Consider the following 57,058-nt stretch of genomic DNA (forward strand, 5'->3'; position numbering starts at 1 on the left):
AACGACATTAGCTGCAGTCTCGTGGGCTCGGAGATGTGTATAAGAGACAGGCATGATCTACACGCGGACAGTGGCCAACGCCGGGGCGCGCACTGTCGACTACCACTGCGCCTGGGACCAGGGCGAGCACCTGTGGATGATCTACCTGATGCGCATCCTCGACGCGCAGGTGGTACTCAACAAGCCCGGATCCGTTGTGCTGTGGACCAATTGCCACCACCCGTTCTACGACCACAATCCGTACGCCGAGGCGGCTCCGCCGGAGCGCACGGGCTGGGTGGGCGACTTCTGGGATATCTTCGGCGCCGGTCATGGGCTAGAGCTGAACAACCTCAAGACGATCGCCGAGTACCGTCACCGTAACGGCCTGCCGATCACGCCGGCGTGGATGAGATGAGCACTGCCGTGAATCAGCCCACCGTCAGCCTGACCGACCTCTCCACCTACCTGCCCGGAGAACCCATTGGCGCGGACTACTACGCGCAGTTCGCCGGATCCGACGACCTGGCCGCCAACCTGATGTTTCGCGCGCCCAAGTTCCGCCATCACGTCGGGCCGGACGAAACGGCGACCGACATGGTGGAGCGAGCCGCACAGGGCCTCATCGAGCGGCACGGCCACGACGTCATCGCCGACGTGGACGTGCTGATCACCCACACCCAAATCCCCGACATGCCGTTCTACGGCGGGGGCGGCGCCGTCGCGCACCGCTTGGGCATGCGCCCGTCCTGGGTGCTCGATCTGCACAACGGCGGTTGCGCGGCGTTCGTGTTGGCCCTGAAAGTGGCCCGTCAGCTGCTGACGTCGGGAGAGGGACGCACCGCGCTGATCGCCATCGCCCAGAACGCCGCGGGTCAGATCTTCGACCAGCCTGGGGTGCGGGCCAAGGCCCAGTCCTCGGTTCCCGGAGACGGCGCCGCGGTGGCATTGGTGACCTTGTCCGACAAATCACCGATCCTCGATATCGAGTGCCGCACCTACGGCGAATATGCGGGTGACATGACGCTTTCCATCGACCCGCCCCGCAAGTGGTGGCAGCCCGGCCCGGGGGAGGGCTGCATCGGTTTCACCGAGACCAAGATCACCAAGGTGTTGGCCCGCGGCAATCGGCAGGTTCCCGAAGTCGCGCTCGCAGTGTGTGATCGAGTCGGCCTGTCGCCCAAGGACATCGGGCTGCTCGTGACAAACCAGCCCAACCGCGTGTTCCTGCGCAATTGGCGCGAGGCGCTCGAGGTGCCCGAATCGAGACACCTCGATACCTTCGACGAGTGCGGCAACCTGTTCGGTGCCGGCATCCCGGTCAACCTTGATCGCGCGATATCCGACGGTCAGGTCAAGACCGGCGACGTCGTGATGATGGCGGCCTTCGCGCACGCCGGCGACTTCGCCGGCGCGGCAGCGCTCCGATGGGGCGGACGAGGCTGATGCTAGCCCTGTTGGAGGCGAGTTCGGCCACCACCGAGATACTCTGCGCGCTGCCGGATGCGATCGATCCGCTCGCGCTCTCGCTCAATGAAAACCCGTTCCCGCCCCTGCCGGCGGTGCGATCTGCGTTGATCCGCTCGATCGATGCCGCCAACCGATACCCCGAATTCCTGCCCGAGCGGATGCGGACACTCGTGGCCGGGCACGTCGGGGTCAGCGAGAAGCAGGTCGTGCTGGGAGCGGGGGCGAGCGGGGTGGCGATGCAGGTCCTGCACGCGGTGACGCGGCCGGGTGATCGGATTGTGTTGAGCTCTCCCACGTTCGACGGCTACCCGATCTTCGCACAGATGGCCCGCCTGACATCGGTCACCGTTCCGCTCGACGAGCGTGGCCACCACGACCTGGACGCAATGGCCGACGCGGCGGTCGGTGCCAGGGTCGTCGTCCTGTGCCGGCCGCACAATCCGACCGGCACGCTGGAAGCCGTCGCGGACGTGCAGCGATTCCTGCGCCGGGTGCCGCAGGACACGGTCGTGCTGCTCGACGAGGCCTACATCGAATTTGTGGCCCCCCAGCACCGCGTCAACGGACCTGACCTCGTCCGGCGCTTCCCGAATCTCGTGGTGCTGCGGACGTTTTCCAAGGCCTACGGGCTGGCAGGGCTTCGCATCGGCTACGGGTTCGCCTCACCGGAATTGGCCGCGATCCTGTGGAAGATGCAATTGCCCTTCGGTATAGGCATCACCAGCTTGGTTGCGGTGGCGGTGTCCTACGATGCTGAAAATCAGCTGCGGCAACGTATTCTGCGGATCACAGGCGAGCGGGATTACCTGTGCCGGCGCCTTCGCGCAATGCGCATATGCCCCACCGATGGGCACGCCAACTTCGTTTACCTGCCGGCCGTCGAGCGGCCATGGCAGGACGTGTTCGGCCACGCCAGGCTCAGGGCCCGCTACTACGCCGACGGCGCTGCCCGGATCACCGTAGGAAGCCGCGCATCCACGAGGGCGGTGCTGGCCGCGGCCGCAAAGTCCGTGGACTGACGAAATCACGCCAAAGTGCGGTAAGAAAAGGGCGTGGCCGCTTCACGATCCGACAAACCTGACCCGATCGCCCTGGCGAGGGCCAACTGGGACCGTGCGGGGTGGGGTGACGTCGCACCAGGCATGGTTGCCGTGACGTCGGTGATGCGGGCCCACCAGATTCTGCTTGCCCGCGTCGAGAACGCGCTGCGCCCGTACGACCTGAGCTTTTCCCGCTTCGAATTGCTGCGGTTGCTGGCGTTCAGCCGCACCGGAGAGCTGCCGATCACCAAGGCGTCCGACCGCCTGCAGGTCCACGTCACCAGCGTGACCCACGCGATCCGCCGGCTGGAAGCCGACGGGCTGGTGCGCCGGATCCCCCACCCCACGGACGGGCGCACCACACTGGTGCAGATCACCGACCTCGGCCGCTCGACGGTCGAGGACGCCACCGTCACGCTCAACGAGCAGGTATTCGCCGACATCGGGATGTCCGGGGGTGAGTCGGAGGCGCTGGTGTCGTCAATCGAGACGCTGCGCCGTGGCGCGGGGGACTTCTGACTATTCCCCAGGTGAACTTCTCGTCCACCTCCTGCGTGTAAGCAGTGGGAGGTTCGAGATGAATCCGTTGCTGCTGGTCTACTTTTCGGCGGGTGCGCCGTTCGCCGGACTCTGCCTGGTGAAGCTGCAAGCACGACTCGAGCGATTGGCCTACGAACGGCACGCCGAGGACTGAAGTGAGGCGTCGACCGAGGTATGCCCACAGGCGTTCAGCCAACCGGATGACGACTGCGTCGTCGGGGCTTCGGGTCCTGGTTGTCGGCGCCGGTGTAGGCGGCATTTCCATTGCTCGGGGATTGTTGCGCGACGGGCATGACGTCACCGTGTTCGAACGGCGGCCGGATGTCACGGCGGGTGGCGGCGCCGTCACGATTTGGTCCAACGGCGCAACGGTTCTGGGGCAGCTGGGGGTCGACATGGAGGGGGCCGGTCAGGCGCTGAGCACGGTGCGAGTGGTGACGCCCACGGGTCGCCCGGTGGCCACCTTGGACCTGACCACGATTGTGGACCGGCTGGGCGCACCGGTACGGATGGTCCCGCGTCGAGTCCTGCTCGAACGGCTGCTCGAAGGCTTTCCGTCCCATCGCATCCGGTGCAGCTCCCGCGCCGTCCGCTGCGTCCATACCCGCGACGGGGTTCGGGTCGATTTCGACGACGGCAGCTTCGCCGAGGGGGATCTCTTGATTGGCGCGGACGGGCTGCACTCGATGGTTCGAGACTTCGTCGGCGCGCCACCCGCGAAGCCAACCGGCTGGTGCAGCTGGCAGGGACTGGCCACGGTGGCGGGCATCGGCGACAAAAACGTCGCGCAGATGATCATCGGTGAGCACGCGAACCTTGGCCTGTGGCCTGCCGGGGGATCCGATGTTCAGTGGTGGTTCGACTTGCCATGGTCGCCCGATTTCGTGCGACCGGGATGTCCAATCGAGTTGATCCGCGCCAATTTCACGGGGTGGTCCGACTCGGTCGATCGAGTGCTCGCAACATTGACCGACGAGGATCTGGCCCGTTCGCCGTTTCCCCACTTCCGGCATCCGATTCCCGGTGCGGGGCAAGGCGCGGTGACGTTGCTCGGCGATGCCGCGCACACGATGCCGCCCACCCTTGCGCAGGGGACCAACCAGGCCCTGCTCGACACGATGGTGTTGTGCAGGGCCCTTTCGGTGCGCCGGCGAGGCAACGATCTCTCGCGCGCATTGCGCTGGTACGAGAGCACCAGGCGTCGCAAGGTCAAGGTCGTGTCCTGGGTGACCACGCAGCAGGTATCTCGCAGTGAGGGCGCACTGCGACCGGCGGCAATGATCTCGGACCGGTTCATGACCCGGGCGCTGACGATGTTTCTCCGTTCGATCAGTCACTGCGCGATGTCCGTGGAAATAAGCCGCGAACTCGCGGGCCGCGACGATAACGCCACTGTGCCCGCCTTATCGAGGGCGGCGAACAGGTGACGAGCGCCAAGGTGCCGCCGGCCAAGCTGGCCCGGGTCGTCGAGTGGATTCGCCACCACTTGTATCGGCTCAATCAGCGGCTGGTACCCGCGCCCGCAGCGGTGCTGGAGATGATCATCGCCGCCTGGACGTCGCAGGCGATCACCGTGGCGGCCCAACTCGGTGTCGCCGACGCCCTCGCCGACGGTCCCCTCGCGATCGACGAGCTGGCCACCCGGGTGGGCGCGGACGAGGACGCACTGCGTCGGCTGCTGCGGGCGTTGATCAGCCGGGGCATATTTCGCCACCGCCACGACGGCCGCTTCGAGCTGAATTCCCTTGCCGACACCCTGCGTTCGAACGCGCCGGCGTCGATGGCCAGCGCGGCACGTTTCTACGGGTCACGCGAGCAGCGCGAACGCTGGACCTTGTTCGTGGATGCGGTCCGAACCGGGACTACGGTCGTTCCCGCATTGCGCGGGAAGGCGAGCTTCGACTATTTCGCCGACGAACCCGAGCTTGCCGAACTCTTCAACCAGACAATGACGAGTATTTCGGAGCTGACGACGGCGTCCGTGGTGGCCGCCTACGACTTCCGTCGGTACGCCAGTGTCGTCGACGTCGGCGGCGGACAGGGTGACCTGCTGGCCGCCATCCTGGTGTCGGCACCGGCTTCTCGCGGCGTCCTGTACGACCTGCCGCGGGTCGTCGCGAGCGCCCGAAAACTGTTGCACGAACACATCGTCACCAACCGGGTGCTTATCAAGGAGGGGTCGTTTCTGGATCGCGTTCCCTGCGGAGGTGACGCCTACGTCCTCAAGAACATCATGCACGACTGGCCCGACGACATGGCGGTGCAGATCCTGCGTAATGTTCGCGCGGCCGCGGGGCCCCGGGCAACGGTGCTACTGGTCGAATTGGTCATCCCCGAGCACGACCGTGACTTCCCCGGGAAATGGGCGGACCTGGAGATGCTGCTGAATCTGGGAGCCCGCGAACGTACCGCGGGTGAGTATCGAGAACTGCTCAGCCAAGCGGGATTTCGGATGACGAGGGTGGTGCGAACCGCTTCGCCGCTCAGCGTGGTGGAGGCCAGAGCTGCTTGACTGCGGAGTTGTTCAGCTGCCGCGCAGCATCTCGATGACGGCGCTGAAGTCCAAGGCGCCGTGCTCGGCGGCGAATTCCGCGTAGATCTTGGCGGCGTGAGTGCCCAGCGGCGCCGCAGCGCCACTGGAGGACACCGCATCCATCGCCAGGCCGAGGTCCTTGTTCATCAGCGCGGTGGCAAAGCCGGGCTTGAAGCCGTTGTTGGCCGGGGAGGTCGGGACCGGGCCCGGCACAGGGCAGTTGGTGTGCACCGCCCAGCAGTTGCCGGTCGCCCCGGTGATGACATCGAACAGGGACTGGGCGGACAACCCGAGCTTCTCGGCCAGGATGAAGGCCTCGCCGATCGCGATCTGCTGCACCGCCAGCACCATGTTGTTGCACACCTTGGCGGCCTGTCCGGCTCCGGCAGCGCCGCAGTGAATGACCTTGGCCGCCATGGGTTCCAGCACCGGCCGCGCCCGTTGCAGGGCGTCCTCGTCCCCGCCCACCATGAAGGCCAGTGTCCCGGCGACGGCGCCCTTCACCCCGCCTGAGACGGGGGCGTCCAGCTGTGCGACGCCGCTCGATTCGGCCAGCGCGTGCACCTCGCGGGCGTCGTTGACCGAGATCGTTGAGCTGTCGATGAACAGCGCCCCGGGCCGCGCGGCGGGAAGGATCTCCGCGTAGCAGCGCTTGACCAGCTTGCCGTTGGGCAGCATGGTGATCACCACGTCCGATCCGGCCACCGCGTCGGTGGCGCTGTCGAATCCGGTGACGCCGGCTTCGGCCGCCGCGGACAGCGCCGCGGGCACGGGATCGAATCCGCGCACCGCATGTTTGGCCGCAACAAGATTGGTCGCCATGGGACCGCCCATGTGGCCCAGGCCCAGGAAGGCCACCGTCAGGTGCTCGGTCATCTGGGGACCTTTCTATGCGGTTGTCTATGCGGTTGCGCGGACCCGTGCGGCTTCGGCCCGGCCGATGACCACCCGCATGATTTCGTTGGTGCCTTCCAGGATTCGGTGCACCCGCAGGTCGCGGACGATCTTTTCCAGACCATACTCGCGCAGATAGCCGTAGCCACCGTGCAGCTGCAGGGCTTTGTCGGCGACCTCGAAGCAGGTATCGGTGACGTAGCGCTTGGCCATCGCACACAACTCGACCTTGTCGGGATCGTCCGCGTCCAGCGCATTGGCCGCCCGCCACAACATCATTCGCGAGGTTTCGAGGCCGGTGGCCATGTCGGCCAGGGTGAAGCGGATGGTCGGCTCGTCGAGCAGGGACGACCCGAACGCCTGCCGATCGCGAACATAGGCACCAGCCTTGTCCGCGGCGGCCTGGGCGCCGCCGAGCGAGCACGCGGCGATATTGAGCCGTCCGCCGTTGAGGCCTTTCATCGCGATGCCGAATCCGGCGCCCTCGCCGTCGGTGCCGCCCAGCATCGCGTCGGCCGGCACCCGGACGCCTTCCATGATCACCTGCGCGGTGGGCTGGGCGTGCCAGCCCATCTTCTCCTCGAGCGAGCCGAAACTCAGCCCCGCGGTGCCCTTTTCGACGACGAAGGCCGAGATCCCGCGCGGCCCCTCGTTACCGGTCCTGGCCATCACCACGTACACGTCCGAGGCGCCCGCGCCGGAGATGAACTGCTTGACGCCGTCCAGCACGTAGTCTCCGCCCTGCTTGACGGCGCGGGTGCTCAGCGCGCTGGCGTCAGACCCGGCGCCCGGCTCGGTGAGGCAGTAGCTGGCGATGACGTCCATCGACGCCAGCCGCGGGACCCAGTCCTTGCGCTGCTCGGCGGTGCCGAAGGTGTCGATCATCCACGCGCACATGTTGTGAATGGACAGGAACGCGGCGGTGGTGGGGTCGGCGATGGCCAGCTGCTCGAAGATGCGGACGCCGTCGAGCCGGCGCAGTCCGCTGCCGCCGACGTCCTCGCGGCAGTAGATCGCCGCCATGCCGAGCTCGGCCGATTCGCGTAGGACGTCGACCGGGAAATGTTTGGCCGCATCCCATTCCAGGGCGAACGGGGCGAGGCGCTTGGCGGCGAACGCGGCGGCCGTCTCGGTGATCACCCGTTCGTCGTCGTTGAGGGTAAATGAAGCCATGAAGCAGCGACCTAATCCATTGTGGGAATGACGAATTCGGCACCTTCTTTGATGCCGGACGGCCACCGCTGGGTCACGGTCTTGGTCTTCGTGTAGAAGATGATCGACGAGGGACCGTGCTGGTTGAGGTCGCCGAACCCGGAACGCTTCCAGCCGCCGAAGGTGTGGTAGGCCACCGGCACCGGGATCGGCACGTTGACGCCGACCATGCCGACCTGCACGCGGGAGACGAAGTCGCGGGCCGCGTCGCCGTCGCGGGTGAAAACCGCCACGCCGTTGCCGTATTCGTGCTCGGACGGCAGCCGCAGCGCCTCCTCGTAATCGTGCGCGCGCACGATGCACAGCACCGGCCCGAAGATCTCGTCGGTGTAGATCGACATGTCCGGGGTGACGTGGTCGAACAGGGTGGGGCCGATGAAGAAGCCGCCTTCGAGGTTGGCGTCACCGAAAGCCAGGTCGTCGCTGGCGCGTTCGCGGCCGTCGATGACCAACTCGGCACCCGCGTCCACGCCCTGGGCGATGTAGTCGCGCACCCGCGCCACCGCGGCCTCGGTCACCAGCGGGCCGTAGTCGGCCTTGGGGTCCAGGCTGTGGCCCACGCGCAGGTTGTTGATCCGTTCGATGAGTCGGGCGCGCAGCCGGTCGGCGGTCTGGTCACCGACCGGGACCGCCACGCTGATCGCCATGCAGCGCTCGCCGGCGCTGCCGTACCCGGCGCCGATCAGGGCGTCGACGGCCTGGTCCAGGTCGGCGTCGGGCATCACGATCATGTGGTTCTTGGCGCCGCCGAAGCACTGCGAGCGCTTGCCGGTGGCCGCGGCCCCGGCGTAGATGTACTGGGCGATGTCGGAGCTGCCGACGAACCCGACCGCCTGGATGTCGGGGTGGTTCAGGATGGCGTCGACGGCCTCCTTGTCGCCGTGCACGACCTGGAACACGCCGGGCGGCAGGCCCGCCTCCAGGAAGAGCTCGGCCAGCCGGACCGGCACCGACGGGTCCCGCTCGCTGGGCTTGAGCACGAACGCGTTGCCGCAGGCCAGCGCCGGGCCGGCTTTCCACAGCGGGATCATCGCCGGGAAGTTGAACGGGGTGATGCCCGCGACGACGCCCAGTGGCTGGCGCAGCGAGTAGACGTCGATGCCCGGTCCGGCGCCCTCGCTGTATTCACCCTTGAGCAGGTGGGGGATGCCGACGCAGAACTCGATGACCTCGATGCCGCGCTGGATGTCACCCTTGGCGTCGGCCACTGTCTTGCCGTGCTCGCGGGACAGCAGCTCGGCCAACTCGTCGTTGTGCTTGTTCACCAGCTCGATGAAGCGCATCATCACCCGCGCGCGCCGCTGGGGATTGGTTGCGGCCCAGCCCTTTTGGGCCTCGACGGCCGATGCCACCGCGGCATCGATGTCGGCCTGGCCGGCCATAGGCACCGTCGCCTGCACACCCCCGGTGCTGGGGTCGAAGACGTCAGCGCTGCGGCCGGACTGACCGGCGGTGCGCTGCCCATCGATGAAGTGCGGAATCTGTGTGGTCATGGGGCCCTCGAGTGTGGTTGACGGGCGTAAGCGGATACTTGCATATCCTAGTAACCCTGTTCGGCCCTTGGCAAGGTGGGTGCCGGGCTAGCCTGACAGCTGTATGCACACCACCGAGGCCGACTACCTGGTAGTCGGCGCGGGCGCCATGGGCATGGCGTTCATCGACACGCTGGTCGCCGAGACGGAGGCCCGCGTGGTGGTGGTGGATCGCCACCACGCGCCCGGTGGGCACTGGACCATGGCCTACCCGTTTGTGCGGCTGCATCAGCCCTCGGCGTTCTACGGCGTCAACTCGTCACGGCTGGGCAGCGACACCATCGACCAAGTGGGTTGGAACCGCGGCCTTTACGAACTGGCGACCGCCGGCGAAATCTGCGCGTACTACGACGGCATCATCCGCCGGGAGTGGTTGCCGACCGGCCGGGTCGGCTACTTCCCGATGAGCGAATATCGCGGCGACGGCCGGTTTCGCACGCTGGCCGGCGCCGACCACACCGTCCGCGTGACGCGCCGCGTCGTCGACGCCACCTACATGCGGGTCACGGTTCCGGCGATGCGCCGCGCGCCGTACCGGGTCGCCGCCGGCGTCGCATGCGTGCCGCCCAACCACCTGCCCCGGCTCGCGGCGCGCGAGCGCTATGTCGTCGTCGGGGCCGGCAAGACCGGCATCGATACGTGCCTGTGGCTGCTGAGTCACGGTGTCGGGCCGGACCGGCTGACCTGGATCATGCCCCGCGACTCCTGGCTGCTGGACCGCGAGATGATGCAGCCCGGCGCGTTGTTCGCCGACAAGATCAAGGCCGGCTTCACCGCACAACTGCGCGCGATCAACGACGCGGCGTCGGTGCAGGATCTGTTCGCGCGTCTCGAGGCAGCCGGCGTGCTGTTGCGGATCGATCCGGCGGTCCGGCCCGCCATGTACCGCTGCGCGACGGTCACCCGGCTCGAGCTCGAGCAGTTGCGCCGCATCACCGACGTGGTGCGCATGGGCCACCTGCTGGCCATCGAGTCGGGCAGGATGGTCCTGGACGGCGGTGCCGTCGGGCTCGGCGGCGGCGAGCTGTTCATCGATTGCACCGCTGACGGCGCCGAAAAGCGGCCCGCCACACCCATTTTCGATCCCGGCCGCATCACCCTGCAGAGCGTGCGCGGCTGCCAACAGATCTTCAGTTCCGCGCTGATCGCGCACGTCGAAGCCGCCTACCGTGACGACGCCGTGAAAAACGACCTGTGCGTGCCCCTGCCGCATCCGGACACCGACGTCGACTGGTTGCGGGTTGCGCTGGCCGACTACAGCAACCAGCTGCGCTGGTTCGATGACCCGGAGTTGATGACCTGGTTGTCCGCGGCGCGCCTGGACCTGTTCGGCCATCTGATCGGCCACCTGCTGCCGTCGGCCTCGGCGAAGCCCCGGGTGCGGGACCGGATTCTGGGCATCGCCAGGTCCGTCTTCTCCGCCACCGCCACCAAGCTCGACCGGCTGATGGCCGCCGAAGCCGCACTCGCGGCGCCCGTGTAACCCGAGTCGGTATTCATCGGGTGAAGGAGGCATGTGGCCGCAAGAAACGAACCCGTCGGCCCGCGACCCCTGCGCGCGGTGCCCGACAGTGGCGATGATGCCGGCTACCCGAACTGGGAAGCCGTCTACTCCGACAACGTGACCTGGGTGTACCGCACGCTGTTCGCGCGCGTCGGCAACCAAACCGACGCCGAAGACCTCACCGCCGAGGTGTTCCTCGCCGCGCTGCGGCCGCTGCGGCTGACCGCGAGCGTCGCCGAGGTGCGCGCGTACCTGCGGGCGACGGCCAGGACGGTGCTGGCCGCGCACTGGCGCGAGACGCTGGGCCGGGAGATAACCTCGATCGAGGACATCGAACAACCAGCCGAGAGCCAGGACGCGATCAGCACCGCGCCGCAACGCGTTGCCCGGGTTCTGGACAACCTGCCGGACCGCTACCGCCAGATTCTGGAATCGCGCTTCCTGCGGGGCAATTCGATCAAGGAGTCAGCCGCGGAACTCGGGATCAGTGTGGCCAATGCCAAAGTGCTCCAGCACCGCGCCCTGCGGCTGGCGGCGCAGGTCGACGATGGGGGGCAGCCATGAATGCGCGAGGGCTGCGACGTTACGTCGACGATCTGTTGCGGGGGCGCCGGCCCAGGCCGTTCGCGCCCGACGACTTCGAGGCGGCTCAGCTCCGCACGGCCATCGAGCTGCGCGCCGCCCGCGAGGGTGGTGACGCGCCGCGCCCGGAATTCGTCACCGACCTGCACCGGCGTATCGCCGAGCAGATGTCCGGCGCGCCAACGGAAACACCGCAGGTGCGCGGCAGCACGCGCCGCCAGGTCATCGTCGGCACGTCGGCCGCCGCCACCGCCGCGGTCGCTGCGGTGTCCGTCGATCGCACGTTGATCGCGGGGCAATCCGGCGACGGTCGGGCCCCCGAGGTCGCCGCCGGACAACTCACGCCCAACGAGGGCAGCTGGCAGCGCGTCGCGGCCGGATCGGATGTGCCCGACGGCGCGACGCGCGCCTTCGACCTCGGCTCGGTGACCGGATTCGTGCGCCGCGTCGACGGCAAAATCCAGGCGATCTCCGGGGTGTGTACCCATCAGGGCTGCAAGCTGTGGTTCGACGCACCCGACGACACGCTGCGCTGCCCCTGCCACACCACGTCGTTCTCACCCAGCGGGCAGGTGCTCACCCACCAGCTGCCGATCGCGCCGAAGCCGTTGCCCGCATTGATGGTTCGCGAGGTCAACGGGGTCATCGAGGTATTCGCCCCGCCGCGCACCGAGCGGCCCGCCTGAGCGGTGTAACCCACCGCCCTATCTCTTGGCATGGATATCCCCATGCTTCGAAGGCATTCGGCGGCCATGGCGGCCGTGGGTGTGCTGGTGTTGGCCGGTTGCTCCCAGTCACGGCCGGTGGCGACCACCGCCGCGCCCACTACCGGAATGTCGGTCACCGCGCCGGCAGCTCCGGTGCGTGGTGACCAGGTCACCATCGACGGCTTCGCGTTCGCGCCGGTGACCTTGACGGTGCCCGCCGGGACCACCGTCACGTGGACCAACCGCGACGAAGAACCCCATACGGTGGCCGCCAGCGACGGTTCGTTTCACTCACCCGGCATGGGAACCGGAGCCACCTTCGCCCACACCTTTTCCACCGCAGGGACTTTCGACTACGTCTGCTCGATCCACCCGATGATGCGCGGCACCGTGGTGGTGACGGGATGAGTGACCAGGCGAACGGCATGACCCGCCGCCAGCTCATCCGGCACACGGCGTGGTTCGGAGCGGCGGTCGGGTTCGCGGTGACCGGCGGCGAGGTCATCTCGCATGTCGCGGGCCAGGCGAAGGCGCAGCACGCGGGGGCCCGGCCCACCCTGCGCTTCGCCCAGATCAGCGACAGCCATATCGGTTTCACCGGGGCGCCCAACCCGGACGTCGCCGGCACGTTCGGCCACGCGATCGATCAGGTCAACAACCTCGGATACACACCGGATTTCGTCATCCACACCGGGGACCTCACCCACCTGTCCAGCCCGGAGCAGTTCGACCAGGTGAAGCAGATGATGACCGGCCTCAAGACGCCGCATGTGTTCACCGTCCCGGGGGAGCACGACTCGGTCGATGATGCGGGTCAGAAGTACCGAAACACGTTCGGCGCCAGCTCCGTTGGCGACGGGTGGTACAGCCTCGACATTGCCGGGGTGCACCTGATCGCGTTGGTCAATACGTTGAATCTGCACAAGCTCGGGCATCTGGGTGCCGATCAGCTGGAGTTCGTCAAGAACGACGTCGCGCGTCTTTCCAGCGATACCCCCATCATCGTGTTCAGCCATATCCCGCTGTTCTCGATGTACCCGCAATGGGGCTGGGGCACCGACGATGCCACCCGGGCGCTGAGCTACCTGCGCCGGTTCTCCTCGGTCACGTGCCTCAACGGCCATGTCCACCAACTGTTCTCCAAGACGGAGGACAATGTCACGTTCTACAGCGGCACCACCACCGCGTACCCGTTGCCGCGACCGGGTGACGGGCCCGCGCCCAAGCCGGTCACGCTGCCGGCCGGCAAGCTGCGCGATGCGCTGGGCATCCGCGAGGTGAGCTATACCAGGGGAGAGGCCGCCCTGGCCTTGAAGGAGACTGCACTGCAATGACTTTGACGAGTATCCTGGTCCGGCTCGGCCTGGCCGCATCGTTGATCATCAGCGCCGCCAGCCACGCCTACCTCTATGTGCATGGATATCAACACATTCCGGATATCGGTCCGGCATTCATGGCCCAGGCCAGCCTGTCGTTCGCGATCGCGCTGCTGATCCTGCTCGGCGGCCCCGCGTGGCTGCGCTGGGCGGGTGCCGCGGTGGCGGCCGGCTCCCTGGTCGCGTTCGTCTTGTCACGCACCGTCGGCCTGCCCGGTTTCTCCGAACGGGGCTGGGAGCCGGCACCGTACGCGGCCGTCAGCGTGGCTGCCGAGGTGGCCACGGTGGTGCTGTGGGGGCTTGGTGGACGCCTTCGGCTACGAGGGCGCCAGACCACTGTCGTTTGAGCCGGCGTGCCACAGCATTACCTCGGCGGCGAGTACCACCCGCCACACATTCAGCGCGTTATTTCGCGCATCGAATACCTGCCCCAGAGCCATCGGCCTGCGCCAATGGTATGCCCCAAATGCTGTGGGCCGGCGTGCTTGCGGCCAGGTGGAGCTAGCCGGCGCCCGGGGCCTCCGGAGCCGGCTGGTCAACCCGGGCGTCGGCCGCGCTGAAAGGCCCGGGCTCGTCGGAGCTGGACGCGACGGGAGCCGACCACTTGATCCGAAGCCGGCGCTTGAGGGACATCGAGGGTTTCTCGATGAGGAACCAGCTCACTGCGGCAAGCGGCAGGGTGGTCGCCACCGCGGTGAGAAAGAACAGCACCGGGTGCAGGCGTGTCGCGAGCCCACTCACGGCCAACAATTGCTGGGCCGGGAATGCGTAGATGTAGACGCCGTAGGACAGATCGGTGCGCAGCCTCAACCGTTCGCTCTTGAGCAGGGAGCCCGACACGACGACGGCGTAGGCCAGCGGAAGCGCACCGACCACCCGGTAATCGGGCAGCACCCCGGCTGCCGCCACGATGACGACGCAGACGGCGACGAGCGACCATCGGGCGGGGATGACGTCGCGCCACTGGTACATGACGGCTCCGGCCGCGAACATGATGGCCGAGCGCACCGCAAGCTGCGGAATGGTCCATACCCCGGGGAATGTCAGGGGCGGCACGACCAACGCCGCCAGTGTTGCCACTATCAGAACCGCGGGGGATATCCAGCGGCGATTGGCCAGTCCCGCCACGCCGATAGCGGCAACGAAGAGGTAGCAGAGCAGTTCCCAGATCAACGACCACATGGAACCGTTCCAGGCGGGTCCACCCGGCACACCGTGCAGCGTTCCGTCGATAGTGGGCTGCAGATAAGCGATCGCGCTGTTTTTCACGACGTACACGAGCGGTGCGGTGGACCCGAGCAGCTTGGCGGCCGAACCGCCTTGGATCAGCAGACTGAGCGGGGCGAAGACGAACGCGGTCACGACCAGGCAGATGTAGAAGCCGGGCAGGATGCGCAGCGCGCGGGCGGTGAGATAGTCACGCAGTCGTGGGTCGGTGAGCCAACTCCGGGTGATGAGGAAGCCCGAGATCGCGAAGAATCCGTCGACACCTACCGAGAAGAAAAGCTGCAGAGTCGCCTTCGGTGGCATGTGGCCGGTGATGGGCCACGAGTGGAAGAGCATCACCTCGGCCGCCAGCGCCAACCGAAGTGCGTTGAGCGCGTTTCTTCGCGGATCGAATACCTGCCCTAGCTTCATCCAGCCTCCGCCTCCTGCGCACCACTCGTCATCGGCGCCATCGTACGGGCCGAAAGTCGACGGGCGCTGACGCGGGCGGTGGCCTTGATCAGGTCGCGGCCCCGCGATCCTTTGCCGGTAGCGCCGCGTCTTGCGGCTTCACATTGCCGCGATCATGGCTAAGCGGCACCGTGGACCTCCGGCGGCATCGCCATGGCCGCTTGCTCGTGGGAATCGGCGGATCTCCGTTTCAGTCGCGCCTTGAGCGACCTCGCCGGCTTCTCGACCAGGAACCAGCTCGCCGCGGCCAGCGGCAGGGTGGCCAGCGCCACGGTCAGGCAGAACACGATCGGATTCAGGCTGAGCAGCCCGAGGACCGCCAGCAGCTGCTGGGTCGGGTACGCGTAGATGTACATGCCGTAGGACAGGTCGGTGCGCAACCTCAATCGCTTGTTGTGCAACAGCGACCCGGAGACGATGACGGCGTAAGCCAGCGGCACGGCGGCGACCACCCGGTAGTCCGGCAGCTGGCCGGCCACCAGCACAATGACCACGCTCACCGCCACCAGCGACCAGCGGGCGGGAATCACGTCGCGCCACTGATAGAGCAGCGCTCCGGCGGCAAACATGATCGCGGCCCGGCACGCCAGGAAGATGATGACGACGCCCACGTTGCCGGTCGGCTTGTTGAACACCTCTGGGAAGGTGACAGGGGGCATCATGGACGCCCCGATGGCGGCCACCACCAATATTGCCGGGGAGACCCACCTGCGGTTGGCCAGTCCCGCCACGCCGATGGCGGCGACGACCAGATAGCACATCACTTCCCAGAACAGTGACCACAGCGAAGCGTTCCAGATGCCCGCATTGGGGATGTCGAACGGAGTGCCGCCCACGTCGGGCTTGAGCCACAAGACCGCGATGTTCTTCAGGACGTACTCGAACGGCGCGAACGAGAACAGCAGCTTGGCCGGCGAACCGCCCTGGATCGCCACACTGAGCGGGGCGAACACGAACGCCGTCACGATCATGCAGACGTAGAAGCCGGGCAGGATGCGCAGGGCCCGGGCGGCGAGGTAAGCGCGCAGCTTCGGGTTACTCAGCCAGCTCGCGGTGATGAGGAATCCCGAGATCGCGAAGAACCCGTCCACCCCTACTGAGAGGAGAAGCTGCAGAACGGCCCGCAGCGAGGGCAGATGGCCGTGAACCGGGTAGGTGTGCCAGAAGATGACCTCCGCCGCGAGCGCTAGCCGCCATGCGTTCAGTGCGTTGCTTCGCGGATCGAAAACCTGCCCTAGCTTCATCGGCGTCCCCCGCCACCCGCATCGGGCGTCATCGGCATTGTCATCGGCGCAATCTTAGCGCCCTCAAAGAGAGAAAAGGGCCGGTTCACGCTATCCGACGAGTCAGGTGATCGCAAACGCGGCGCTAATCTACATGCGTCTAACGAAGTCCAACAGTGTTGCGGGATAACGCACATCGCGGCGGTGAGCCCGCGCGATGTGCCATCAATTGCGCCGTCAGTCGCGCATACCGTCGATGAATGCCGTTGTCTCGTCCCAGGTGGGCAGCAGGCCGGAGGCGCGCACTTCGTCGAGGCTGGGCGCCGCGGCATCGCGGTCGGACAGGTTGGGCGGCGCGCCGTCCACCAGCGGCCAGTCGATGCCCAGTGCCGGATCGGTTGCGCAGATCGTGTGTTCGCGCTGCGGGTTGTACTCCGCCGAGCACAGATACATCACCGTCGAATTGTCTTGCAGCGCCAGGAAGCCATGCCCGAGGCCTTCGGACAGGTAGATCGTCCGGTGATCGGTGTCGTCGAGCAGAACCGAATCCCATTGCCCGAATGTCGGCGAACCCACCCGAATGTCGACGACGACGTCGAACACCGAACCGCGAACGCAGGTCACGTACTTGGCCTGGCTCGGCGGCACCTGGGCGAAATGGAGTCCGCGCAGCACGCCGGCCGATGACACCGAGCAATTGGCCTGCCGGACATCCAGGCGATGACCGGCGAAGGACAGAAATCCCTTGTCGGTGAGCCATTCGAAGAAATGGCCGCGCGAATCGCCGTGCACGGCAGGGGTGATCTCCCAGGCGCCGGGAACTTTCAGTTCGCGAACTTCCACGCTACTGCCCACGCTCTTCGTAGCGGGCTTCCGAGGCGTCTTTCAACGGACGCCACCACGATTCGTTTGCGCGATACCAGTCAATGGTGGCACGCAGCCCCTCCTCGAAGTCGGTATGCTTTGGCGCCCAACATAATTCGTCATACAGCGTGGACGGGTCGATGGCGTAGCGCAAATCGTGGCCGACGCGATCGATGACGTGGTCGAAATCGTCGGGCTCGCGGCCCATCATCTGCAGCAGCGTGCGCAGCACGGTCAGGTTGTTGCGCTCGCCCTCGGAGCTGATCAGGTAGGTGCGCCCGATCTCGCCCTTGTCCAGGATGCGCCGCACCGCGCTGTTGTGGTCGTCGACGTGAATCCAATCGCGCACGTTGGCGCCGGCGCCGTACAGCTTGGGCCGCCGCCCGGTGAGCACGTTGGTGATCTGGCGCGGGATGAACTTCTCGACGTGCTGATACGGGCCGTAATTGTTGGAGCAGTTCGAGATCGTCGCGCGTACCCCATACGAGCGCACCCAGGCGCGCACCAGCATGTCGGCGGCGGCTTTGGTCGCCGAATACGGGCTGGACGGGTTGTAGGGCGTCGCCTCGGTGAACCGCTGCGGGTCGTCGAGCTCCAGGTCGCCGTAGACCTCGTCGGTCGAGATGTGGTGCAGCCGCACACCGTAACGTCGCACCGCCTCGAGGATGGTGAAGGTGCCGACGACGTTGGTGTGCAGGAACGGCTCGGGGCTGTGCAGCGCGTTGTCGACGTGGCTCTCCGCCGCGAAATGCACCACCGCGTCGGATTCGGCGACCAGCCGCGACACCAGCTCGGCGTCGGTGATGTCACCGACCACCAGCTCTATCGAGTCCTCGACGTCGGCCAATGACTCGCGCCGACCCGCATAGGTCATGGCGTCGAGCACCGTCACGGCATCCTCGGGGTGTTCGCGGACCGTGCTGTGCACAAAGTTGGCGCCGATGAATCCAGCGCCGCCGGTGACCAGTAACCGCATGCCCAAACCCTAACGGAGCCGATCCGTCAGTTTGCGCGTGTTAGCCCCAGAGGTCCGGCCAATTCGCTTAGCGCAGGTAGCAGCGTCGCTTCGTCGTGGGCGCCCAGCACCTGGATCGCCACGTGGTCGGCTCCGGCCTGCAGATGTTCACCCAAGCGCCTCGCGATGTCCTCCGGGGTGCCATAGGCGACCACCGCGTCGATCAGCTTGTCGCTGCCGGGTTTGTGCACGTCGGCATCGGTGAACCCCAGCCGCAGCCAGTTGTTCACGTAGTTGCCCAGGCCCAGGTAATGCTCGACGGTCTGACGCCCGATAGCGCGCGCCTTCTCCGCGTCGGTGGTGAGCACCACCTTGTGTTCGGGCGCCAAATACACTGCACCGCCGAGCAAATCGCGCGCCTTCGCGGTGTGTTCGGGCGTGGTCAGGTAAGGGTGCGCACCGGAGCTGCGCCGGGCCGCGAGGCCCAGCACCCGCGGCCCGAGCGCCGCAACCACCCGCCGGCTGGTCGGCACCAGGGCCGCGTCGAGTTCGTCGAGGTAGGAGACCAGGGCGTCGTACGGCTTCACGTACTCCTGGGTGTGCTCCGGGTGGCCCACCCCGACACCCAGCAAAAACCTTCCCGGATGGCCGGATTCGATCCGGTGGAAGGACTCGGCGACTTCCGGGGCGGGCGCCGACCAGATGTTGACGATCCCGGTGGCCAGCTGCAGCGAAGTCGTCCGCGCCAGGGCCGGTTCGGCCCAGGACAGCTCGGCGTCCGGTGATCCGCCGATCCAGGCGGCGCCGTAGCCCAGCGATTCGATGCCCGCGGCCAACTCGGGGGAGACGGATCGGGTGGGCAGCCACACGCCGAACCGGCCAAGCTCTGGCTTGAGCGAAACTCCCTCGGTCATCTGGTTTCCCCCTAGAAGCTTTGTCAGGACGACTGCAGTCCAAGCGGCCCCGCCAGTTCGGCCAGCGCCGAGACCAGGTTTTCATCCTTCGTCAGGACCTGCACGGGGACGTGATCGGCGCCGGCATCGAGGTGTTCGGTGAGCCGCGCCGCGATCTGGTCCACGGTGCCATATGCCACCACCGCGTCCACCAGACGGTCGCTGCCCGGCCGGGTGACCTCGTCCTCGGTGAATCCCAGCCGCTTCCAGTTGTTTCGGTAGTTGGCGAGGTTGAAATAGACGTCGAGGGCCTTGCGCCCGACCGCGCGGGCCTTCTCGGCGTCGGTGGTCAGGATCGCCTTGTGCTCGGGCGCCAGGAACGCCGAGGGCCCGATGAGTTCGCGGGCCCGCGCGGTGTGTTCCGGGGTGGTCAGGTAGGGGTGCGCCCCGGCCGCGCGTTCCGCGGACAGCTTGAGGACGCGCGGGCCCAGTGCCGCCACCACCCGGCGGTTGGCGGGTACACCGTAGTCATCGAGCTGCGTGAGGTAGTCGGTGAGCGCGTCGTAGGGCTTGCGATATTCGGTGTGAGCCTCGGGATGGCCGACGCCGATGCCCAGCAGGAAGCGGCCCGGGTACGCCTTGTCGATGCGGTGGAAGGATTCGGCCACCGGCTTGGCCGGCGCGGTCCAGATGTTGACGATGCCGGTGCCCACCTGCAACGTCGTGGTCGCCTGCAGGAGGGGCTCCACCCACGACAGCTCGGCGGGGGGTGAACCGCCGACCCAGACGGCGCCGTAGCCCAGCGCTTCGATGTCCCTGGCCTGCTCGGGGGTGACGCCGCGTCCGAACGATCCGAACCGGCCGAGGTTGGGTTTGCTCGCTGCATCGGTCATGGTGTTCCCAACCTGTGCCCGGTGAAGGCTATTCCGGCTCGGCTACATCCTCATCGGCATCGTCGAGAACGGCACCGGCGACGCCGGCGGCGGGCGGCTCGAGCGGCAGCAGCACGATGAACCGGGTGTCGCCGGGCACCGACTCCACCCGCAGGTCCCCGCGGTGCTTCTTCACCACGATGTTGAACGCCAGGTCCAGGCCCAGCCCGGTGCCCTCGCCGAAGGGCTTCGTGGTGAAGAACGGCTCGAAGATGTGCTCGCGGACGTCCTCGGGTATCCCCGGCCCGGTGTCGCAGATTTCGATGCGGGCCAGCTGCTCGCCTTCCCGGCAGGTGCGGATGGTCAGCGTGCCCCCGGTATCGCGCATCGCGGCGATCGCATTGTCGATGATGTTGGTCCACACCTGATTGAGATCACCTGGGTAGCAAGGGATTTCGGGCAACGTCTGGTCGAACTCCTTGACCACCGCGATGGCGCGTTGCGTGCCGGCGTCCCTGCCCGCGTCCTTGGTCAATCGATCGGCGAACATCACCAGCGTGCTGCGCAGCAGATCGTGCACGTTCGTCACCTGGAACGGGGCCCGATCCAGCTGCGAATACTGCTTGGCGTCGGCGACCAGCACCGAAATCCGTTTGCTCGCTTCGAGAATCTGGTTCATCAGCAGCTCGCTCTCGATGGTGTAGTGGATCCACCGGATCGCCATCTCCAACGAGGTCGACGCCAGTTCGTCGCTGACCGCGGAAATCCGCTCCAGCCAATCGGTGTCGATGCCGCCTTCGACGAACGTCGGGGCGATGTCCCAACCGCCGTCGATGTCGTGACCCTCCAGCCAGTCGCCGACGGCGTCCTCGCGGTCGGCGGTCTCGAGCGCGCTCAAGTGTTGCGATGCGGACTTGGCGACTTGCTCGGCGACCCTCTCCTGCAACCGCACCAGGGCGCCCAGCGCCTCGGGGGAGACGGTGCCGTCGGAGAGCATCGCCAGCTTGTGCCGCATGCCGGCCACCCGTTCGCGCAGATCCGCCGCTGACCGCGAGATCGCCGCGGCGGGATTGTTCAGCTGATGGGTCAGCCCGGCCGACAACCGGCCCAGCGCCAGCAGCTTCTCCCGGTTGTCAATGATCCGTCGGGTGCGGTCGGTGCCGACGGCGATGCCGTCGAGCAGGTGCACCGCCATCGGGAACTGGTCCTTCATGAACTGCGCGAACACGGGCGCGTCCATCACAAAGAAGCGCGATGGCTTGGTCACGTGCACCGAGGCGTCGTAATTCTTCTGCTTGCCACCGGTGAACGCCCGCCAGGCCCCGCAGTACACGCCGCGCTGCGAGGTGCGGTTGGTCTCGATGTCCTGGCCGCCGGAGAGCTTGGTCATGGTCAGCTCCCCGTCGATCAGGACGTAGAAGCAGGTGGCCGGTTCGCCCTCGACGCAGATCGGACCCGGTTCGTAGTGCTGGATGTGCCCGTTGCTGCACAGCACCGCGAGCTGCTCGTCGCTGAGCGCCTCGAACAGGAACAGGCTGCGCAGCTCGTCGGGCTCGCAGGGCACCTTGGCGGTCATTGATTCGGCGCTCATGCTTCGGCCAGGTATCGGTGCACCAGCATGACCGCCATCGAACCCTCACCGACCGCGGCGGCGACCCGTTTGGCCGACGTGGAGCGGACGTCGCCGGTGGCGAACACCCCGGGCACGCTGGTTTCCAGGTGGTGCGGTGGCCGGTCCAGCGTCCAGCCGCAGACGTTGCGCAGGTCCGGGCCGGTCAGGATGAAGCCATGGTCGTCGCGGGCCAGCACCCCGTCCAGCCAGTCGGTGCGCGGTGCGGCGCCGATGAAGATGAACATCCGCCCGCAGGTGACGTCCTCGGTTTCGCCGGTGCGGTTGTTGACCAGCCGCAGCTGCTCGAGGTGGCCGTCGCCGGCGGCGCGCTGCACCTCGGTGCAGGTCAGCACGTTGATCTTGGGGTTCGCCTCGATCTGCTGGATGAGGTAGTAGGACATCGACGCCTCCAGCGACGGGGCCCGCACCACGATGTTGACCGACTTGGCCGTCCGCGACAGGTACATCGCGGCCTGGCCGGCCGAGTTGGCCCCGCCGATCACGTAGACCTCTTCGTCTTCGCACTCCGGGGCGACCGAGATGGCCGCGCCGTAGTAGATGCCGCAGCCGGTCAGCTCGGTGCAACCCTCAGCCTGCAGGTGGCGGTAGGAGACCCCGGTGGCCAGGATGACCGCGTGCGCGTCGATCGAGCCGCCGTCGGCGAACCGCACGGTGCGCTTGGATCCGTTCACCTCGAGGGCGGTGGCCTTGCGGGCGGTGATCAGCTCGGCGCCGAACTTCTCCGCCTGCCGGCGGGCGCGGTCGGCCAACTGGCCCCCCGACACCCCGTCGGGGAAGCCCAGGTAGTTCTCGATGCGCGAGCTCTGCCCGGCCTGGCCTCCGGTGGCGGTGTGCTCGATGAGCACCGTGCGCAGCCCCTCGGAGGCGCCGTACACGGCCGCGGCCAGGCCCGCGGGGCCGCCGCCGACCACGATCAGGTCGTAGAACTCCTGCGACGGAGTGGTCGTCAGGCCCAGGGTCTCGGCCAGTTGCGCGTCGGTGGGCTCGACCAGGGTGTCGCCGCGCTGGGTGACCACCACCGGCAGCCGCCTGCCGTCCTCGCCGGCCGCGGTGAGCAGCCGCTCGCCGGCGGGTTCGTCGGCCATGAACCAGGTGTAGTAGAGGCCGTTGCGGGCCAGGAAGTCGCGGACCTGCCAGGACCGCGCCGACCAGCGGTGGCCGATCACCTTGGTGTGCGGGATGGGGTGTTCGGGTGCGGCCCGCCAGGCCTCCAGCAGCCCGTCGATGACGGGATAGAACTTCTCCTCCGGGGGATCCCACGGCTTGAGCAGGTAGTGGTCCAGGTCGACGACGTTGATCGCGTCGATGGCGGCGTGGGTGTCGGCGTAGGCGGTCAGCAGCACCCGGCGGGCCGCCGGATACAGGTCCATCGCCTGTTCGAGGAACTCGATGCCGCTCATCTGCGGCATCCGGTAGTCGGCGATCAGCAGCGCGACGGTCTCGCCGCGCAGCTTGAGCTCCTTGAGCGTGCCCAGGGCGTCGGGCCCGGATTCCGCGCGCACGATCCGGTGCTCCTCGCCGTAGTGGCGGCGCAGGTCGCGGGCGACCGCCCGGGACACCGAGGGATCGTCGTCGACGGTCAACATCACGGGCTTGCGCTGTTGCGCCGCGGGGCCGGCGGCGTCTATGGGGGCCGAGGAGCCGGAGGGGTTGGTCATCGGCGTTAAGTATGCGCTCGTCAGCGGCTATGTGGGAGGTCGAGCAGGCGGGCCGCGTTCCGCCGACAGCGATTTTGGTGGAGCGGAATAACCGGGTATCGTGGAACAACGGTGCGGCATCCGCGCCGACTTTTTGTGTGCCAAGTCCCTAGGAATTTCCTGTCACCGGCTCACGTTCCAAGTCGGTGCAATGTTGCGTCGACTAGGCGCAGACGAGAACGAAACTATACGGCGAGGATTCTTAACTAGTTATGGCCAAGAAGGACGGCGCCATCGAGGTGGAAGGCCGGGTGGTCGAGCCTCTGCCCAATGCGATGTTCCGCATTGAGCTGGAGAACGGTCACAAGGTGCTTGCCCACATCAGCGGCAAGATGCGGCAGCACTACATCCGCATCCTGCCCGAGGACCGGGTGGTGGTGGAGTTGTCTCCCTACGACCTTTCCCGGGGCCGCATCGTGTACCGGTACAAGTAAAGCGCCTGATCAGAACAACCTACGAAATACAGAACAGGATCGAACAGCCGTGAAGGTGAACCCGAGCGTCAAGCCAATCTGTGACAAATGCAGGGTGATCCGTCGGCATGGGCGGGTCATGGTGATCTGCACCGATCCGCGCCACAAGCAGCGCCAGGGCTAGTCCCGGCGAACGCACGACACAACTGAATGCAGACCTCCCAGCACCACTGAGTGGCTCGCATCTTTAGAGATGGGCCAGCTCATCTACGCCCGGTCGGAGGCCGGGCCCCGATAGATCGGGAACGGGCTGGGATCAGACCTCCGCCTAGAAAAAGAGGAAACGCCACCTATGGCTCGACTAGTAGGCGTCGATCTTCCGCGTGACAAGCGGATGGAGATCGCGCTGACCTACATCTTCGGCGTCGGCCGCACCCGGTCGAACGAGATCCTGGCAGCTACCGGCATCGACCGGAACCTGCGCACCCGGGACCTGACCGATGACCAGCTGACCCACCTGCGTGACTACATCGAAGCCAACCTCAAAGTGGAGGGCGACCTGCGCCGCGAGGTGCAGGCAGACATCCGCCGCAAGATCGAGATCGGCTGCTACCAGGGCCTGCGGCACCGCCGCGGCCTGCCGGTGCGTGGCCAGCGCACCAAGACCAACGCGCGTACCCGCAAGGGCCCCAAGCGCACCATCGCCGGCAAGAAGAAGGCCAGGTAACCGCCCATGCCACCAGCCAAGAAGGCATCCTCTGCCCCCAAGAAGGGGCAGAAGACCCGTCGCCGGGAAAAGAAGAACGTCCCGCACGGTGCCGCCCACATCAAGAGCACGTTCAACAACACGATCGTGACCATCACCGACCCGCAGGGCAACGTCATCGCCTGGGCGTCGTCGGGTCACGTCGGGTTCAAGGGCTCGCGGAAGTCGACGCCGTTCGCCGCGCAGCTGGCTGCCGAGAACGCCGCCCGCAAGGCCCAAGAGCATGGAGTGAAGAAGGTCGACGTGTTCGTGAAGGGCCCGGGTTCGGGCCGCGAGACCGCCATCCGTTCGCTGCAGGCCGCGGGCCTGGAGGTCGGCGCGATCTCGGACGTCACCCCGCAGCCGCACAACGGCGTTCGCCCGCCGAAGCGACGCAGGGTCTAGGAGGAGAACAATCCATGGCTCGTTACACCGGACCCATCACTCGCAAATCGCGCCGGCTGCGCACCGACCTCGTCGGTGGCGACCAGGCGTTCGAGAAGCGTCCCTACCCGCCCGGTCAGCACGGCCGGGCGCGGATCAAGGAAAGCGAATACCTGCTGCAGCTGCAGGAGAAGCAGAAGGCCCGCTTCACGTACGGCGTGATGGAAAAGCAGTTCCGTCGCTACTACGAAGAGGCCCAGCGGCAAACCGGTAAGACCGGTGAGGAGCTGCTGCGCATCCTGGAGAGCCGGCTGGACAACGTCGTGTACCGCGCCGGCCTGGCGCGTACCCGCCGGATGGCGCGTCAGCTGGTCAGCCACGGACACTTCAGCGTCAACGGCGTGCACGTCAACGTGCCCAGCTACCGGGTGTCGCAGTACGACATCATCGACGTGCGGGACGGCTCGCTGAACACCGTGCCGTTCCAGATCGCGCGTGAGACGGCGGGCGACCGCCCGATCCCGAGCTGGCTGCAGGTGGTGGGGGAGCGTCAGCGCATCCTCGTGCACCAGTTGCCCGAGCGGGCGCAGATCGACGTGCCGCTCGCCGAGCAGCTCATCGTCGAGTTCTACTCGAAGTAAAGACCCCCTGCGCTGAACCCGGCGCAGGTCTTAACGGCATCAAATAGCGGGTGCCGAGAAGGAGATAAAGAAACACCATGCTGATCTCTCAGCGACCCACATTGTCGGAGGAAGTCCTCACCGACAGCCGCTCCCAGTTCGTCATCGAGCCGCTGGAGCCGGGATTCGGTTACACCCTGGGCAATTCGTTGCGCCGGACGCTGCTGTCCTCGATTCCGGGTGCGGCCGTCACCAGCATCCGCATCGACGGCGTGCTGCACGAGTTCACCACCGTGCCGGGTGTCAAGGAAGACGTCACCGCGATCATCTTGAACCTCAAGAGCCTGGTGGTGTCCTCCGAGGAGGACGAGCCGGTCACCATGTACCTGCGCAAGCAGGGCCCGGGTGAGGTCACCGCGGGGGACATCGTGCCGCCCGCCGGTGTCACCGTGCACAACCCCGACCTGCACATCGCGACGCTGAACGACAAGGGCAAGCTCGAGGTCGAGCTGGTCGTCGAGCGCGGCCGCGGCTACGTGCCTGCCGTGCAGAACCGCGCCTCGGGCGCCGAAATCGGCCGTATCCCGGTCGATTCCATCTACTCGCCGGTGCTCAAGGTCACCTACAAGGTGGACGCCACCCGTGTCGAGCAGCGCACCGACTTCGACAAGCTGATCCTGGACGTCGAGACCAAGAGCTCGATCAACCCCCGCGACGCGCTGGCGTCGGCGGGTAAGACCCTGGTCGAATTGTTCGGCCTGGCACGCGAACTCAACGTCGAGGCGGAGGGCATCGAGATCGGGCCGTCGCCGGCCGAGGCCGACCACATCGCGTCGTTCGCCCTGCCGATCGATGACCTGGATCTGACGGTGCGGTCCTACAACTGCCTCAAGCGCGAGGGTGTGCACACCGTCGGCGAGCTGGTCAGCCGCACCGAGTCCGACCTGCTCGATATCCGCAACTTCGGTCAGAAGTCCATCGACGAGGTGAAGGTCAAGCTGCACCAGCTGGGCCTGTCGCTCAAGGACAGCCCGCCGAGCTTCGACCCCTCGCAGGTCGCGGGCTACGACGTCGCCACCGGCACCTGGTCCAACGAGGCGTCCTACGACGACCAGGACTACGCGGAAACCGAACAGCTGTAAAGAATTCCGTCCCGGTCCTACCTGATACGGGGACCGGCCCCAATTAGGAGATAGTCGCAATGCCCAAGCCCACCAAGGGACCTCGCCTCGGCGGGTCGTCTTCGCACCAGAAGGCGCTTCTCGCCAACCTGGCCACCTCCCTGTTCGAGCACGGCCGGATCAAGACGACCGAGCCCAAGGCGCGGGCTCTGCGGCCGTACGCGGAGAAGCTGATCACCCATGCGAAAAAGGGTGCACTGCACAACCGTCGAGAGGTGCTGAAGAAGATCCGCGACAAGGACGTGGTGCACGCCCTGTTCGCGGAGATCGGTCCGTTCTACGCCGACCGCAACGGCGGCTACACCCGCATCATCAAGGTCGAGCCGCGCAAGGGAGACAACGCGCCGATGGCCGTGATCGAGCTGGTGCGGGAGAAGACGGTCACCTCCGAGGCGGATCGGGCTCGTCGGGTGAAGGCTTCCAAGAAGTCGGACGCTCCTGTCGCGGCAGCGGCGGCACCTCAGGCGGCTGTCGAGCCTGAGGAAGCCGTCGGCCCGACGGCCGGGGAGGCCACCGCCGAGGTCGAGGAGACCACGGCCGAGGCCGAGCCGACCAAGGCGCAGGCCGAAGCCGAAGACAAGGCCGACAAGGCTGTGGCCGCGCGGGCCGAGGCCGAAGCCGCCGACGCCGATGACGAGGCTGACGAGAGTTAGCGAGGACGTCCGTCTGCGGCTTGATATCGCCTACGACGGAACAGGTTTCGCGGGCTGGGCCGCTCAGGCCGGCCAGCGGACCGTGGCGGGAATTCTCGACGAGGCGCTGTCGACCGTCTTTCGCGCGCCGGTGCGGCTGCGCGCGGCGGGGCGCACCGACGCCGGAGTCCACGCCACCGGGCAGGTGGCTCACGTCGACGTGCCGCTGGAGGCGCTGCCGAATGCCTACCCGCGTGCGCCGCGCGTCGGTGAACCCGAGTTCCTGCCGCTGCTGCGCCGGCTGGGCCGGTTTTTGCCCACCGATGTCCGGGTCGTCGATATCAGCCGCGCCCCTGCGGGTTTCGACGCCCGGTTCTCGGCGTTGCGGCGTCACTATCTGTACCGGATCTCGACGGCGCCGTGGGGCGTGCAGCCGCTGCAAGCCCGCTACGTCACCGCGTGGCCGCGTCCGCTGGACGTCGAGGCGATGGCCGCCGCGTCGCGAGACCTGCTGGGATTGCACGACTTTGCCGCGTTCTGCCGTCATCGCGAGAACGCCACCACTATCCGCGACCTGCAGCGGCTGGAGTGGACCCGCGACGGTGACTTGATCACCGCGCAGGTCAGCGCCGACGCGTTCTGCTGGTCGATGGTACGCTCACTGGTCGGCGCGCTGCTGGCCGTCGGTGAACACCGCCGCCCCGTCTCGTATTGCCGCGAATTGCTCAGCGCCACAGAGCGTTCCAGTGACTTCGCCGCGGCGCCCGCCCTCGGGTTGTCGCTGGTCGCTGTCGACTATCCACCCGATGACCAGCTGGCAGCGCGCAACCTGATCACCCGGGATATCCGCTCGCGCGGCTGAGCGGTTACAGCCTGGCGGCGACGAAACCGGCGGCCTGATCCACCAGTCCGGAATCGATGTAGGAGGGCTGTAGATGTGACGGCCAATTCAAGCCACCGGAACAGATCGGGTCGCCCTTCGCGCACACGTCGATCGTCTTGCCGGCGAAGGCGGGGCTGAAATCGGGGACGGGGCCAAGGATTCCGCGGGTGCCGTTACCGAACAGGGCCACCGCCGCGACCTGCTGATCCAGGGCCGGTGGTAGCGGGTTGGTGAACCCGAACGCCGGCTCGGTCACCGCGACCACCAGGTCGGCGGAGGCGGCACCCAGCGAATAGCCGCCCAGCACCTCGCGGGTGTTCGGGCAACTTCGCGCCATCTGCTGGACGTGGGCGCTCATGTCGTTGGCGCCCTTGGCCGGACTCACGTCGGCGGGATAGTTGACCCCATAGGCCCCCACCGGCATCCGTGTCTTGGCGCGCAGGGAATTGACGAGCGCGGCGCCGACGTAGCCGACACCGGGCGGTTCCTCTCGACCGCGGGCGAACACGACTTCGGCGCCGGGGCATCCCGCCGATGCCGCCGGCGCCGCGAACGTCGTGACCGCCAGGGCGAGCAGCGACGCCACGGCGATGGACGCGGCGGATGCCGCGCCGTACCAGCGGTGGCCCAAGGCTAAACCCGGGCCGCAACGAAATTCGCTGCCCTGTTGGTCAATCCGGGGACGTAGCTCAGGTGCGAGCTCCACTGCATGCCGCTCGAGCAGATCGGGTCGCCCGGGTTGCACAGGTCGATGGTCTTGCCCAAGAAATTCGGGGACAGGGCGCTCATCAGTTGACCCGCCCGGCCGGACGGGTTGCCGAACAGGGCGACGGCGGCGACGTGATCGGCGGCCGCGGGCGGCAACGGCTGGCGGTAGCCGAGGCCGGACACCGGTGCGGCCGTGACGATATCGACGACGGCGGCGCCCTGCGAGTATCCGCCCAGCACCAGTTTGGTGTTGGGGCAGTTGGCGGCCATCTGCTGGATGTGGTTGCTGGCGTCGTTGGCGCCGTTGGTGGCGGCCAGGAAGTCCTTACTGGCCGGGTAGTTGACCCCGTACGCGCCAACGCTTTTGCGAGTCTGCTCGCGCAACGAGCTGACGAACGCACCGCCCACCTTGCCGACACCGGGCGGCTCGTCGGTGCCACGGGCGAAGACCACTTCAACGCCGGGGCACGACGCCGACGCATGCGGAACCAATTGGGGGGCAATCAATAACGCGCCCGTTGCGCCAATTCCGATGCCCAGCCCTAACGGGATAAGCCTCACACAGCGATGTTAAGGGGGCGTTGATAACCCGACGGTAACGATTTAGACGAGAGGTGCTTGCGGTGAGTCTGTGGCCGGAGTCGGCAGCGACGGCGCGGGCGCCGGAGCGGTGCCGGTGCCGCCATGGATCGAGGGGCCCGACCCGGGCGGGTTCTGCCCGTAGACCGGCGACTGCTGAGGTCCGTAGCCGGGGGTCTGCGGCCCGTAGCCGGGCGACTGCTGGCCGTAGCCGGGGCCCAGCGGCGGACCGAACGCGGGCGACTGCTGGCCGAGACCGACCAGCTTCTGCGCGACGAACGCCGCGGCCTGGGTGGTGTACACAGGGACGTAGCCCTCGGTGTGCCCACTCCACTCGTTGCCGGGGCCGGCGTGGCAGATCGGGTCGTTGGGGTTGCACAGGTCGATGGCCTTGGAGCCCAACATCGCGCTCTGGCTGGGCAGGGTGCCGCCGGCGCGGTCGGCCACGTCACCGAAGGTGGCGACGGCCGCGATGTTGTTGGCGTACTGCGCGGGCAGCGTGCTGCCCCAGCTGATGCCGCCGATCGGGACGCCGGCCACGATGTCCATCACCGACGCGCCCTGCGAGTAGCCGCCAAGCACGATCTTGGTGTTCGGGCACTTTTCCACGCTCTTCTTGACGCGGTCGATCGTGTCGTTGGCGCCGTCGCCGCCGTGCAGCTGCAGCTTGCTGGCGGCGTAGTTCACCCCGTAGGGAAGGATGTTCAGGCCGTTGGTCTGCTGGCGCAGCGAGTCCACGAACGCGTCGCCGACCCGGCCCAGGCCGGGTGGCTCGTTGGTGCCGCGGGCGAAGATCACCTCGACGTCCGGGCAGTCGTCGGCGGAGGCTTTGGGCGCTGCGGCGGGGGTGGCGAGCAGGCCAGCAGCGATAACCAGGGCAGAAGCACCCAGGCCGATCAAACGGCCTGCTGACCGCGCGGTGCCCGCCCGACGGGTACGTACACGGTGAGTTTTCACCGGGCAATGTTACCCAAATCGTGACGCGTCGAAACCCGGGCGACCTGTGGATAACCGCTCTGGTGGCCCGAATCGGCGGCCTACCGTGGGCGTTAACGCATTCACGGGGTGGGGAGATTCAGTGCCGCGTCAGCCGGTTACGTGGCTGCACGTCAGCGCGTATCGGTATTTGCTGCGACGCACCGAACGCGCGTTGCTCGGCGAAGAAATCCGGGCGACCGGGCTGGCGTTCGGGAGCGTCGTCACGGCCATCGCGGTGGCGGGCTGCGCGGTACTCGGTTTGCTGCGACCGCATGTAGCGCTGGATCGCGCGCAGATCGTGGTGAGCCGGGAATCGGGTGCCCTCTTCGTTCGGGTGGGCGACGTCTGGCATCCGGTGCTCAACCTGGCCTCCGCCCGGCTCATCGCGGCGACGGCCGCCGACCCCCAACCGGTTACCGAATCCGATCTGGGCACCACCAAACGCGGCCCGGTGCTGGGCATTCCGGGCGCGCCGCAATTTTTCGGCAGGGCGCTGTCTCCTGGGGATATGGGTTGGTCGATATGCGCTAGCACCGGCGCTAGCACCACGACGATCATCATCGGCCGCCGCTCCGAGGCGCCCGCGGTGCACCCCTTGGCCGCCGGGCACGCGATCCTGGTGGCCCCGGCTTCCGGTTCGCCGGCCTACCTGCTGTACGACGGCCACCGGGCGATGGTGGACCTCGACGATGCCGCCGTGGTCCGCGCGCTGCGCATCGAGGGCCGTGCGCCGCTGCCGGTCTCGCAGGGATTGCTGAATGCCGTGCCCGAGGCGCCACCGATCGCGCCGCCGCGGATCCGCGGTCGGGGCGCCAGGACGCCGGGACTTCCCGGATTCGCCGTCGGCAGTGTGCTTCGCATCACACGGGCCGACGGCGACGAGTTTTACGCGGTGCTGGCGGCCGGGGTGCAGCGCATCGGCCAGGTGGGCGCCGACCTCCTGCGCCTCAGCAACCCGCAGGGCACGACCAACCCCGTCACCGTCGCGCCCGACGCGATCCGGGCCGCTCCCGTCGTCGCCGAGCTGCCGGTTGCCCTCTTTCCCGACCGGGCGCCAACGCTGTCCCAGGCCGCCGGCACGTTGTGCGCCAGCTGGGAGGAGCCGAGAAGCGGCGTCGCATTCCTGGAGGAGGTCGGGCTGCCGATCCCATCCGATCGGGCGCCGGTGGCGCTGGCGCAGGCCGACGGCAACGGCCCCGCCGTGGACGCCGTCTACGTGCCGCCCGGCGCAAGCGCGTACGTGCGGGCCGGCGATGAGGCCGGCACCCGCTACCTGATCGCCGACACCGGGGTCCGGTTCGCCATCCATGACGACGCCGCCGCGCACGATCTCGGCCTCGGTTCTGCGGGCGCGGCGCCGTGGCCGCTTCTCACGCTGTTGCCGGCCGGGCCGGAGTTGAGCCGGCAGACCGCGTCAATCGCTAGGGATGTGGTCGCGCGCTCGCCTTGAGCGACCTCGTATCGCCCCGGTCGCCAGAGCGACGGTCAGCGCAACCAGGCAGATCGCGGCACCGCGGAGCGCGGTGTCCCGGGCGCGAGAATCGCGCGGTGGGATCGGTGGCGACCCGGCGATCGGCATCGGTGCCGGTGCTGGGCCGGGGCTGTTATCCGCCTGGCCCGTGCCGGTGCTGACGGCGGCGAGCGGGTCGACGGTGCCGTTGCCGACGAGGGGGTCCCATCCGGCCGGTGGATGATGTGCCGTCGTCTCGATGCGCTGCATCACCTGGCGGGCGGTCAATGCCGGGAAGCGGGCCCGAATCAGCGCGGCCAGTCCGCTGACCACCGGGGCGGCATAGCTCGTGCCGGAAACCGGTTCCGTCGCGAGCGACGACACCGCCTCACCGGGCGCGGCGACATCCACCCAAGGGCCGGCGAGGGTGAATGGAGATGGCGCGCCATGGGCATTCACCGAGCCGACCGTCAGGACGTAGTCGTCGTACCACGCGGGGCTGACGGCGACCGTGATGGTCTGCCAGGTCGAGTCGGCCCGCTGCGGTGGACACTGACCGGCGCCGCCGGTATTGCCCGCGGCGGCCACGATGACGGCATTTTTGACGTCGACGGCATAGGCCAGTGCCGCACCCAGCGCGCGGTCGTCGAGCGCGAAAGCCACCGGTGCGCACGCAACCGACGAAATGTTGATCACCGAGGCTCCCAGATCGGCGGCCGTCCGAACGGCCCTCGCCAGGGTGTCGACGTCACCGACCCCGACGCGGGACCGGTCGCCGGCGGGGGCGAACTTGGCGCTGGACTGACGAATGCTGATCAACGTAACCTCCGGCGCGACCCCGCTGAAGCCGTCGGCCTTGGAATCGGCTGTGGCCGCGATGATTCCGGCCACCAGTGTGCCGTGCGCGTCGCAATCCTGCGTGCCGTCGCCAGAGGACACGTAGTCGCCGCCGGGCACCACATCGGGCAGCCGACGGTGTCGTGATATCCCGGTGTCGATGACCGCGACCCGTTGGCCGGCGCCGCGGCTGAGTTGCCAGACCGCCGACAGGTCGCCGAGGCTCGCCGGCTCGTTGCGGCCCGGCCCCGCGTCGACCCTCATCGGCGCACAAATCTCACGTTGCACGGTTGGCCACGGAGACGCCGGCAAGGCGGGCTTGGGCAACCACCTGTCGTCGACGTCCGGCGGCGAAAACGCCTGCGCCGTGGGCGTTCCAAACGCCGTCGCGAGCGTCAGCGCCGACACCGCCAGCAGGCGGCCGGCACATGCATTCGTCATGCGAGGTTCAATCCCCGGGCCGCACCATAGAGTCCACATATCCAGCAGGCCAACGGAACCATTGCGGCCAGCGTCAGCCACTCCAGCAGTCCGGCGCCTCGACGCAGGACGGGCGAGGCGGGTCGCGCGGGGCCGACGAAGCCGAGGTACGTCGCCACGGCGACCGCCAGTGTCGTCACCGTAGCGATCCAGGGTCCGGGTACCGTTGCGCGCGCGGAGATGACACCGAATATCGTTGCGGCAACCGATATTCCGCTGACCGCGAACACCACCATTCTTCTCATGTCGGCGCATCGCGCACGCAATAGCAGGAGCGCGCCGGTGAGCGTTCCGAACGCGGTGCACGACAGTCGTGGTGCGCCGGCAACCACGGCGACGATCGCCCCCAGCGTGGCCGATACCGACAATCCGGCAAGCAGGCTGGTCAGCCACCTCTCGGCGCGGACCGCCCGGGAGCGTGTTGTCGTTTCGTGCGGGTCGATCTCCACCGCGTCGGGCGTCTGGAGTCGGGGCGACAACCCGGCCAGCGCGATCGATGTGCGCGCCGCCACTGGAAGCAGGACGACGGATACCAGCGCGGCCGCTGAAGCGACGACGCGCAGCGGCGCCGCGCTGATCACGCCCACCAGCCCCGCCGCCGCGATGACCACGGCGCAGCCCGACACGGCGGTCAATGTGACCACACCGCAACCCGATACGCGTATCGCGACGACCGCGGTGACGCCGGCCGCCGCTGCGGCCAGCAACACATTGGGCATGCCCGGCGCGCCCGGCACCGCCACAAAGCCGGCAAGCCCCGCGAACGCCGTGGCGATCACGCTCAACGCCAGCCCGGCTGTCTGATCTCGATAGCCGCGGTGCGCGATGGCCGCCAGCACGAGGGCCAGGGCGCCGGCCGCGACCAGCGCGATGACCGTCGCGGCGACATCTCGGTCAGCGTTGATGCGGAACGTGTCACGCACGATTACCAGGCCCCCGACGCCGGTAAACAGCATTGCCGCCGCCGCGCCGATGAGTCGGACCGCGCCTGCACGTGAAGCGCCGCTGCTCGGCGCGGTCGCAGCGTCGAGTGTGGCCGACACGGCCTCGGCCACGTCGAAGTAGCGGGGTGCGGGCAACGGGGTGCTGCGCCGGCTCAGCACCAGGATGGCGCCATCTCCGATGTCATGCTGCGCCAGTGTCATTGACGGATCCAGTCCGGATGCGCCGGGCACCGATAAGCGGTAACGCTCGGCCTCGCGGTCGGGGTGGCCAACCCCAAGGATGTCGATGACCGACGGAATCAGAACAGCGACTGGGATTCCCGCAGGGAGGGTGACGTCGACGGCCGCGGTGCCCCAATACACTGCGACGCGCCGCAGCCCGGTATCGGATGCAGGCAACAGCGAACCCTTCGATCGAATTACCAAGAAGGTAGCCACGTCTGCACGGCCCGGTATCCGGCTGTCCACAGGTGACTTGTCGCCGATCTCGGTGCTACCTACCGTCGTCGAACCGGGAGGTGTGAAATGACGCATGGTTTGGCGCCTGCGGCGTCGGGCGGGGACATCGTCGTCGACGCTCCGCCCGAGCTGCCGTCCCCGTCTTCGCCGGGCATGCTGCCGCGGTTGCTGCCGGTGGCGCTCTCGCTGGTGTGCATGGGCACCATGGCGGCGGTGTTCACCGCGGGGACCGGCGCGTCCCGCAATCCCGCGTTCCTGGCGCTGCCGGGGATGATGCTGGTTTCGACCGCGGTGACGGAGCTGACCGGCCGTGCTCGAAGGCGAGGCGGCGGGCTCGATGCCGACCGGGATCAATATCTCGGCTATCTCGGCACTCTCAGTCGGTCCGTGTCCGAAGTTGCTGTGGCACAGCGCCGATCATCGATCAGCCGGCACCCCGATCCCGACACGCTGTGGACCCTGATCGGCGGCCCCCGAATGTGGGAGCGGCGGCCAACCGACGCCGACTTCGGCCGCGTGCGCGTCGGCATGGGAAGCCAGCCATTCGCCCGCCGCCTGGTGACCCCGCAGCTTCCGTCGGAGGAGCTCCGCGATCCGGTCACTGACATGGCACTACGGCGCTTCCTGCGCGCGCATTCGACGATCCATGCCCCGGTCACGATCAGCCTGCGTGCGGGGACGCTCGTGACGATCGACGGTGATCCGGGTGAGGTACGCGGGTTACTACGTGCGATGCTCTGTCAACTCGCCGTGCTGCATGCGCCCGGCCAAATGCTGATCGCGGCCGCCGTCGACGACGAGAATCGGGGCCACTGGGATTGGCTCAAATGGCTTCCGCACAACCAACATCCGGTAGATGCAGACGAGGCGGGGCCGGTCCGGATGATCTACTCGAGCGCCGCGCAGGCCTGGCGTGCGCTCGCCGCAGTGCAAGGTTACGAACTCGTCGTGGTCACCGATCTCTCCGAGTGCGTCGATCCGATCGCCGGCGCAACCACCATCGGGGCGGCCACCGAGGCGGGCGCAGCGCTGAAATTTCGAACGCCCGCACTGACGGCACCGGGTTGGTGTCCCGACCAGATGACCCCCATCGACGCGCTGATATGCGCACGCCGGCTGGCCGGATACCACGCGCACACGGCACGTCCGGCAAGCGCTGACCCTAATTGGCCAGAGCTGACCGGGCTTTGCGCTCTGGACCGCTTCGACCCGGCCGCTTTGTGGCGTCGACAACGCCGCCGCGACCGACTCCGCGTGCCGATCGGAAGCACCATAGAGGGTGTTCCACTCGAGCTGGACATCAAAGAGCCGGCCGAGGACGGGATGGGCCCACATGGGCTGTGCATCGGCGCCACCGGGTCGGGCAAGTCGGAGCTGCTTCGCACCATCGCACTGGGCATGATGGCCCACAACTCGCCGGAAACGCTCAACCTGCTGCTCATCGACTTCAAGGGCGGCGCAACATTTCTCGACTATGCTCGCGCCCCACACGTAGCCGCGGTGATCACCAACCTGGCCGACGACGCACCGCTGGTGGCCCGGATGCGCGATGCCCTGGCCGGCGAGATGAACCGTCGCCAGCAGCTGCTGCGGACGGCGGGCTGCGTCAGCGTCGCGGCATACGAACGGGCGCGCGCGGGCAGGGCGTCGCCCCCGCTGCCCACGCTGTTCATCATCGTCGACGAGTTCTCCGAACTGCTCAGCCAGCATCCAGATTTCGCCGACATGTTCGTCGCGATCGGCCGGCTCGGCCGGTCGTTGGGCATGCACCTGCTGCTGGCCAGTCAGCGTCTCGATGAGGGACGGCTACGCGGACTGGAAGCCCATCTCTCGTACCGAATGTGTCTGAAAACGCTGTCCGCCAACGAATCCCAAACCGTGCTGGGTGGTCTTGACGCATATCGACTGCCGAGCACCCCTGGCGCCGGCTTCTTGCGCATCGGCGGCGGCGAACCGATTCGCTTCCAGGCGGCGCTGGTATCGGCGCCGCTGCCGACGAATACGCCGGCCCGAGCAGGCACTGTGGGGGCGGGTTCGGTCCGGGTGTTCGGCACCCGGATCGTGGGTGCGGTCAGCCGCGCCGCCGCGGAGAGCGAGAACCCCGCACGGACCATCTCGGGCACCGTCCTGGACCGGCTGTCCGGCCAGGGGCCACCCGCGCATCGGGTTTGGCTGCCCCCGCTCGGGCCGGCGCCGGCGCTGCACACCCTGCTGGCCGACGTCGCCTGCACGCCTGGGTGCCTCGCGGTCCCCATCGGCACTGTAGACCGGCCCCTCGATCAGTCCCGGGCGCCGCTGATGGTCGACGTATCCGGGGCCGCAGGCAATCTGGCGGTCATCGGCGCACCCCAATCGGGAAAGTCGACGGCGTTGGGCACGCTCATCACCGCCCTGGCGGCCACCCATGATCCTGGCCAGGTGCAGTTCTACTGCCTGGATTTCGGTGGCGGGGCGCTGTCGACGATGCGCACGCTGCCGCATGTGGGTGCGGTCGCCGGGCGAGCGGACCCGCGTCTCGTCGGCCGGATAGTCGCCGAATGCGAGTCGGTCTTTCGTCGCCGTGAAGCCCTCTTCCGAGAGCATGGCATCGCGTCGATCGTCCAATACCGTCAGCGGCGCGGGGACATCGATGCGCCCGATGATCCATTCGGTGACGTGTTCCTCGTCATCGACGGCTGGGCAAGCGCGCGTCAAGAATTCGGCACTCTGGAAGAGTCGATCAGCATGCTTGCGGTGCAAGGCCTTTCGTACGGCGTGCACGTAGCGTTGTCGGCGTCGCGGTGGGCCGAGGTGCGGCCCTCGCTGCGGGATCAAATCGGCACCCGCATCGAGCTACGGCTGGGGGATCCCGCGGACTCCGAAATCGACCGGAAGACCGCGCAGCATGTGCCCCGTAACAATCCGGGCCGGGGCCTTTCCCACGAAGGGCTGCACATGCTGATCGCCTTGCCCATCGCCGACGTGCCCGCCGGTGCGTCGGCCGCTCCGCCGATACGGCTGCTGCCGATGCACGTCGATCGCGAGACTGTGCTGCGCCGGTCGGGCGCCGGGTTGGGCACTCGGATACTGCTCGGCTTGGGGGAGCGCGAATTGCAGCCAACCGCAATCGATTTCGAACGCCATTGGCATCTTCTCGTCCTCGGTGACAACGAGTGCGGGAAGACCGCGACGCTGCGAGCCTTGTGCCGGGAGATCGTCCGCACGAAAACGCCCGCGCAAGCCCGGCTGTCGATCGTCGACTTCCGGCGCGCGCTGCTCGGAGTCGTCGAGTCGGAACATCTCGGCGGTTACGCCATGTCGCCCGCCGCCCTGGCCGTGTTGCTGCCCCACCTGCTCGAGTCTCTGCAGGCGCGGATGCCGCCGCCCGACGCAAGCCAGGCCCAGTTACGCAGTGGATCCTGGTGTTCCGGACCGGACCTCTACGTCGTCGTCGATGACTACGACCTTGTCGCGGGCACGGCGGGCAATGTGCTGGCGCCGATCGTCGAATTCTTGCCGTACGCGGCGGATCTGGGATTGCACCTGGTCCTCGCGCGCCGCAGCGGTGGTCTCGAGCGCGCGATGTTCGAGCCACTGTTGGCGAGTCTGCGCGACCTCGGTTGCGCGTCACTGATGATGAGCGGATGCCCGGCTGAGGGCGCACCGTTCGGTTCCGCCGCGGCGCTGCGATTGCCGCCGGGCCGCGGCATCTTGACCACTCGGACCGGTGAGGACGAACTTGTCCAGGTTGCCTGGAGCCCGCCGTGAGCGAACATCCCGCAATCGTCGAAGCCGGGCCCGGCACGATTCGGCGGTTATGTTGCGCCACAAGCGCCGTCGCAGACGACGAGATGGCTGACATCGTTCGGGCGGCGCTGGATGCGGTTGACGACCGGGTGGCGCTGGTAGGGGAGCGGCCGGTGGCCGTCGATGCACTGTGGGAAGCCGCGTTGCGTTCGGCAAGCCGCGGCCACTGCGACGGGACGATCGTCGTGCACCCGTCGTGGTGGTCGGCGGCGCGCGTGGGTGTGGTGAGCGCGGCCGCGGCGGCCGTGGCCGGTCAGACGCACACGCGATCGTCGCTGCTGATGCGGGCCGCCCGCGCCGCACCGGACGCGACGGTAGTGGTTGAAATCGCCGAGCGGCTGGTGGCGATCACCGCGGGTGAGGTCACGGCGATACCGCGCACGGCCGAGCCCCATTGCGTCGCCCGCGACGTAGCGGGCGTCGTTGCGCCGATGGCGCCCGAAGCCGTGCTGATCGATACGCCGAGCGGCGTCGCGGGTGCGGCGCCGCTGGCGCGGCTCATTGCCCACGCGGTACGCGGGGCCGGGCAGGACATCCCAGAAGTCCTTGAAATAACCGATATTCGGCTGGCCCGGGTCGCGCGGTCGGCCTACCCGGCAACCACCCAGCCGTCGGGAGCGGCGCCTGCCCGGGCCGGCCGAGCGCGCGGCCGGATGCTCAACGGGGTCGGGGCGGCCGCCATCGTGGTCGCCGCGGCGGCGCCGACAGCGGTGACGATGAGCCGACCCGGTGAGGTGGCGCGCAAGCCGGTGGAAACGGCGCCCACCACGTTTTTGGTCGAAGGCCGGGTGGCGCTGTCGGTGCCGGCGACGTGGTCGTCCCAGCGGGTGGTCGGCGGACCGGGCTCGGCCCGGATGCAGGTCACCTCTCCGGCGGATCCCGACCTGGCGCTGCACATCACCCAGTCGCCGGTGGCCGGTGAGACCCTGAGCGGCACGGCCGAGCGGTTGAAGCGCGCGATCGATGCCCAGGCCCCCGGGGTGTTCGTCGACTTCAACCCGTCCGGGACCAGCGCCGGCCGACCGGCGGTGACTTACCGCGAAGTGCGCCCGGGACATCACGTGCGCTGGACGGTCCTGCTGGACGGCCCGGTCCGGATCAGCATCGGTTGCCAGAGCCGGGCCGGCGACGAAGACGCCGTCCGCGACGCCTGCGAGCAGGCAGTGCGGTCCGCCCACGCGATCGGATGAAAATTCGGTGGAACCGAAGGACCCGCCCCGGGGGTCGTAGTTGGTATGACTGCATCGAACACACTGAGCACCGACTTCGACCTGATGCGGTCGGTGGCGGGTACCACCGACGCCCGCAACGAGGAAATCAGAGCGATGCTGCAGACATTCGTCGGCCGCATGAACGGCGTTCCGCCCTCGGCCTGGGGTGGGCTCGCGGCGGCGCGCTTCAAAGACGTGATGGACCGCTGGAACGCCGAGTCACTTCGGCTCTATCACGCCCTCAACACCATCGCCGACACCATCCGGCACAACGCGGCCACCCTGCAGGAGGCCGGCCAGAACCATGCACACCACATCGCCGCCGCCGGCGGAAACCTGTGACGAGAAAGGATCCCCGTGGACCCGGTGCTTTCCTATAACTTCGGCGAAATCGAACACTCGGTACGCCAGGAGATCCACTCCACGTCGGCACGCTTCAACGCCGCGCTGGACGAGCTGAGCTCGCAAATCGCACCATTGCGGCAGCTGTGGACCAGTGAGGCGGCCGCTGCCTACCAGGCGGAGCAGCTGAAATGGCACCAGTCGGCGACCGCGCTCAACGAGATACTGGCCGAGCTGGGAAATGCCGTGCGCGACGGCGCCGAAGAGGTGGCCAACGCCGACCGCCGGGCTGCCGGCCTCTGGGCGCGGTAGCGGCCGAACAGACCACCGCGCGGTCCTGGCCGCGCCGTGAGACTGTGTGGTCCTGGCGGGGGAGAGCCGCTGGGACCACACAGTCATTTTGACCTGCGGGGATGGCGGTCGGTAAGCTGCTCCGTTGGCGTGCGGAACGCCGGGGCCTCGGGTCAATGTCGGTCGCCGAGACCAAGCCCTCACCGCGAACGCCTGACCGGCCCCCGGGTCACACCGGGATCCACCCTCGAGAAGAAGAAGGTAAGCGCTGTGCCTACGTACACGCCAAAGGCGGGTGACACCACGAGGTCGTGGCACGTCATCGACGCCACGGACGTGGTGCTTGGCCGCCTTGCCGTCGCGGCAGCCACCCTGCTGCGCGGCAAGCACAAGCCGACGTTCACCCCCAATGTCGACGGCGGTGACTTCGTCATCGTCATCAACGCCGACAAGGTCGCCTTCAGCGGCCAGAAGCTGGACAAGAAGCTGGCTTACCGCCACTCGGGGTATCCCGGCGGTCTGAGCAGCCGAACCATCCGCGAGCTGATGGACAAGCACCCCGACCGCGTCGTGGAGGACGCGATCGTCGGCATGCTGCCCAAGAACAAGCTGGCCCGGCAGATCGCGCGCAAGCTGCACGTCTACGCCGGCCCCACGCACCCCCACGCCGCACAACAGCCCGTTCCGTACGAGATCAAGCAGGTGGCCCAGTGACCGAAACGACCGAGGCCTTGGAAAACCCTGAAAACCCTGAAAACCCGGAGAACCCGGACACCCCAGAAGTCGCAGAGACCGTCGAGGTCGTCGTCGAGGTGACCGAAGCCCCCGTCGAGGCCTCTGAGGCCGCGGAGGCCCCCGCGCCCGCCGAGTCCTTCGTGTTCGACCGGCCCATCCAGACCGTCGGCCGCCGCAAGGAGGCCGTGGTGCGGGTGCGCCTGGTGCCCGGCACCGGCAAGTTCAACTTGAACGGCCGCACCCTGGAGGGCTACTTCCCCAACAAGGTGCACCAGCAGCTGATCAAGGCCCCGCTGGTCACCGTCGACCGGGTGGACGCCTTCGACATCTACGCGCTGCTGCACGGCGGCGGCCCGTCGGGGCAGGCCGGCGCGCTGCGACTGGGCATCGCCCGGGCGCTGATCGTGGCCCAGCCCGAGGACCGGCCCCCGCTGAAGAAGGCCGGCTTCCTCACCCGTGACCCGCGTGCCATCGAGCGCAAGAAGTACGGCCTGAAGAAGGCCCGCAAGGCGCCTCAGTACAGCAAGCGCTGATCAGCCGTCGCTAACTGGCCACAACTTGGCATCGTCATGCACAAGTTGTGGCCGGTTGCGGCGTGTCTGCGCCCAGGCGCGGCCCGTTTCGTCCACAAAGGAACGGGCACGTTAGGTGCAAGCCCGACAACTGTGAGAGGTTTGATCGCATGGGTCGACTATTCGGCACCGACGGTGTCCGTGGGGTCGCCAATCGCGAGCTGACCGCCGAGCTGGCGCTGGCGCTGGGCTCCGCGGCGGCACGGCATCTGGCGAGCGCTCCGGCGCCGGGCCGACGGGTAGCCGTGATCGGCCGCGATCCGCGGGCCAGCGGCGAAATGCTGGAGGCTGCGGTGATCGCCGGGCTGACCAGTCAGGGTGTCGACGCGCTGCGCGTCGGGGTGCTGCCCACCCCCGCGGTGGCCTACCTGACCGGCGCCTACGACGCCGACTTCGGCGTGATGATCTCCGCGTCGCACAACCCGATGCCCGACAACGGCATCAAGATCTTCGGCCCCGGCGGCCACAAGCTCGACGACGGCACCGAGAATGACATTGAAGCGCTGCTCGCTGATGTCCCTGTCGATCCCGGGTCGCGCCCGGTCGGCGCCGGGATCGGCCGGGTCATCGACGCCGAGGATGCCGACGACCGCTACCTGCGCCACCTGAGCAAGGCCAGCACGCTGCGCCTCGACGGACTGACCGTGGTGGTGGACTGCGCGCATGGCGCGGCCTCCGCGGTGGCCCCGCGCGCCTACCGCGCCGCCGGCGCCCGGGTGATCGCGATCAACGCCGACCCCAACGGGCTCAACATCAACGACAACTGCGGCTCGACGCACCTGGATTCGTTGCGCGCGGCCGTCGTCGCGCACCGCGCCGACCTGGGCCTGGCCCACGACGGGGACGCCGACCGCTGCCTGGCCATCGACGCCAACGGCAACCTGGTCGACGGCGACCACATCATGGTGGTGCTCGCCCTGGCGATGCACGAGGCCGACGAGCTGGCGTCTAAGACGCTGGTCACCACCGTGATGAGCAACCTGGGTCTGCACCTGGCCATGCGCTCGGCCGGAATCACGGTGCGCACCACCGGCGTTGGCGACCGCTACGTCGTGGAGGAGCTGCGCGCCGGCGACTACAGCCTGGGCGGCGAGCAGTCCGGCCACATCGTGATGCCCGCCCTGGGCTCCACCGGCGACGGCATCGTCACCGGCCTGCGGCTGATGACCCGCATGGTGCAGACCGGCTCGTCGCTGGCCGAGCTGGCCTCGGCGATGCGGACGCTGCCGCAGGTGCTGATCAACGTCACCGTCGCCGACAAGGACATCGCCGCCGCCGCGCCCGCGGTGCAGACCGCCCTCGGGCAGGCCGAGGCGGAACTGGGCGACACCGGCCGAATCCTGTTGCGCCCCTCGGGAACCGAGCCGATGATCCGCGTCATGGTGGAAGCGCCCGAGAAGGATGTCGCTCAGCGCGTCGCCACCCGCGTCGCCGAAGCGGTCAGCGACGCCCTGTAGATCTCTCCGGAACCCCGCCGCGCCCGCGGGCGTCGGATAAGGCATGAAATCCGTTGGGGGAACACGCCCGGTAGCCATCGCCCGCACGCAGATCGACGTGCCGTCGGCGCAGCGGGTCGCTAACCAATTCGCCATGGCGGCCGAATTCGTCGACCGCGCGGTCAGCGACCACCTGTCCAGGCTGGCTTTCGGCGGGGCCGTCGCCGGGCGAGCGCACGCCGCACCCGGCGACGCGCTGCGCGCCGAGTTGGAGCGGCTGGTGGTGCAGGTGTCGCAGTGGTCGCGCGCGTCGGCCGAGATCGCCGCCGCGCTGCGGTCCAGCGCCGAGCGCTACGCCGACGCCGAACTGTATGCCGCTGCGCGGATCGCGTAGCCCATGGCCGACCGATTGGATGTGGCCGCGCGCCTCGCCGAGGGCCGGGCGGCCGTCGAGCACACCCAGACGTATGTGCAGGCGTGTCATGCGCTGGGCTACCAAAACCCCGATCTGACGACGTATCCCGCACAGGTTCGCGAATGGTATGCGGGGGAGGACGGCCTGGACCTGCGCGCGCTGGACCGCGATTGTGCGGAGCTGCGGGCGGCGGGCGTGGTGGCCGCCGAGGCGGTGCGGATGCAGCGCGCCCAGGTGGCCGAGCTGGCCGCGGCGTGGACGGGTCCGGGCGGGGACGCCGCAGTGCAGTTGTTGCAGCGGCACTGTGACACCGCGGACGCCGTCGCCACCGAACTGCGCGCGGCGGCCCAACGATGCGAGTCGCTGCGCGACAACCTCTGGTATCTGGTCGATTCGGAGGTCGCGACCGCCGTGGCCGTCGACGACCGTGTGCGCGTTCAGAGGCCGGCGTGGCTCATGGCCGCCGCTGCGGTCACTGCGGGCGACCGGGACGGCGCTTCCGACGTGGTGCGCGAGCAGGTAATTCCGTACGTGGACAACGACATTCGCAATGACTGGTTGGCGGCGATGCGGTCCGCGTCGGACGGGGTCGAGACGTCCTACGCGATGGTCATCGACAAGCTGGCCGCCGTCCCGACGGCGCGCTTCGAGTTTCCCGGCGATCTCGGGACCGGCGTCGCGGCGGTGCAGCTCGCCCCGCCGGTGGCCGCCGCGCCCGTCGCGGCGGCGGATCCCGCGCCGACGTTGACGGCGGCCGTACCCGGTTCGGCTGGTACCGAACCGGATTCGGTGGCTCCGGCGCCGCCGCCGGCCGCTGCCGCGCCTCCCGCGGACTGGGGATCGGCGCTCGGCGATGCGCTGGGCATGCCCGCGGACGATTTGGGTGGTGGACTCGGTGGGCTCGGCGGTGGCGATCTTGGTGGACTCGGCGGTGGCGGTGGGCTCGGCGGCGGCGGTGGGCTTCTCGGGCTGGCCGGCCGGATCGTCGATGCGGTGGGCGGGCTGATCGGATCGGCGGGTGACGGGCTGGACGGCGCGGACACCGGCGTGGGCTCCTTGAACGACGGCGAGGACGGCTTCGACGAAAAGCCGTTCCACGCAGACGATCCCGAGAACACGGTCGCCGATAAGACCGCCGATGATCCAGACGATCCCGCCGAAGCCGACCCGGCCCAACCCGTGGACGAACCTCAGCCCGAGCCCGACGATGCGATCCAACCGGTCGGGGCGCCACCGCCGGCTGACATACCAGCGCCGGCCGACACACCGCCAACGCAGGCGCCGCCCGCACCTCCGGCAGCTCCCGCCGCCGAACCGGCACCCGCTGCCAACCCGGAGAAAACGCCGTGCGAGATTGCCGCGGACCAGCTTCCGCAGGCGGGGCAGTGACCGCTCAGGCGGGCTTGAGCTTCAGGGCTTCCTCCACGAAGCGGATGGATTCGGCGCGGTCGGTCGACAGCGGGTTCAGCAGCAGCGTGGTCACACCGGCCTCGGCGAAGGCGGCCATGCGTTCGGCGACGTACCCGGGCGGGCCGATCAGCGACATGCCGCGCACCAACTCGTCGGGCACCGCATCGATGGCCTCGTGCTTGCGGCCGGACAGGTACAGCTCCTGGATGCGGTCGGCGACCTCGCCGAACCCGTAGCGCGTCGCCAGATTGTGGTAGAAATTGCGGCCTCTGGCGCCCATCCCGCCGAGGTAGAGGCCCAGCTGCGGCTTGACCCACGCGAGCCGCTCGTCGAGGTTCTCCCCGATGGCCAGCGACGCGTGGACCATCACATCCAGCGGCCCCAGCGCGGGATCACGCTTGGCGGCACCGGCCGCCAGCGCCTCGCCCCAGATCGAGTCGGCCTTGTCCGGAAGGTAGAAGACGGGCTGCCAGCCCTCGGCGATCTCGGCGGTGAGCTCCACGTTCTTGGGGCCCAGCGCGGCGATGCTGACCGGAATACGTTCGCGCACAGGGTGATTGATGAGCTGCAGCGACTTGCCCAACCCGGTTCCGCGATCCGCGGGCAGCGGCAATTGGTAGTGTTTACCGTCGTACTGCACGCGTTCGCGGCGCCACACCTTGCGGCAGATCTCCACGATCTCGCGGGTGCGGCCGATCGGGGCGTCGAACGGAACGCCGTGGAACCCCTCGATCACCTGTGGCCCCGAGGTGCCGATGCCCAGGCGGAATCGCCCGTCGGACACATAATCCAGCCCGGCGGCGGTCATCGCCAGCAGCGACGGCGTGCGGATGTAGATGGGCAGCACTCCGGACGCCAACTCGACGGTGTTCGTCTTGGCGGCCAGATAGCCCAGCTGGCTGATGGCGTCGAAGGCATACGCCTCGGCCACCACCACGACCTCGATGCCGGACTTCTCGAGTTCGACCACGCGGTCCACGGCCTCGTGAAAGCCACCCGAATAATTCAGAGCGATCCCGATTCGCATCCATGACACTTACCACGCCGGCGCGCGGGCAAGGAGCCTCAGCCCGCGGACGTGCCCGTCCAGTACTCGGCGAACCGTTGGCCGTCGGCGGCCAGGCGAAGGATGTCGTTGCCGGTGAACGAGACCGGGCCGTCCGGGCCGAGGCCCGTGCCCACCCAGCGCCCGGCGACCAGGTCGCCGTCGCGCAGCGGGCCGATCTCGATGGCAAAGCTCAAATCCGAGAACATGTTTCGGGTCTGCTCGATCATCTGCGCAAGCCCTTGGGGCCCGTGCACCTCCCGGCCGGGCCAGTGGCCCACGAAGTCGTCGGTGACGATCTCGGCCGCGATCGGCTGGCCATTCCACAGTTCGATGATCCAGCGGTCGTAGAGTGCGTTCACGGTCGCCATGAAAACCAAATACCCCTCCCTCACTTCAGCAGGGCGACGATCTTGTCTTCCAGCGGAATCGCCTCGGCCTCGGGGTCGATCGCGTCCGTGCCCGGCAGGTGCACCTCCGGGTCGGCGAAGTCGCGGTACTTCTTGTCGCCGCCCAGGGTGTAGAGCAGGTAGCCGGTCAGCAGCGCCCGCACCGACCGCTGGGTGCGCCGGTGCGGTCCGGCCAGACCCAGCACCTTGGTCAACCGCCGGCCCTCGACCAGCCCGCCGGATTCGGCCTTGCTGACGATGCGCAGCGTCGCCGCGTCCCACACGTCGGCGAGCGCCGACGCATTGGAGTTCAGGCTTTTCGGATCGCCCGGCGCGGTGAAGATCACCCCGGGAACCTTCAGCGTCGCGGCCGGCTGCTGGGCCGGCGGGCTGGTGACGCTGGGGAAGATCGCCGCAACCGCCGCGGGCTTGGCCGGCATCCCCGCCGCGGCGAACACCGCCGCCGAGCCGCCGAAGCCGTGACCGGCCACGCCGAGCTTGGCCGGATGCACGCTGATCTTGCCGGGGCCCAGGCGCACGCCCGACACGATGTCCAGGGCGGTGCCGAGGTCGAACGCGAGGTTCAGCACCGACGGGGCCACGCCGCGCTGGGTGTCGGGAGCGCCGGCGACGATGCCCCACGACGCCAGATGCTCGAGCAGGTTCGAATACCGGGCCGCGCCGGCGAGCCAGTCGTGGCCGAACGCCACGCCGGGCAGGTTCAGCCCCTCCTCGGGGGTGTACACCACGCCCGGTAGGCCGGCAAAGGCCAGGTCACCACGCAAAACCCGATGCGGACCACTGCGGCTGAGGGCTGCGACGAGCTTGCGGATGCGGGCCACGCGTTGACGTTAGCGCATCGCAATCGGGCCCCGGGGGAGAAGGAATGCCGGCCGGCTTGCCCGGCGCGTGCGCGGGACCTTTCTAGCCCCTGACCTCGATAACACCCATCCGCCACAGCGCCGCGTAGAGCTGGTGCAGCGGGATGGACAGCAACTGGGTGGTCATGTCCATCAAGGGGTTTCCGGACCCAGCCGATGCCTGCGGCCGGTCCTTGGGGGTCTGGGGCGCCGGCGCCAGGGGGGCGGGCACCACATCGTCGTAGCGAACTGCGGTCATGATTGCCTCCTCATGGCGCCCGGCGGGCGGTCCAGAAAGTTACGCATCTCAATACGACCCGTTGCACAATTCCCGGTTAACAACCACTGACGACTGAATTCATGGCTCGGCTAAAAGCGTGGTCCCAGGTAGCCAGAATAACTGGCCTCTGCCTAATAAAAGCCGGACTGCAAATCGTTGACCACGGATTTGTCGCTGACACGCTGCGTAATCGTGATCGGGCGGGCTTCAAGCAGCTCGTCCTTCCGCTGAGTCCGGTCCTTTCCAGTGTTTGCTGATATTTCGAACGTTAGGGCGATGTATCTCGCCGGTGTTGTTGCGACACGAAAACGTCGCAAATACATCAGGTGAAAAACATTTCCGCCGTTTATGACGATTGAGTGAATGCGCCAGGTCCAGGACGTCCACCTGGCGCCGTCCCCCGTCGTGGCGGGCCGGCGAGACGAGCCGGACGGAGAACTGGCGGTGGGCGTAGGTCACAGAGTGCCTTTCGCGCAGGTGGGCGGCCTAACCCCGACCGCGGAGTGCGGGGGTGGTGCTCCTCCTGCACTACCCTGTTCAGAATGTGCGGAATCGTCGGCTATGTCGGGCAGCAGCCCGCCTGTGAGGTCGTCATGGCCGCGCTGCGCCGGATGGAGTATCGGGGTTACGACTCGTCGGGCGTCGCCTTGGTCGACGGCGACGGCACCCTGACGGTCAGCCGTCGCGCCGGCCGGCTGGCCAACCTGGAAGAGGCGATCGCCGAGATGCCGGCGTCGTCGCTGACCGGAACCACCGGCCTGGGCCACACCCGGTGGGCCACCCACGGACGTCCCACCGACCGCAACGCCCACCCGCACCGCGACGCCGCCGGCAAGATCGGCGTGGTCCACAACGGCATCATCGAGAACTACGTCAACCTGCGCCACGAGCTGGAGGCCGAGGGCGTGGAGTTCGCCAGCGACACCGACACCGAGGTAGCGGTGCATCTGGTGTCGCAGGCGTACCGGCACGGCCCCACCGCAGGCGACTTCGCCGCGTCGGTGCTCGCGGTGCTGCGCCGCCTGGACGGCCACTTCACGTTGGTGTTCGCCAACGCCGACGATCCCGGCACCATCGTCGCCGCCCGCCGCTCCACCCCGCTGGTGATCGGCATCGGCGACGGCGAGATGTTCGTCGGCTCCGACGTGGCGGCGTTCATCCCGCACACCCGCAACGCCATCGAACTCGGCCAGGACCAGGCCGTGGTGATCACCGCGAACAGCTACCGGATCACCGACTTCGACGGCAACGAGGACCTGGGCCCAGGGGCATACCGCGAGTTCCATATCGATTGGGACCTGGCCGCCGCCGAAAAGGGCGGCTACGAGTACTTCATGCTCAAGGAGATCGCCGAGCAGCCCGCCGCCGTGGCCGACACCCTGCTGGGGCACTTCGTCGACGGCCGGATCGTCCTCGACGAACAGCGGCTGTCCGATCAGGAACTCCGCGAGATCGACAAGGTGTTCGTGGTGGCCTGCGGCACCGCGTATCACTCCGGCCTGCTGGCGAAGTACGCGATCGAGCACTGGACGCGGCTGCCGGTCGAGGTCGAGCTGGCCAGCGAATTCCGGTACCGCGACCCGGTTCTGGACCGCAGCACCCTGGTGGTCGCCATCTCGCAGTCCGGTGAGACCGCGGACACCCTCGAAGCGGTCCGGCACGCCAAGGAGCAGAAGGCCAAGGTCCTGGCGATCTGCAACACCAACGGCTCGCAGATTCCGCGCGAGTGCGACGCGGTGTTGTACACCCGCGCCGGCCCGGAGATCGGGGTGGCCTCGACCAAGACGTTCCTGGCGCAGATCACCGCCAACTATCTGGTGGGGCTGGCGCTGGCGCAGGCCCGCGGCACCAAGTACCCAGACGAGGTCTGGCGTGAATACCACGAGCTGGAAGCGATGCCGGACCTGGTCGCGCGGGTCATCGCGACGATCAAGCCGGTGGCCGCCCTGGCGTATCAATTCGCCCAGTCCCCGACGGTGCTGTTCCTGGGTCGCCACGTCGGGTACCCGGTGGCGCTGGAAGGTGCGCTGAAGCTCAAGGAATTGGCGTACATGCACGCCGAGGGGTTCGCCGCCGGCGAGCTCAAGCACGGCCCCATCGCGCTGATCGAGGACGATCTGCCGGTCATCGTCATCATGCCGTCGCCCAAGGGGTCGGCCGTGCTGCACGCCAAGTTGTTGTCCAACATCCGCGAGATCCAGGCCCGCGGCGCGATCACCATCGTCATCGCCGAGGAAGGCGACGACACCGTGCGGCCCTACGCCGACCACCTGATCGAAATTCCCTCTGTGTCAACACTTCTGCAGCCGCTGCTGTCGACGATCCCGCTTCAGGTGTTCGCGGCGTCGGTGGCGCAGGCCCGCGGCTACGACGTCGACAAGCCGCGAAACCTGGCCAAGTCCGTCACCGTCGAATAGGCGGCGAATAGCTTGCGCCGCTTCGCCCGGATACCCGGCGGACACGCGGCCGATCCATTACATTGCCCTGGGACAGCATTTGCGGCAGGTGGGTTGGGCTAAGTCCGTACGGGAGGAAGTATGCGATCGGCCGGCACGAAATACGGCGTCGTGGGTCTTATCGTCCTCATCCTCGCGGCATACGTGGTGGCGGTCGCGATGTACGCGCAAAGCGGTACCGGCCGGCGTCTGGATGCGGCCGCTCCGCCTGTCGACGGCGACAAGCCGTCGGCGACGATCAACGTCGAAGACATTCAGTCCAATTACAGCGTGCTCGCCGTCAATCTGGCGTTCAATCCCGGATCGGCGTTGCTGGACCCGATAACCCACCATCTCAAGGACGATCTCAGCCTGCGCGTGCGATCCGCGGCGATGCCCGCCCGGCACACGTGGACCAAGGGCATGCTCCCCGGCCTGATGGCGGTCCCGCTGACCATCGCCGGCGAGATCGAGCGCTGGCCGTTCGATCATTATCGCTCGGGGCCGATCGAGGTCGAGATCTTCTACGGGCCCGACACCGACCGGGCACCCGACCATGTGCCGGTCACCTTCGTGGATCATCTGTCGGGGTGGCGGTTATCCGCGACCAGATCCCAGGCGGACGGTCCTTACCGACTGAACGTGGGGCGCTCGCTCAGCACCGCGGCGTTCGCGATCGTCATCCTCGGCGTGCTCATCACGATCGCCAGTCTGGCTGTGGTGGTGGCGATTCAGACGGCGCGCGACCGGCGGCCGTTTCAGCCGCCGATGACCACTTGGTACGCGGCCATGCTGTTCGCGGTGGTGCCACTGCGAAACGCGCTACCCGGTTCGCCGCCATTCGGCAGCTGGGTCGATATCACCGTCGTCATCTGGGTGCTGGTCGCGCTGGCGGTCTCGATGATTCTCTACATCAGCTCCTGGTGGCGGCATTTGAAACCGGTGGCCGCCCCCGCGCCGGCGGAACCCGCCCCCGCGCCGGAACCCACCCCCGCGCCGGAACCCGCCCCCGCGCCGGAGCCCGCCCCCGCACCGGCGAAGTAGCCGATCGCCCGCGGCGTGTTTGCCGCCGAAGTTGTCCGGCGCCCCGCCCCGCGTGCGAAGGTTGATGTCGTGGCGGGTCCATCGGTTCGGAGTCGAGTGCGCAGCATGACGCTGGTCGTCTGGCATTTCGTCATCAGCGCCCCGCTGACCTACGGCTGGCTGTTGGTGCTGATGATCACGACGTTCATCCAGACCCATCTCACCGGCCGGGAGTTGCACTCGGTACTGCTGCACCGCTCCACCAACATTCACGAGTTGGGCAGGGACCCGCTCCACGTCCTGTTCTCCAGCCTGCTGTGGATCGACGGCAGGAATTTCGAGCCGTACCTTCTGCTGTTCACCCTGTTTCTCGCGCCGGCCGAACACTGGCTCGGCCAGCTGCGCTGGCTCAGTGTGGGATTGAGCTCACACATCCTCGCCACCTACATCAGCGAAGGCATCCTCTACTTCGCGATCGAGGAACACGACGCCTCGCAACGGCTGGTGCACGCCCGCGACATCGGGGTCAGCTATTTCCTCGTCGGCGTGATGGCCGTGCTGAGCTACCACATCGCCCGGCCGTGGCGCTGGGGATATCTCGGGGTGTTGTTCATCATCTTCGGTTTCCCGTTGATCACGATGGGCAGCGAATTGAACTTCACCGCGATCGGGCACTTCACCTCGATCCTGATCGGTTTGTGCTTCTACCCGATGACTCGCACGCGTTCCAATCGCAGCAGCCCGTTGAGTCCCGCGCGACTCAAGGTCATGGCGCGCCGCAACGTGCCGCCGGAGACCCCGACCTGATGCCGGCGCTCGGCCGGTACCGAAAGTCCATGGGCGCCAAGTCACTCCGAAGCGGTGCCGGTCGCCGTGGACGCCGGCGATCCGAGCGGGGCTGTCCGCCGCGACGCTGCCACGTAACCTGACTCTGATGCGGCATTACTACTCCGTAGACGCGATCCGCCAGGCCGAGGCGCCGCTGCTGGCCAGCCTGCCCGACGGTGCGCTGATGCGGCGCGCGGCCTACGGGCTGGCCACCGAGATCATCGGCGTGTTAGCCGCCCGCACCGGCGGGGTGGCCGGGCGACGTGTGTGCGCGGTCGTCGGCTCCGGGGACAACGGCGGTGACGCGCTGTGGGCGGCCACCTTCCTGCGCCGTCGCGGCGCGGCCGCCGATGCGATCCTGCTCAACCCGGAGCGCACCCACCGCAAGGGGCTGGCGGCGTTTCGGCAGGCCGGCGGTCGCGTCGTCGAAAGTGTTTCGCCGACAACCGATCTCGTCATCGACGGGGTTGTTGGCATCTCCGGCTCCGGGGCGCTGCGGCCCGCGGCGGCCGAGGTGTTCGCCGCTGTCGACGACGCGGGAATCCCGGTGATCGCCGTCGACATCCCCAGCGGCATCGACGCGGCGACCGGCACGACCACCGGCCCCGCGGTGCACGCCGTGCTGACCGTCACCTTCGGCGGGCTCAAACCCGTGCACGCGCTCGGCGAGTGCGGGCGGGTGAAGCTGATCGACATCGGGCTCGATCTGCCCGACACCGACATGCTGGGGTTCGAGGCCGCCGACGTGGCCGCCCGCTGGCCGGTGCCCGGGCCGCACGACGACAAGTACACCCAGGGCGTCACCGGCGTGATGGCCGGCTCGTCGACGTATCCGGGCGCCGCCGTGCTGTGCACCGGCGCCGCCGTCGCGGCGACCTCCGGCATGGTCCGCTACGCCGGCAGCGCGCACCGCGAGGTGCTCGCGGTCTGGCCCGAGGTGATCGCCTCGCCCACCCCCGCGTCGGCCGGACGCGTGCAGTCCTGGGTCGTCGGGCCGGGATTGGGCACCGACGACGTCGGGGCCGCGGCGCTGTGGTTTGCGCTGGAAACCGACCTGCCGGTGATCGTGGACGCCGACGGGCTGACCATCCTGGCGGCTCATCCCGAACTGGTGGCCAGCCGCACCGCGCCGACGGTGCTGACTCCGCACGCCGGTGAATTCGCCCGGCTGGCGGGTAACCCGCCCGGTGATGACCGGGTGGGTGCGTGCCGCAAGCTGGCGGACGCGTTCGGTGCCACGGTGCTGCTCAAGGGCAACGTCACGGTCATCGCCGACCCGGGCGGCCCGGTCTATCTCAATCCGGCGGGGCAGTCGTGGGCTTCCACCGCCGGTTCCGGTGACGTGTTGTCCGGCATGATCGGCGCGCTGCTGGCGTCGGGCCTGCCACCCGCTGAGGCGGCCGCCGCGGCGGCCTTCGTGCACGCGCGCGCGGCGGCACTATCGGCCGCCGACCCAGGACCCGGCGAGGCGCCCACCTCGTCATCGCGCATGGTGCCGCACATCCGGGCCGCCCTGGCCGCCCTGTAAGAGCCTTATAGAGAGGATTTCGTTGTGCCACAACACCCTTCGATGCGGGCGCACTCCATCGCCCCGGCCTACACCGGCCGCCTGTTCACCGCGCCGATACCCGCTTTGCGGCTGCCCGAGGAGTCGATGGATCCGGAGGCCGCCTACCGCTTCATCCACGACGAGCTGATGCTCGACGGCAGTTCGCGGCTGAACCTGGCCACCTTCGTCACCACCTGGATGGATCCCGAGGCCGGGCGGTTGATGGCCGAGACGTTCGACAAGAACATGATCGACAAGGACGAGTACCCGGCGACGGCGGCCATCGAGCAGCGCTGCGTGTGCATGGTGGCCGACCTGTTCCACGCCGACGGCCTGCGCGACGACGACCCGTCCAGCGCGTGCGGGGTGTCCACCATCGGATCCAGCGAGGCGGTGATGCTGGGCGGCCTGGCGATGAAATGGCGGTGGCGCGAGAAGGTCGGCAAAGACTGGAAGACGCGCACCCCGAACCTGGTGATGGGCTCCAACGTCCAGGTCGTCTGGGAGAAGTTCTGCCGCTACTTCGACGTCGAGCCGCGCTACCTGCCGATGGAGGAGGGGCGCTACGTCATCACCCCCGAGCAGGTCCTCGACGCCGTCGACGAGGACACCATCGGTGTGGTGGCGATCCTGGGCACCACCTACACCGGTGAGCTCGAACCCATCGCGGAGATCTGCGCGGCGCTGGACAAACTCGCCGCCGGCGGCGGGGTGGACGTCCCGGTACACGTCGATGCCGCCAGCGGTGGATTCGTGGTGCCGTTCCTGCACCCCGAGCTGAAGTGGGACTTCCGGCTGCCCCGGGTGGTCTCGATCAACGTCAGCGGCCACAAGTACGGGCTGACCTACCCGGGCGTCGGGTTCGTCGTGTGGCGCAGCAAGGAGTACCTGCCCGAGGACCTGGTATTCCACGTGAATTACCTCGGCGGCGACATGCCGACCTTCACGCTGAACTTCTCCCGGCCCGGCAACCAAGTGGTCGGCCAGTACTACAACTTCCTGCGGCTGGGCCGCGAGGGCTACACCCAGGTCATGCAGACGCTGTCGTCGACCGCGCGGTGGCTGGGTGAGCAACTGCGCGTCGGGGACCACTGCGAGCTCATTTCGGACGGTTCGGCGATCCCCGTCGTCAGCTTCCGGCTCGCCCGGAACTGCGGATACACCGAGTTCGACCTCTCCCACGAGCTGCGCGGCTACGGCTGGCAGGTGCCCGCCTACACCATGCCCGACAACGCCACGGACATCTCCGTGCTGCGCGTCGTGGTGCGGGAGGGCCTGTCCGCCGACCTGGCCCGCGCGCTGCACGACGACGCCCGCAGCGCGCTGGCCTCGTTGGACAAGCTCAAGCCGGGCGGGCATTACAGCGCCGAGCACTTCGCGCACTGAGTCCGTTTCGCGGGCTTCGTCACATCGGGTTCTCGCTGAGAGATGGGCAATTGCCTGTCCACCCGCGCCCGGGGCGCATGTGGCGGCTGTGACCATTGCGGCGGCGCGGCCCCGGCGGTGTGCGGTCCGCCCGCCGTCGGCGAACGGTGTGTCCGACCGGTTCTGGGACAATGGCTGCTGCGAACTGACAGACAGATGAGTGGAGCGCGACTTCCTTGGCCGTTACGCCGATATCCCTGACACCGGGCGTCCTCGCCGAGGCCCTGGTCGACCTGGGCGCGATTGAGCACAACGTGCGGCTGCTGTGCGAGCAGGCCGGCGGCGCGCAGGTGATGGCCGTGGTCAAGGCCGACGGCTATGGCCACGGGGCTCCCCAGACGGCGCGCGCCGCGCTGGCCGCGGGGGCCACCGAGCTGGGCGTAGCCACCGTCGCCGAGGGCCTGGCGCTGCGCGCGGCCGGAATCGCCGCACCGGTGCTGGCCTGGCTGCACCCGCCCGGCTTCGACTTCGGCCCCGCGCTGCTGGCCGACCTCCAGATCGCCGTGTCGTCGGAGCGCCAGCTCGACGAGCTGCTGGACGCGGCCCGCCGCACCGGCCGGACCGCGACGGTGACCGTCAAGGTCGACACCGGGCTGAACCGCAACGGGGTACCGCCGGGGCGGTACCCCGCGATGCTCACCGCGCTGCGCAAGGCCGTCGCCGAGGAGGCCATCGCGCTGCGGGGCCTGATGTCGCACATGGTGTACGCCGACCAACCCGCCAATCCCGTGAATAACCTTCAGGCCCAACGATTCAGCGACATGCTGGCCCAGGCGCGCGATCATGGTGTGCGGTTCGCCGTGGCGCACCTGTCGAACTCGTCCGCCACCATGTCCCGCCCCGACCTGGCGTTCGACATGGTGCGCCCCGGCATCGCGATCTACGGGCTGAGCCCGGTCCCCGAGCTCGGCGGCATGGGTCTGGTCCCGGCGATGACGGTGAAATGCACTGTGGCCCTGGTGAAGTCGATTCGCGCGGGGGAGAGCGTGTCCTACGGCCACACCTGGACCGCGCAGCATGACACCAACCTCGCGCTGATCCCGGTCGGCTACGCCGACGGCGTCTTCCGGTCGCTGGGCGGCCGGCTGGAGGTGTTGATCAACGGCAAGCGGCGACCGGGCGTCGGGCGGATCTGCATGGACCAGTTCGTCGTCGACCTCGGCCCGGGCCGCACCGACGTGGCCGAGGGCGACGAGGCGATCCTGTTCGGGCCGGGCACCAATGGCGAGCCCACCGCGCAGGACTGGGCCGATCTGCTCGGCACCATCCACTACGAAGTGGTGACCAGCCCCCGCGGGCGGATCACCAGGACCTACCGCGAGGCGCAATCCGTTGAGTCGTGAGGAATCCCGCAGGCGCCGCAGGGGCAGGGCCTGGCTTGCGGGAGGCGCGGGGGTGACCGCCGTCGCCACCATCATCGGAGCCTCGGCCCGCCGGTCGATGACCCAGCGCGCCACAGTCGAAGACCCCTACGCCGATGAGGATTTCAATCGGCTCGAGGACGACGCCAGCGTGATGGTGACCACCCCCGACGGGATACCGCTGGCGGTCCGCGCGGCCGGCCCGGCCGATGCGCCGCTGACCCTGGTGTTCGTCCACGGATTCTGCCTACAGATGGGCGCCTTTCATTTTCAGCGCACGCGGCTGCCCGATCAGTTGGGCCCCGACGTGCGGATGGTCTTCTACGACCAGCGCGGGCACGGCAGGTCCGGCGAGGCCGACCCCGAGACCTACACGCTGACCCAGCTCGGTCGGGACCTGCAGACCGTGCTGAACGTGGTGGCCCCGCGCGGATTGATCCTGCTGGTGGGCCATTCGATGGGCGGCATGACGGTGTTGTCCCATGCCCGCCAGTTCCCCGAGCAGTACGGGCGCCGGATCGTGGGCGCCGCGCTGATTTCGTCAGCGGCCGAAGGCGTTTCGAGGTCACCGCTGGGTGAGATCCTGAAAAACCCTGCGCTGGAAGCGGTCCGGGTCGCCGCCCGATCCGCGCCGAAACTGATGCACCGCGGCCGCAACGTGTCCCGCTCGTTGATCGGCCCGGTGCTGCGGGCCGCCTCCTACAGTGACCTGCAGGTCAGCCGCAGCCTGGACGCGTTCTCCCAGCGGATGATGAACAGCACCCCGATCCCCACCATGGTGGGCTTCCTCGACGCGCTGGAAAAGCATGACGAAACCGCCGGGCTGTGGACGCTGCTGCGCGTCCCGACCCTGATCGCCTGCGGCGACCACGACCTGCTCACCCCGGACGAGTATTCACGAAAGATGGCCGCCAGCCTGCCGCAGTCCGAGCTGGTCATCGTCGCCGGGGCCAGCCACCTGGCGCTGCTGGACAAGCCCGATGCCATCAACGGCGGACTGGTCCGACTGGTCAAGCGGGCCACCCCGACCAAGGCCGCGCTGCGGATACGACGGATGCGAGAAAGGCTGCGGCGCCGTGGCCCAGTTTGATGGCGGCGACCCGCCGCGCCCGGCTGCGCCGCGCTTGCGATCGCCGCAGGCAGGCGGCACCGCGACGCTGGAGCGCGTTGAAGACACCATGGCGCTGGG

General features: G+C 68.1%; 57 protein-coding genes and 1 pseudogene (1 of these 58 cut by a window edge). 38 read left to right on the forward strand and 20 right to left on the reverse strand.

All coding sequences use genetic code 11. The annotated features are described in order from the left end of the window. Positions 1 to 55: 55 nt before the first annotated feature. From A5760_RS19095 to A5760_RS19120, 6 genes and pseudogenes are all read left to right on the forward strand, one after another. Positions 56 to 397: pseudogene (locus A5760_RS19095) on the forward strand (SRPBCC family protein); the annotation flags it as partial. Between the two features lie 8 nt (positions 398 to 405). Further along, entirely contained in the window at positions 406 to 1,425 is a 1,020-nt protein-coding gene (locus A5760_RS19100; protein ID WP_064883791.1) for a 3-oxoacyl-ACP synthase III family protein, read from the forward strand. After that, a complete protein-coding gene (locus A5760_RS19105) occupies positions 1,425 to 2,468 on the forward strand; it encodes a pyridoxal phosphate-dependent aminotransferase (RefSeq protein WP_064883794.1) in 1,044 nt (347 codons plus the stop codon). Before A5760_RS19100 ends, A5760_RS19105 begins: the two co-directional genes overlap by 1 nt. A 33-nt stretch (positions 2,469 to 2,501) precedes the next feature. Continuing rightward, a complete protein-coding gene (locus A5760_RS19110; RefSeq protein WP_064883619.1) occupies positions 2,502 to 3,008 on the forward strand; it encodes a MarR family transcriptional regulator in 507 nt (168 codons plus the stop codon). Positions 3,009 to 3,229: 221 nt separating this feature from the next. Continuing rightward, on the forward strand, positions 3,230 to 4,456 hold the full coding sequence (locus A5760_RS19115) for an FAD-dependent oxidoreductase (protein ID WP_064883621.1): 1,227 nt from the start codon (positions 3,230 to 3,232) through the stop codon (positions 4,454 to 4,456). Continuing rightward, positions 4,453 to 5,541: a methyltransferase gene (locus A5760_RS19120; protein ID WP_064883623.1), complete on the forward strand. Its 1,089-nt coding sequence runs from the start codon at positions 4,453 to 4,455 to the stop codon at positions 5,539 to 5,541. Before A5760_RS19115 ends, A5760_RS19120 begins: the two co-directional genes overlap by 4 nt. A gap of 12 nt (positions 5,542 to 5,553) precedes the next feature. Here the strand turns inward: A5760_RS19120 and mmsB are convergent, their stop codons facing one another. Genes mmsB through A5760_RS19135 form a run of 3 tightly spaced genes read right to left on the reverse strand, consistent with a single transcriptional unit; the run spans position 5,554 to position 9,161 of the window. After that, on the reverse strand, positions 5,554 to 6,438 hold the full coding sequence (gene mmsB, locus A5760_RS19125) for a 3-hydroxyisobutyrate dehydrogenase (RefSeq protein WP_064883626.1): 885 nt from the start codon (positions 6,436 to 6,438) through the stop codon (positions 5,554 to 5,556). Positions 6,439 to 6,462: 24 nt separating this feature from the next. After that, on the reverse strand, positions 6,463 to 7,629 hold the full coding sequence (locus A5760_RS19130; protein ID WP_064883628.1) for an acyl-CoA dehydrogenase family protein: 1,167 nt from the start codon (positions 7,627 to 7,629) through the stop codon (positions 6,463 to 6,465). 11 nt (positions 7,630 to 7,640) lie between these two features. Beyond that, positions 7,641 to 9,161: a CoA-acylating methylmalonate-semialdehyde dehydrogenase gene (locus tag A5760_RS19135; RefSeq protein WP_064883630.1), complete on the reverse strand. Its 1,521-nt coding sequence runs from the start codon at positions 9,159 to 9,161 to the stop codon at positions 7,641 to 7,643. 103 nt (positions 9,162 to 9,264) lie between these two features. Here A5760_RS19135 and A5760_RS19140 point away from each other — a divergent pair, with 103 nt between their 5' ends. From A5760_RS19140 to A5760_RS19165, 6 genes are read left to right on the forward strand one after another with little or no spacing between them, the layout of a single operon-like run. Next, a complete protein-coding gene (locus tag A5760_RS19140; RefSeq protein ID WP_064883632.1) occupies positions 9,265 to 10,683 on the forward strand; it encodes an NAD(P)-binding protein in 1,419 nt (472 codons plus the stop codon). Positions 10,684 to 10,716: 33 nt separating this feature from the next. Next, positions 10,717 to 11,268, forward strand: a complete 552-nt coding sequence (locus tag A5760_RS19145; RefSeq protein ID WP_064883634.1) for an RNA polymerase sigma factor — start codon at positions 10,717 to 10,719, stop codon at positions 11,266 to 11,268. Further along, positions 11,265 to 11,972: a Rieske (2Fe-2S) protein gene (locus A5760_RS19150; RefSeq protein ID WP_064883636.1), complete on the forward strand. Its 708-nt coding sequence runs from the start codon at positions 11,265 to 11,267 to the stop codon at positions 11,970 to 11,972. Before A5760_RS19145 ends, A5760_RS19150 begins: the two co-directional genes overlap by 4 nt. Positions 11,973 to 12,014: 42 nt before the next feature. After that, positions 12,015 to 12,401 (forward strand): cupredoxin domain-containing protein, encoded by a 387-nt coding sequence (locus A5760_RS19155; RefSeq protein ID WP_419538260.1) that lies wholly within the window; start codon positions 12,015 to 12,017, stop codon positions 12,399 to 12,401. Next, complete coding sequence (locus tag A5760_RS19160) at positions 12,398 to 13,327, forward strand: metallophosphoesterase family protein (protein ID WP_064883640.1); 930 nt, start codon at positions 12,398 to 12,400, stop codon at positions 13,325 to 13,327. Before A5760_RS19155 ends, A5760_RS19160 begins: the two co-directional genes overlap by 4 nt. Then, positions 13,324 to 13,716, forward strand: coding sequence for a hypothetical protein (locus A5760_RS19165; protein WP_064883642.1), 393 nt, complete (start codon positions 13,324 to 13,326; stop codon positions 13,714 to 13,716). Before A5760_RS19160 ends, A5760_RS19165 begins: the two co-directional genes overlap by 4 nt. Positions 13,717 to 13,870: 154 nt before the next feature. On the opposite strand, the gene A5760_RS19170 is transcribed toward A5760_RS19165, so the two are convergent. The 8 genes from A5760_RS19170 to A5760_RS19205 form a co-directional block, all read right to left on the reverse strand. Continuing rightward, a complete protein-coding gene (locus tag A5760_RS19170) occupies positions 13,871 to 15,007 on the reverse strand; it encodes an acyltransferase family protein (RefSeq protein ID WP_064883644.1) in 1,137 nt (378 codons plus the stop codon). A gap of 158 nt (positions 15,008 to 15,165) precedes the next feature. Beyond that, positions 15,166 to 16,290, reverse strand: a complete 1,125-nt coding sequence (locus tag A5760_RS19175) for an acyltransferase family protein (RefSeq protein ID WP_064883645.1) — start codon at positions 16,288 to 16,290, stop codon at positions 15,166 to 15,168. Between the two features lie 216 nt (positions 16,291 to 16,506). Then, positions 16,507 to 17,112, reverse strand: a complete 606-nt coding sequence (gene rfbC / locus A5760_RS19180; protein WP_064883648.1) for a dTDP-4-dehydrorhamnose 3,5-epimerase — start codon at positions 17,110 to 17,112, stop codon at positions 16,507 to 16,509. A 1-nt stretch (position 17,113) separates the two neighbouring features. Further along, positions 17,114 to 18,109, reverse strand: a complete 996-nt coding sequence (gene rfbB, locus A5760_RS19185; RefSeq protein WP_064883650.1) for a dTDP-glucose 4,6-dehydratase — start codon at positions 18,107 to 18,109, stop codon at positions 17,114 to 17,116. 26 nt (positions 18,110 to 18,135) lie between these two features. Next, positions 18,136 to 19,002, reverse strand: coding sequence for an LLM class F420-dependent oxidoreductase (locus A5760_RS19190; RefSeq protein WP_064883652.1), 867 nt, complete (start codon positions 19,000 to 19,002; stop codon positions 18,136 to 18,138). 23 nt (positions 19,003 to 19,025) lie between these two features. Beyond that, a complete protein-coding gene (locus A5760_RS19195) occupies positions 19,026 to 19,874 on the reverse strand; it encodes an LLM class F420-dependent oxidoreductase (RefSeq protein ID WP_064883654.1) in 849 nt (282 codons plus the stop codon). A gap of 28 nt (positions 19,875 to 19,902) precedes the next feature. Continuing rightward, positions 19,903 to 21,444 (reverse strand): ATP-binding protein, encoded by a 1,542-nt coding sequence (locus tag A5760_RS19200; protein WP_231122678.1) that lies wholly within the window; start codon positions 21,442 to 21,444, stop codon positions 19,903 to 19,905. Beyond that, positions 21,441 to 23,144: an FAD-dependent oxidoreductase gene (locus tag A5760_RS19205; RefSeq protein ID WP_231122679.1), complete on the reverse strand. Its 1,704-nt coding sequence runs from the start codon at positions 23,142 to 23,144 to the stop codon at positions 21,441 to 21,443. The genes A5760_RS19200 and A5760_RS19205 overlap by 4 nt, the downstream gene beginning before the upstream one ends. A gap of 251 nt (positions 23,145 to 23,395) precedes the next feature. Here A5760_RS19205 and infA point away from each other — a divergent pair, with 251 nt between their 5' ends. The 8 genes from infA (at position 23,396) to truA (ending at position 28,020) form a co-directional block, all read left to right on the forward strand. After that, positions 23,396 to 23,617: a translation initiation factor IF-1 gene (infA, locus tag A5760_RS19210; RefSeq protein WP_003418601.1), complete on the forward strand. Its 222-nt coding sequence runs from the start codon at positions 23,396 to 23,398 to the stop codon at positions 23,615 to 23,617. A 49-nt stretch (positions 23,618 to 23,666) separates the two neighbouring features. Next, the gene (gene rpmJ / locus A5760_RS26295) at positions 23,667 to 23,780 is read left to right on the forward strand and encodes a 50S ribosomal protein L36 (protein ID WP_025737541.1); all 114 of its coding nucleotides are present in this window, start codon (positions 23,667 to 23,669) and stop codon (positions 23,778 to 23,780) included. Between the two features lie 168 nt (positions 23,781 to 23,948). After that, on the forward strand, positions 23,949 to 24,323 hold the full coding sequence (gene rpsM / locus A5760_RS19215; RefSeq protein ID WP_007773477.1) for a 30S ribosomal protein S13: 375 nt from the start codon (positions 23,949 to 23,951) through the stop codon (positions 24,321 to 24,323). 6 nt (positions 24,324 to 24,329) lie between these two features. Further along, complete coding sequence (gene rpsK / locus A5760_RS19220) at positions 24,330 to 24,746, forward strand: 30S ribosomal protein S11 (RefSeq protein ID WP_064883656.1); 417 nt, start codon at positions 24,330 to 24,332, stop codon at positions 24,744 to 24,746. 14 nt (positions 24,747 to 24,760) lie between these two features. Beyond that, the gene (rpsD, locus tag A5760_RS19225; protein ID WP_064883658.1) at positions 24,761 to 25,366 is read left to right on the forward strand and encodes a 30S ribosomal protein S4; all 606 of its coding nucleotides are present in this window, start codon (positions 24,761 to 24,763) and stop codon (positions 25,364 to 25,366) included. A 77-nt stretch (positions 25,367 to 25,443) separates the two neighbouring features. Next, positions 25,444 to 26,487 (forward strand): DNA-directed RNA polymerase subunit alpha, encoded by a 1,044-nt coding sequence (locus tag A5760_RS19230; protein WP_064883660.1) that lies wholly within the window; start codon positions 25,444 to 25,446, stop codon positions 26,485 to 26,487. A 59-nt stretch (positions 26,488 to 26,546) separates the two neighbouring features. Next, complete coding sequence (gene rplQ / locus A5760_RS19235) at positions 26,547 to 27,179, forward strand: 50S ribosomal protein L17 (RefSeq protein ID WP_064883663.1); 633 nt, start codon at positions 26,547 to 26,549, stop codon at positions 27,177 to 27,179. After that, positions 27,157 to 28,020, forward strand: a complete 864-nt coding sequence (truA, locus tag A5760_RS19240; RefSeq protein ID WP_082279537.1) for a tRNA pseudouridine(38-40) synthase TruA — start codon at positions 27,157 to 27,159, stop codon at positions 28,018 to 28,020. Before rplQ ends, truA begins: the two co-directional genes overlap by 23 nt. Positions 28,021 to 28,024: 4 nt before the next feature. Here truA and A5760_RS19245 read toward each other — a convergent pair whose 3' ends face one another. From A5760_RS19245 to A5760_RS19255, 3 genes are read right to left on the reverse strand one after another with little or no spacing between them, the layout of a single operon-like run. Next, on the reverse strand, positions 28,025 to 28,672 hold the full coding sequence (locus A5760_RS19245) for a cutinase family protein (RefSeq protein WP_064883667.1): 648 nt from the start codon (positions 28,670 to 28,672) through the stop codon (positions 28,025 to 28,027). Positions 28,673 to 28,674: 2 nt separating this feature from the next. Beyond that, positions 28,675 to 29,310, reverse strand: a complete 636-nt coding sequence (locus A5760_RS19250) for a cutinase family protein (protein ID WP_064883669.1) — start codon at positions 29,308 to 29,310, stop codon at positions 28,675 to 28,677. Positions 29,311 to 29,352: 42 nt separating this feature from the next. Then, entirely contained in the window at positions 29,353 to 30,285 is a 933-nt protein-coding gene (locus tag A5760_RS19255) for a cutinase family protein (protein WP_419538261.1), read from the reverse strand. Between the two features lie 121 nt (positions 30,286 to 30,406). On the opposite strand from A5760_RS19255, the gene eccB reads away from it, so the two are divergent. Further along, positions 30,407 to 31,756 carry a type VII secretion protein EccB gene (gene eccB / locus A5760_RS19260; RefSeq protein ID WP_064883670.1) on the forward strand — a complete coding sequence of 450 codons (1,350 nt, stop codon included), beginning with the start codon at positions 30,407 to 30,409 and terminating at the stop codon, positions 31,754 to 31,756. Here the strand turns inward: eccB and mycP are convergent. Then, positions 31,721 to 33,034, reverse strand: a complete 1,314-nt coding sequence (gene mycP / locus A5760_RS19265; RefSeq protein ID WP_064883672.1) for a type VII secretion-associated serine protease mycosin — start codon at positions 33,032 to 33,034, stop codon at positions 31,721 to 31,723. The two genes, eccB and mycP, sit on opposite strands and share 36 nt — an antisense overlap. After that, positions 33,031 to 34,416: a type VII secretion integral membrane protein EccD gene (gene eccD, locus A5760_RS19270; protein WP_064883674.1), complete on the reverse strand. Its 1,386-nt coding sequence runs from the start codon at positions 34,414 to 34,416 to the stop codon at positions 33,031 to 33,033. Before eccD ends, mycP begins: the two co-directional genes overlap by 4 nt. A gap of 126 nt (positions 34,417 to 34,542) precedes the next feature. On the opposite strand from eccD, the gene eccCb reads away from it, so the two are divergent. From eccCb to A5760_RS19315, 9 genes are all read left to right on the forward strand, one after another. Beyond that, positions 34,543 to 38,223 (forward strand): type VII secretion protein EccCb, encoded by a 3,681-nt coding sequence (eccCb, locus tag A5760_RS19275; protein WP_064883676.1) that lies wholly within the window; start codon positions 34,543 to 34,545, stop codon positions 38,221 to 38,223. After that, positions 38,220 to 39,452 (forward strand): type VII secretion-associated protein, encoded by a 1,233-nt coding sequence (locus A5760_RS19280; RefSeq protein WP_064883678.1) that lies wholly within the window; start codon positions 38,220 to 38,222, stop codon positions 39,450 to 39,452. The genes eccCb and A5760_RS19280 overlap by 4 nt, the downstream gene beginning before the upstream one ends. 45 nt (positions 39,453 to 39,497) lie before the next feature. After that, entirely contained in the window at positions 39,498 to 39,815 is a 318-nt protein-coding gene (locus A5760_RS19285) for a WXG100 family type VII secretion target (protein ID WP_064883680.1), read from the forward strand. Between the two features lie 9 nt (positions 39,816 to 39,824). Beyond that, a complete protein-coding gene (locus tag A5760_RS19290; RefSeq protein WP_155764379.1) occupies positions 39,825 to 40,127 on the forward strand; it encodes a WXG100 family type VII secretion target in 303 nt (100 codons plus the stop codon). Between the two features lie 249 nt (positions 40,128 to 40,376). After that, a complete protein-coding gene (rplM, locus tag A5760_RS19295; protein WP_007773455.1) occupies positions 40,377 to 40,820 on the forward strand; it encodes a 50S ribosomal protein L13 in 444 nt (147 codons plus the stop codon). 98 nt (positions 40,821 to 40,918) lie between these two features. Further along, positions 40,919 to 41,374 carry a 30S ribosomal protein S9 gene (gene rpsI, locus A5760_RS19300; protein ID WP_196772140.1) on the forward strand — a complete coding sequence of 152 codons (456 nt, stop codon included), beginning with the start codon at positions 40,919 to 40,921 and terminating at the stop codon, positions 41,372 to 41,374. A gap of 149 nt (positions 41,375 to 41,523) precedes the next feature. After that, positions 41,524 to 42,870: a phosphoglucosamine mutase gene (gene glmM, locus A5760_RS19305; RefSeq protein WP_064883687.1), complete on the forward strand. Its 1,347-nt coding sequence runs from the start codon at positions 41,524 to 41,526 to the stop codon at positions 42,868 to 42,870. 43 nt (positions 42,871 to 42,913) lie between these two features. Beyond that, positions 42,914 to 43,243: a hypothetical protein gene (locus A5760_RS19310; protein ID WP_064883689.1), complete on the forward strand. Its 330-nt coding sequence runs from the start codon at positions 42,914 to 42,916 to the stop codon at positions 43,241 to 43,243. A gap of 3 nt (positions 43,244 to 43,246) precedes the next feature. After that, a complete protein-coding gene (locus A5760_RS19315) occupies positions 43,247 to 44,653 on the forward strand; it encodes a hypothetical protein (protein ID WP_064883691.1) in 1,407 nt (468 codons plus the stop codon). A 4-nt stretch (positions 44,654 to 44,657) separates the two neighbouring features. On the opposite strand, the gene A5760_RS19320 is transcribed toward A5760_RS19315, so the two are convergent. The 4 genes from A5760_RS19320 to A5760_RS19335 form a co-directional block, all read right to left on the reverse strand. Further along, entirely contained in the window at positions 44,658 to 45,701 is a 1,044-nt protein-coding gene (locus tag A5760_RS19320) for an LLM class F420-dependent oxidoreductase (protein WP_064883693.1), read from the reverse strand. Positions 45,702 to 45,739: 38 nt separating this feature from the next. Next, complete coding sequence (locus A5760_RS19325; RefSeq protein ID WP_064883695.1) at positions 45,740 to 46,090, reverse strand: ester cyclase; 351 nt, start codon at positions 46,088 to 46,090, stop codon at positions 45,740 to 45,742. A gap of 20 nt (positions 46,091 to 46,110) precedes the next feature. Beyond that, on the reverse strand, positions 46,111 to 46,950 hold the full coding sequence (locus A5760_RS19330) for a dienelactone hydrolase family protein (RefSeq protein WP_064883697.1): 840 nt from the start codon (positions 46,948 to 46,950) through the stop codon (positions 46,111 to 46,113). An 82-nt stretch (positions 46,951 to 47,032) separates the two neighbouring features. Further along, positions 47,033 to 47,227 (reverse strand): Rv1535 family protein, encoded by a 195-nt coding sequence (locus A5760_RS19335; protein WP_064883699.1) that lies wholly within the window; start codon positions 47,225 to 47,227, stop codon positions 47,033 to 47,035. Positions 47,228 to 47,790: 563 nt separating this feature from the next. Between A5760_RS19335 and glmS the strand changes: the two genes are divergently transcribed. From glmS to tsaE, 8 genes are all read left to right on the forward strand, one after another. Continuing rightward, positions 47,791 to 49,665 carry a glutamine--fructose-6-phosphate transaminase (isomerizing) gene (glmS, locus tag A5760_RS19340; RefSeq protein WP_064883701.1) on the forward strand — a complete coding sequence of 625 codons (1,875 nt, stop codon included), beginning with the start codon at positions 47,791 to 47,793 and terminating at the stop codon, positions 49,663 to 49,665. Positions 49,666 to 49,785: 120 nt separating this feature from the next. After that, positions 49,786 to 50,727: a DUF4436 domain-containing protein gene (locus A5760_RS19345; protein ID WP_064883703.1), complete on the forward strand. Its 942-nt coding sequence runs from the start codon at positions 49,786 to 49,788 to the stop codon at positions 50,725 to 50,727. Between the two features lie 105 nt (positions 50,728 to 50,832). Then, positions 50,833 to 51,513 (forward strand): rhomboid-like protein, encoded by a 681-nt coding sequence (locus A5760_RS19350; protein ID WP_064883802.1) that lies wholly within the window; start codon positions 50,833 to 50,835, stop codon positions 51,511 to 51,513. A 127-nt stretch (positions 51,514 to 51,640) separates the two neighbouring features. Continuing rightward, a complete protein-coding gene (locus tag A5760_RS19355) occupies positions 51,641 to 53,062 on the forward strand; it encodes an NAD(P)H-hydrate dehydratase (protein ID WP_064883705.1) in 1,422 nt (473 codons plus the stop codon). Positions 53,063 to 53,104: 42 nt separating this feature from the next. Continuing rightward, positions 53,105 to 54,469: a glutamate decarboxylase gene (locus A5760_RS19360; RefSeq protein WP_155764384.1), complete on the forward strand. Its 1,365-nt coding sequence runs from the start codon at positions 53,105 to 53,107 to the stop codon at positions 54,467 to 54,469. A 215-nt stretch (positions 54,470 to 54,684) separates the two neighbouring features. Beyond that, on the forward strand, positions 54,685 to 55,851 hold the full coding sequence (alr, locus tag A5760_RS19365; RefSeq protein ID WP_064883710.1) for an alanine racemase: 1,167 nt from the start codon (positions 54,685 to 54,687) through the stop codon (positions 55,849 to 55,851). A 52-nt stretch (positions 55,852 to 55,903) separates the two neighbouring features. Beyond that, positions 55,904 to 56,959, forward strand: coding sequence for an alpha/beta fold hydrolase (locus tag A5760_RS19370; RefSeq protein WP_196772136.1), 1,056 nt, complete (start codon positions 55,904 to 55,906; stop codon positions 56,957 to 56,959). Between the two features lie 34 nt (positions 56,960 to 56,993). Next, positions 56,994 to 57,058: the start of a tRNA (adenosine(37)-N6)-threonylcarbamoyltransferase complex ATPase subunit type 1 TsaE gene (tsaE, locus tag A5760_RS19375; RefSeq protein WP_155764385.1), read on the forward strand. It continues 436 nt past the right edge of the window; only the first 65 of its 501 coding nucleotides appear in the window; its start codon is at positions 56,994 to 56,996; the stop codon falls past the right edge of the window.

The organism is Mycobacterium colombiense (assembly GCF_001665835.1).
Lineage (GTDB): Bacteria > Actinomycetota > Actinomycetes > Mycobacteriales > Mycobacteriaceae > Mycobacterium > Mycobacterium colombiense_A.

Coding starts and splice junctions, on each gene's coding strand:
- A5760_RS19105 (WP_064883794.1), top strand. CDS start 1,425: ATGCTAGCCCTGTTGGAGGCGAGTTCGGCCACCACCGAGATACTCTGC.
- A5760_RS19115 (WP_064883621.1), top strand. CDS start 3,230: ATGACGACTGCGTCGTCGGGGCTTCGGGTCCTGGTTGTCGGCGCCGGT.
- mmsB (WP_064883626.1), bottom strand. CDS start 6,438: ATGACCGAGCACCTGACGGTGGCCTTCCTGGGCCTGGGCCACATGGGC.
- A5760_RS19130 (WP_064883628.1), bottom strand. CDS start 7,629: ATGGCTTCATTTACCCTCAACGACGACGAACGGGTGATCACCGAGACG.
- A5760_RS19135 (WP_064883630.1), bottom strand. CDS start 9,161: ATGACCACACAGATTCCGCACTTCATCGATGGGCAGCGCACCGCCGGT.
- A5760_RS19140 (WP_064883632.1), top strand. CDS start 9,265: ATGCACACCACCGAGGCCGACTACCTGGTAGTCGGCGCGGGCGCCATG.
- A5760_RS19150 (WP_064883636.1), top strand. CDS start 11,265: ATGAATGCGCGAGGGCTGCGACGTTACGTCGACGATCTGTTGCGGGGG.
- A5760_RS19155 (WP_419538260.1), top strand. CDS start 12,015: ATGCTTCGAAGGCATTCGGCGGCCATGGCGGCCGTGGGTGTGCTGGTG.
- A5760_RS19160 (WP_064883640.1), top strand. CDS start 12,398: ATGAGTGACCAGGCGAACGGCATGACCCGCCGCCAGCTCATCCGGCAC.
- A5760_RS19165 (WP_064883642.1), top strand. CDS start 13,324: ATGACTTTGACGAGTATCCTGGTCCGGCTCGGCCTGGCCGCATCGTTG.
- A5760_RS19170 (WP_064883644.1), bottom strand. CDS start 15,007: ATGAAGCTAGGGCAGGTATTCGATCCGCGAAGAAACGCGCTCAACGCA.
- A5760_RS19175 (WP_064883645.1), bottom strand. CDS start 16,290: ATGAAGCTAGGGCAGGTTTTCGATCCGCGAAGCAACGCACTGAACGCA.
- rfbB (WP_064883650.1), bottom strand. CDS start 18,109: ATGCGGTTACTGGTCACCGGCGGCGCTGGATTCATCGGCGCCAACTTT.
- A5760_RS19190 (WP_064883652.1), bottom strand. CDS start 19,002: ATGACCGAGGGAGTTTCGCTCAAGCCAGAGCTTGGCCGGTTCGGCGTG.
- A5760_RS19195 (WP_064883654.1), bottom strand. CDS start 19,874: ATGACCGATGCAGCGAGCAAACCCAACCTCGGCCGGTTCGGATCGTTC.
- A5760_RS19200 (WP_231122678.1), bottom strand. CDS start 21,444: ATGAGCGCCGAATCAATGACCGCCAAGGTGCCCTGCGAGCCCGACGAG.
- A5760_RS19205 (WP_231122679.1), bottom strand. CDS start 23,144: ATGACCAACCCCTCCGGCTCCTCGGCCCCCATAGACGCCGCCGGCCCC.
- infA (WP_003418601.1), top strand. CDS start 23,396: ATGGCCAAGAAGGACGGCGCCATCGAGGTGGAAGGCCGGGTGGTCGAG.
- rpsM (WP_007773477.1), top strand. CDS start 23,949: ATGGCTCGACTAGTAGGCGTCGATCTTCCGCGTGACAAGCGGATGGAG.
- rpsK (WP_064883656.1), top strand. CDS start 24,330: ATGCCACCAGCCAAGAAGGCATCCTCTGCCCCCAAGAAGGGGCAGAAG.
- rpsD (WP_064883658.1), top strand. CDS start 24,761: ATGGCTCGTTACACCGGACCCATCACTCGCAAATCGCGCCGGCTGCGC.
- A5760_RS19230 (WP_064883660.1), top strand. CDS start 25,444: ATGCTGATCTCTCAGCGACCCACATTGTCGGAGGAAGTCCTCACCGAC.
- rplQ (WP_064883663.1), top strand. CDS start 26,547: ATGCCCAAGCCCACCAAGGGACCTCGCCTCGGCGGGTCGTCTTCGCAC.
- truA (WP_082279537.1), top strand. CDS start 27,157: ATGACGAGGCTGACGAGAGTTAGCGAGGACGTCCGTCTGCGGCTTGAT.
- mycP (WP_064883672.1), bottom strand. CDS start 33,034: ATGACGAATGCATGTGCCGGCCGCCTGCTGGCGGTGTCGGCGCTGACG.
- eccCb (WP_064883676.1), top strand. CDS start 34,543: ATGACGCATGGTTTGGCGCCTGCGGCGTCGGGCGGGGACATCGTCGTC.
- A5760_RS19285 (WP_064883680.1), top strand. CDS start 39,498: ATGACTGCATCGAACACACTGAGCACCGACTTCGACCTGATGCGGTCG.
- glmM (WP_064883687.1), top strand. CDS start 41,524: ATGGGTCGACTATTCGGCACCGACGGTGTCCGTGGGGTCGCCAATCGC.
- A5760_RS19310 (WP_064883689.1), top strand. CDS start 42,914: ATGAAATCCGTTGGGGGAACACGCCCGGTAGCCATCGCCCGCACGCAG.
- A5760_RS19315 (WP_064883691.1), top strand. CDS start 43,247: ATGGCCGACCGATTGGATGTGGCCGCGCGCCTCGCCGAGGGCCGGGCG.
- A5760_RS19320 (WP_064883693.1), bottom strand. CDS start 45,701: ATGCGAATCGGGATCGCTCTGAATTATTCGGGTGGCTTTCACGAGGCC.
- A5760_RS19325 (WP_064883695.1), bottom strand. CDS start 46,090: ATGGCGACCGTGAACGCACTCTACGACCGCTGGATCATCGAACTGTGG.
- A5760_RS19335 (WP_064883699.1), bottom strand. CDS start 47,227: ATGACCGCAGTTCGCTACGACGATGTGGTGCCCGCCCCCCTGGCGCCG.
- glmS (WP_064883701.1), top strand. CDS start 47,791: ATGTGCGGAATCGTCGGCTATGTCGGGCAGCAGCCCGCCTGTGAGGTC.
- A5760_RS19345 (WP_064883703.1), top strand. CDS start 49,786: ATGCGATCGGCCGGCACGAAATACGGCGTCGTGGGTCTTATCGTCCTC.
- A5760_RS19350 (WP_064883802.1), top strand. CDS start 50,833: ATGACGCTGGTCGTCTGGCATTTCGTCATCAGCGCCCCGCTGACCTAC.
- A5760_RS19355 (WP_064883705.1), top strand. CDS start 51,641: ATGCGGCATTACTACTCCGTAGACGCGATCCGCCAGGCCGAGGCGCCG.
- A5760_RS19360 (WP_155764384.1), top strand. CDS start 53,105: ATGCGGGCGCACTCCATCGCCCCGGCCTACACCGGCCGCCTGTTCACC.